The sequence below is a fragment of the Chloroflexota bacterium genome (assembly GCA_040902225.1).
Taxonomy (GTDB): Bacteria; Chloroflexota; Limnocylindria; order QHBO01; family QHBO01; genus CF-167.
Map to the genome: position 1 here is coordinate 682,552 of JBBDXT010000004.1, position 57,051 is coordinate 739,602.

General features: G+C 68.7%; 55 protein-coding genes and 1 riboswitch (2 of these 56 cut by a window edge). Of the genes, 25 read left to right on the forward strand and 30 right to left on the reverse strand.

Annotated features, from left to right (window positions below; all coding sequences use genetic code 11):
- On the reverse strand, positions 1-1,476 hold the 5' portion of the coding sequence (locus WEB29_05700; protein MEX2136442.1) for a transglycosylase domain-containing protein. The gene continues 1,251 nt to the left of window position 1, outside the view; only the first 1,476 of its 2,727 coding nucleotides appear in the window; it begins with the start codon at positions 1,474-1,476; its stop codon lies beyond the left edge, outside the window.
- A 62-nt stretch (positions 1,477-1,538) separates the two neighbouring features.
- Here WEB29_05700 and tyrS point away from each other — a divergent pair, with 62 nt between their 5' ends.
- Positions 1,539-2,807 (forward strand): tyrosine--tRNA ligase, encoded by a 1,269-nt coding sequence (tyrS, locus tag WEB29_05705; protein ID MEX2136443.1) that lies wholly within the window; start codon positions 1,539-1,541, stop codon positions 2,805-2,807.
- A 7-nt stretch (positions 2,808-2,814) separates the two neighbouring features.
- Here the strand turns inward: tyrS and fusA are convergent, their stop codons facing one another.
- The 3 genes from fusA to WEB29_05720 form a co-directional block, all read right to left on the reverse strand.
- Positions 2,815-4,890, reverse strand: coding sequence for an elongation factor G (fusA, locus tag WEB29_05710; protein MEX2136444.1), 2,076 nt, complete (start codon positions 4,888-4,890; stop codon positions 2,815-2,817).
- A gap of 120 nt (positions 4,891-5,010) precedes the next feature.
- Positions 5,011-5,649: a hypothetical protein gene (locus WEB29_05715; GenBank protein MEX2136445.1), complete on the reverse strand. Its 639-nt coding sequence runs from the start codon at positions 5,647-5,649 to the stop codon at positions 5,011-5,013.
- Between the two features lie 51 nt (positions 5,650-5,700).
- Positions 5,701-6,153: a hypothetical protein gene (locus WEB29_05720; GenBank protein MEX2136446.1), complete on the reverse strand. Its 453-nt coding sequence runs from the start codon at positions 6,151-6,153 to the stop codon at positions 5,701-5,703.
- A 68-nt stretch (positions 6,154-6,221) separates the two neighbouring features.
- Here WEB29_05720 and WEB29_05725 point away from each other — a divergent pair, with 68 nt between their 5' ends.
- The 4 genes from WEB29_05725 to WEB29_05740 are packed head-to-tail and all read left to right on the forward strand — an operon-like array spanning position 6,222 to position 8,518.
- Complete coding sequence (locus WEB29_05725) at positions 6,222-6,980, forward strand: YebC/PmpR family DNA-binding transcriptional regulator (GenBank protein ID MEX2136447.1); 759 nt, start codon at positions 6,222-6,224, stop codon at positions 6,978-6,980.
- A 25-nt stretch (positions 6,981-7,005) separates the two neighbouring features.
- On the forward strand, positions 7,006-7,503 hold the full coding sequence (gene ruvC, locus WEB29_05730) for a crossover junction endodeoxyribonuclease RuvC (GenBank protein ID MEX2136448.1): 498 nt from the start codon (positions 7,006-7,008) through the stop codon (positions 7,501-7,503).
- Complete coding sequence (gene ruvA, locus WEB29_05735; protein MEX2136449.1) at positions 7,500-8,075, forward strand: Holliday junction branch migration protein RuvA; 576 nt, start codon at positions 7,500-7,502, stop codon at positions 8,073-8,075. Before ruvC ends, ruvA begins: the two co-directional genes overlap by 4 nt.
- Complete coding sequence (locus WEB29_05740) at positions 8,072-8,518, forward strand: CoA-binding protein (protein MEX2136450.1); 447 nt, start codon at positions 8,072-8,074, stop codon at positions 8,516-8,518. The genes ruvA and WEB29_05740 overlap by 4 nt, the downstream gene beginning before the upstream one ends.
- Positions 8,519-8,525: 7 nt before the next feature.
- Here the strand turns inward: WEB29_05740 and pucL are convergent, their stop codons facing one another.
- Genes pucL through uraH form a run of 3 tightly spaced genes read right to left on the reverse strand, consistent with a single transcriptional unit; the run spans position 8,526 to position 10,341 of the window.
- A complete protein-coding gene (pucL, locus tag WEB29_05745; GenBank protein MEX2136451.1) occupies positions 8,526-9,455 on the reverse strand; it encodes a urate oxidase in 930 nt (309 codons plus the stop codon).
- Positions 9,452-9,988, reverse strand: coding sequence for a 2-oxo-4-hydroxy-4-carboxy-5-ureidoimidazoline decarboxylase (locus tag WEB29_05750; protein MEX2136452.1), 537 nt, complete (start codon positions 9,986-9,988; stop codon positions 9,452-9,454). The genes pucL and WEB29_05750 overlap by 4 nt, the downstream gene beginning before the upstream one ends.
- The gene (gene uraH / locus WEB29_05755; protein MEX2136453.1) at positions 9,988-10,341 is read right to left on the reverse strand and encodes a hydroxyisourate hydrolase; all 354 of its coding nucleotides are present in this window, start codon (positions 10,339-10,341) and stop codon (positions 9,988-9,990) included. The genes WEB29_05750 and uraH overlap by 1 nt, the downstream gene beginning before the upstream one ends.
- Positions 10,342-10,356: 15 nt before the next feature.
- Between uraH and WEB29_05760 the strand changes: the two genes are divergently transcribed.
- The 3 genes from WEB29_05760 to hydA are packed head-to-tail and all read left to right on the forward strand — an operon-like array spanning position 10,357 to position 12,731.
- The gene (locus WEB29_05760) at positions 10,357-10,779 is read left to right on the forward strand and encodes a DUF3830 family protein (GenBank protein MEX2136454.1); all 423 of its coding nucleotides are present in this window, start codon (positions 10,357-10,359) and stop codon (positions 10,777-10,779) included.
- Positions 10,779-11,303, forward strand: coding sequence for a hypothetical protein (locus WEB29_05765; GenBank protein MEX2136455.1), 525 nt, complete (start codon positions 10,779-10,781; stop codon positions 11,301-11,303). The genes WEB29_05760 and WEB29_05765 overlap by 1 nt, the downstream gene beginning before the upstream one ends.
- A gap of 42 nt (positions 11,304-11,345) precedes the next feature.
- The gene (gene hydA / locus WEB29_05770; GenBank protein ID MEX2136456.1) at positions 11,346-12,731 is read left to right on the forward strand and encodes a dihydropyrimidinase; all 1,386 of its coding nucleotides are present in this window, start codon (positions 11,346-11,348) and stop codon (positions 12,729-12,731) included.
- A 7-nt stretch (positions 12,732-12,738) separates the two neighbouring features.
- Here the strand turns inward: hydA and aceB are convergent, their stop codons facing one another.
- From aceB to WEB29_05800, 6 genes are read right to left on the reverse strand one after another with little or no spacing between them, the layout of a single operon-like run.
- The gene (aceB, locus tag WEB29_05775; protein ID MEX2136457.1) at positions 12,739-14,304 is read right to left on the reverse strand and encodes a malate synthase A; all 1,566 of its coding nucleotides are present in this window, start codon (positions 14,302-14,304) and stop codon (positions 12,739-12,741) included.
- Between the two features lie 20 nt (positions 14,305-14,324).
- Positions 14,325-15,179 carry a xanthine dehydrogenase family protein subunit M gene (locus WEB29_05780; GenBank protein ID MEX2136458.1) on the reverse strand — a complete coding sequence of 285 codons (855 nt, stop codon included), beginning with the start codon at positions 15,177-15,179 and terminating at the stop codon, positions 14,325-14,327.
- 3 nt (positions 15,180-15,182) lie between these two features.
- Positions 15,183-15,665 (reverse strand): (2Fe-2S)-binding protein, encoded by a 483-nt coding sequence (locus tag WEB29_05785; GenBank protein MEX2136459.1) that lies wholly within the window; start codon positions 15,663-15,665, stop codon positions 15,183-15,185.
- The gene (locus WEB29_05790) at positions 15,662-17,980 is read right to left on the reverse strand and encodes a xanthine dehydrogenase family protein molybdopterin-binding subunit (GenBank protein MEX2136460.1); all 2,319 of its coding nucleotides are present in this window, start codon (positions 17,978-17,980) and stop codon (positions 15,662-15,664) included. Before WEB29_05790 ends, WEB29_05785 begins: the two co-directional genes overlap by 4 nt.
- 34 nt (positions 17,981-18,014) lie before the next feature.
- Complete coding sequence (locus WEB29_05795) at positions 18,015-19,619, reverse strand: D-aminoacylase (protein ID MEX2136461.1); 1,605 nt, start codon at positions 19,617-19,619, stop codon at positions 18,015-18,017.
- Positions 19,616-20,083, reverse strand: a complete 468-nt coding sequence (locus tag WEB29_05800; GenBank protein ID MEX2136462.1) for a VOC family protein — start codon at positions 20,081-20,083, stop codon at positions 19,616-19,618. The genes WEB29_05795 and WEB29_05800 overlap by 4 nt, the downstream gene beginning before the upstream one ends.
- A gap of 21 nt (positions 20,084-20,104) precedes the next feature.
- Here WEB29_05800 and WEB29_05805 point away from each other — a divergent pair, with 21 nt between their 5' ends.
- From WEB29_05805 to miaA, 15 genes are all read left to right on the forward strand, one after another.
- Positions 20,105-20,686, forward strand: a complete 582-nt coding sequence (locus tag WEB29_05805) for a nucleotidyltransferase family protein (protein MEX2136463.1) — start codon at positions 20,105-20,107, stop codon at positions 20,684-20,686.
- Between the two features lie 10 nt (positions 20,687-20,696).
- Positions 20,697-21,728, forward strand: a complete 1,032-nt coding sequence (gene ruvB / locus WEB29_05810) for a Holliday junction branch migration DNA helicase RuvB (GenBank protein MEX2136464.1) — start codon at positions 20,697-20,699, stop codon at positions 21,726-21,728.
- Between the two features lie 4 nt (positions 21,729-21,732).
- A complete protein-coding gene (locus WEB29_05815) occupies positions 21,733-21,948 on the forward strand; it encodes a DUF2905 domain-containing protein (protein ID MEX2136465.1) in 216 nt (71 codons plus the stop codon).
- 125 nt (positions 21,949-22,073) lie between these two features.
- On the forward strand, positions 22,074-23,426 hold the full coding sequence (locus WEB29_05820) for an NCS2 family permease (GenBank protein MEX2136466.1): 1,353 nt from the start codon (positions 22,074-22,076) through the stop codon (positions 23,424-23,426).
- A gap of 61 nt (positions 23,427-23,487) precedes the next feature.
- On the forward strand, positions 23,488-24,570 hold the full coding sequence (gene queA / locus WEB29_05825) for a tRNA preQ1(34) S-adenosylmethionine ribosyltransferase-isomerase QueA (protein ID MEX2136467.1): 1,083 nt from the start codon (positions 23,488-23,490) through the stop codon (positions 24,568-24,570).
- Between the two features lie 9 nt (positions 24,571-24,579).
- Positions 24,580-25,734, forward strand: coding sequence for a tRNA guanosine(34) transglycosylase Tgt (gene tgt, locus WEB29_05830; GenBank protein ID MEX2136468.1), 1,155 nt, complete (start codon positions 24,580-24,582; stop codon positions 25,732-25,734).
- A 57-nt stretch (positions 25,735-25,791) separates the two neighbouring features.
- Entirely contained in the window at positions 25,792-25,950 is a 159-nt protein-coding gene (locus WEB29_05835) for a hypothetical protein (protein MEX2136469.1), read from the forward strand.
- A 57-nt stretch (positions 25,951-26,007) separates the two neighbouring features.
- Complete coding sequence (gene recA, locus WEB29_05840; protein ID MEX2136470.1) at positions 26,008-27,066, forward strand: recombinase RecA; 1,059 nt, start codon at positions 26,008-26,010, stop codon at positions 27,064-27,066.
- Between the two features lie 18 nt (positions 27,067-27,084).
- Entirely contained in the window at positions 27,085-27,675 is a 591-nt protein-coding gene (locus tag WEB29_05845; GenBank protein MEX2136471.1) for a regulatory protein RecX, read from the forward strand.
- A 39-nt stretch (positions 27,676-27,714) separates the two neighbouring features.
- Positions 27,715-27,797, forward strand: a riboswitch (cyclic di-GMP riboswitch).
- Between the two features lie 103 nt (positions 27,798-27,900).
- The gene (locus WEB29_05850) at positions 27,901-29,553 is read left to right on the forward strand and encodes a S8 family serine peptidase (GenBank protein MEX2136472.1); all 1,653 of its coding nucleotides are present in this window, start codon (positions 27,901-27,903) and stop codon (positions 29,551-29,553) included.
- 191 nt (positions 29,554-29,744) lie between these two features.
- Positions 29,745-32,255, forward strand: a complete 2,511-nt coding sequence (locus WEB29_05855; GenBank protein ID MEX2136473.1) for an EAL domain-containing protein — start codon at positions 29,745-29,747, stop codon at positions 32,253-32,255.
- Between the two features lie 46 nt (positions 32,256-32,301).
- Positions 32,302-33,255: a TIGR03560 family F420-dependent LLM class oxidoreductase gene (locus WEB29_05860; protein MEX2136474.1), complete on the forward strand. Its 954-nt coding sequence runs from the start codon at positions 32,302-32,304 to the stop codon at positions 33,253-33,255.
- 152 nt (positions 33,256-33,407) lie between these two features.
- A complete protein-coding gene (rny, locus tag WEB29_05865) occupies positions 33,408-34,937 on the forward strand; it encodes a ribonuclease Y (GenBank protein MEX2136475.1) in 1,530 nt (509 codons plus the stop codon).
- Positions 34,934-35,743 (forward strand): TIGR00282 family metallophosphoesterase, encoded by an 810-nt coding sequence (locus tag WEB29_05870; GenBank protein MEX2136476.1) that lies wholly within the window; start codon positions 34,934-34,936, stop codon positions 35,741-35,743. The genes rny and WEB29_05870 overlap by 4 nt, the downstream gene beginning before the upstream one ends.
- A complete protein-coding gene (miaA, locus tag WEB29_05875) occupies positions 35,744-36,670 on the forward strand; it encodes a tRNA (adenosine(37)-N6)-dimethylallyltransferase MiaA (protein ID MEX2136477.1) in 927 nt (308 codons plus the stop codon).
- An 8-nt stretch (positions 36,671-36,678) separates the two neighbouring features.
- Here the strand turns inward: miaA and WEB29_05880 are convergent, their stop codons facing one another.
- The gene (locus WEB29_05880; GenBank protein ID MEX2136478.1) at positions 36,679-38,322 is read right to left on the reverse strand and encodes a bifunctional diguanylate cyclase/phosphodiesterase; all 1,644 of its coding nucleotides are present in this window, start codon (positions 38,320-38,322) and stop codon (positions 36,679-36,681) included.
- A 134-nt stretch (positions 38,323-38,456) separates the two neighbouring features.
- On the opposite strand from WEB29_05880, the gene hflX reads away from it, so the two are divergent.
- A complete protein-coding gene (hflX, locus tag WEB29_05885) occupies positions 38,457-39,776 on the forward strand; it encodes a GTPase HflX (GenBank protein ID MEX2136479.1) in 1,320 nt (439 codons plus the stop codon).
- An 8-nt stretch (positions 39,777-39,784) separates the two neighbouring features.
- Positions 39,785-40,792: a pyridoxal-phosphate dependent enzyme gene (locus tag WEB29_05890; protein ID MEX2136480.1), complete on the forward strand. Its 1,008-nt coding sequence runs from the start codon at positions 39,785-39,787 to the stop codon at positions 40,790-40,792.
- Here the strand turns inward: WEB29_05890 and WEB29_05895 are convergent.
- The 16 genes from WEB29_05895 to infB form a co-directional block, all read right to left on the reverse strand.
- Positions 40,760-41,005 carry a hypothetical protein gene (locus WEB29_05895; protein ID MEX2136481.1) on the reverse strand — a complete coding sequence of 82 codons (246 nt, stop codon included), beginning with the start codon at positions 41,003-41,005 and terminating at the stop codon, positions 40,760-40,762. The two genes, WEB29_05890 and WEB29_05895, sit on opposite strands and share 33 nt — an antisense overlap.
- A gap of 198 nt (positions 41,006-41,203) precedes the next feature.
- Positions 41,204-41,602: a hypothetical protein gene (locus WEB29_05900; GenBank protein ID MEX2136482.1), complete on the reverse strand. Its 399-nt coding sequence runs from the start codon at positions 41,600-41,602 to the stop codon at positions 41,204-41,206.
- Positions 41,599-43,029, reverse strand: a complete 1,431-nt coding sequence (gene murC / locus WEB29_05905; protein ID MEX2136483.1) for a UDP-N-acetylmuramate--L-alanine ligase — start codon at positions 43,027-43,029, stop codon at positions 41,599-41,601. The genes WEB29_05900 and murC overlap by 4 nt, the downstream gene beginning before the upstream one ends.
- Positions 43,029-43,535, reverse strand: a complete 507-nt coding sequence (locus tag WEB29_05910) for a CinA family protein (protein MEX2136484.1) — start codon at positions 43,533-43,535, stop codon at positions 43,029-43,031. Before WEB29_05910 ends, murC begins: the two co-directional genes overlap by 1 nt.
- Positions 43,532-44,020 carry a YajQ family cyclic di-GMP-binding protein gene (locus WEB29_05915; protein MEX2136485.1) on the reverse strand — a complete coding sequence of 163 codons (489 nt, stop codon included), beginning with the start codon at positions 44,018-44,020 and terminating at the stop codon, positions 43,532-43,534. The genes WEB29_05910 and WEB29_05915 overlap by 4 nt, the downstream gene beginning before the upstream one ends.
- Positions 44,021-44,087: 67 nt before the next feature.
- A complete protein-coding gene (locus WEB29_05920; GenBank protein MEX2136486.1) occupies positions 44,088-44,795 on the reverse strand; it encodes a helix-turn-helix domain-containing protein in 708 nt (235 codons plus the stop codon).
- Complete coding sequence (locus WEB29_05925) at positions 44,792-47,077, reverse strand: DNA translocase FtsK 4TM domain-containing protein (GenBank protein ID MEX2136487.1); 2,286 nt, start codon at positions 47,075-47,077, stop codon at positions 44,792-44,794. Before WEB29_05925 ends, WEB29_05920 begins: the two co-directional genes overlap by 4 nt.
- Positions 47,078-47,153: 76 nt before the next feature.
- The gene (locus WEB29_05930) at positions 47,154-48,818 is read right to left on the reverse strand and encodes a ribonuclease J (GenBank protein ID MEX2136488.1); all 1,665 of its coding nucleotides are present in this window, start codon (positions 48,816-48,818) and stop codon (positions 47,154-47,156) included.
- A gap of 7 nt (positions 48,819-48,825) precedes the next feature.
- Positions 48,826-49,494, reverse strand: a complete 669-nt coding sequence (locus WEB29_05935) for a uracil-DNA glycosylase (protein ID MEX2136489.1) — start codon at positions 49,492-49,494, stop codon at positions 48,826-48,828.
- 5 nt (positions 49,495-49,499) lie between these two features.
- Positions 49,500-52,106, reverse strand: a complete 2,607-nt coding sequence (locus tag WEB29_05940; protein ID MEX2136490.1) for a polyribonucleotide nucleotidyltransferase — start codon at positions 52,104-52,106, stop codon at positions 49,500-49,502.
- Positions 52,107-52,332: 226 nt separating this feature from the next.
- Positions 52,333-52,602 carry a 30S ribosomal protein S15 gene (rpsO, locus tag WEB29_05945; GenBank protein MEX2136491.1) on the reverse strand — a complete coding sequence of 90 codons (270 nt, stop codon included), beginning with the start codon at positions 52,600-52,602 and terminating at the stop codon, positions 52,333-52,335.
- A gap of 81 nt (positions 52,603-52,683) precedes the next feature.
- Positions 52,684-53,625, reverse strand: coding sequence for a bifunctional riboflavin kinase/FMN adenylyltransferase (locus WEB29_05950; protein ID MEX2136492.1), 942 nt, complete (start codon positions 53,623-53,625; stop codon positions 52,684-52,686).
- On the reverse strand, positions 53,622-54,509 hold the full coding sequence (gene truB, locus WEB29_05955) for a tRNA pseudouridine(55) synthase TruB (protein MEX2136493.1): 888 nt from the start codon (positions 54,507-54,509) through the stop codon (positions 53,622-53,624). Before truB ends, WEB29_05950 begins: the two co-directional genes overlap by 4 nt.
- A complete protein-coding gene (locus WEB29_05960) occupies positions 54,493-55,470 on the reverse strand; it encodes a DHH family phosphoesterase (protein ID MEX2136494.1) in 978 nt (325 codons plus the stop codon). Before WEB29_05960 ends, truB begins: the two co-directional genes overlap by 17 nt.
- Complete coding sequence (gene rbfA, locus WEB29_05965) at positions 55,470-55,847, reverse strand: 30S ribosome-binding factor RbfA (GenBank protein ID MEX2136495.1); 378 nt, start codon at positions 55,845-55,847, stop codon at positions 55,470-55,472. Before rbfA ends, WEB29_05960 begins: the two co-directional genes overlap by 1 nt.
- Before the next feature lie 10 nt (positions 55,848-55,857).
- A protein-coding gene (gene infB, locus WEB29_05970) for a translation initiation factor IF-2 (GenBank protein ID MEX2136496.1) crosses the window boundary here: on the reverse strand, positions 55,858-57,051 show its 3' portion. 717 nt of this gene lie beyond the right edge of the window; 1,194 of the gene's 1,911 nt are visible here — the last part of the coding sequence; its start codon lies off the right edge, out of view; it ends in the stop codon at positions 55,858-55,860.

Below are 57,051 nucleotides of genomic sequence, written 5' to 3' on the forward strand. Positions count from 1 at the left end.
GCTGGCATTGGGGACCGAATAGCCCTCCGCCACGATCCCCTCGACGTCCATGAACATGGTCGCCGGCGTGATCGTGCCGCGCTCGAAGCCCGTCGCGTAGGTGATCGGCTTGAAGGCGGAGCCCGACTGTCGAAAGGCTTGCCCTACCACGTCGTACTGCGGCTGGTGGGCGGGCGTCGCCTCGCCGTAGTAGTTGGCGGAGCCGACGTACGCCATCACGGCTCCGGTCCGGTAGTTGATCGTCACCAGCGCGTCGTTGTTGATGTTGCGGCCCTGCAGGCTGTGGATCCAGCCGTTCGGTCCGGCGGCAGCCTCGCCGTACTTCACGAGGAGTTGCTCATCGGTCATGCGGTCCATGTCGTAGGCCACGCCGGCCCACTTCTCGGCGGACACCTGGTAGCCGTTGTAGTCGAGGGTGGTGCTGATCACGAGGCCGCCGCGGTCCAGGAGGTCCTCGCCGCCGAGGAGGTCGGCTGCGGCACGGCGTACCGCATAGACGAAGTGCGGCGCCTTGTACTGGCGATCCTGGGGCGGCGCCAGCACGATCTGCTCAGCGGCAGCCTGGTCCCGCTCGGCCTGGGTAATGGCGCCGGTTTTCACCATGCCGTTCAGGACGAAGCCCTGCACCCGGATCGCGTCGGCGTCGGGCGGGACGACCAGGATCGAGTTTCCAGCGGCATCGGTCGAGGGCACGGCGACCTGTGTCGGATCCAGCGCGGACGGGGCGCGCACCAGACCGGCGAGCAGCGCGGCCTCGCCAATCGTCAGCTGGTTCTCGGGAGCAGACGAAGTGATGTCCTTGGCGAAATAGCGGCTGGCGGCGGCCCAGATGCCGTAGGCGTTGTTTCCGTAGTACACCTGGTTGAGATACATCTCCAGCAGCTGCTCCTTGCCCTCGCGCCCGGGAAAGGCGTCACCCACCTGGAGGGCCAGCAGCGCCTCCTTGATCTTCCGCTCCCAGACTCGGTCGGGGTTGGCCAGCAGGTCAGCGTCGAAGAGGCGGATGCGCACCAGCTGCTGGCAGATGGTCGAGGCGCCCGACACCGTCTCCGAGGCCGAGAAATTCTGGAGCGCCGCGCGGACAATGCCCTTGAAGTCGATGCACGGATTGGTCCAGAAGGTCTGATCCTCCGCCGCAACCTGCGCGTCGGCCATCACCTGGGGAATCTTGTCGAAGGTGAGTACCCGCCGCTCCTCCGCAGCGAAGGTCGCGAGCTCGACACCATCGGCGGAGACAACGGTTGACCCTTGGCTGAGCGGGAACTCCGCGAGCTTGGAGGTGTCTGGGAGGCCGCTGGTGTATGACGCGAAGACGGCCACGACACCGATGAAGAGAGCGCCCGCGAGCGCCGCGAAGGCGCCCAGGATCAATGCCGGGAGCGGCGCGACCTTGATGCCGCCGGGTGAAGTGGGGGAGCGCGGCGCCGGCGGCCTGCCTGAATAGCGGCCCCGGGCCCGCGGGGGCCGTCCGTTCATCGCGGCCAAGCCTAGCACGGGGCGCCGCGAGGGGCGGATCGGCCCCATATACTCAACCGCCCATGGCCGCCCACATTCTCGATGAGCTCGACTGGCGTGGTGCCATTGCCCACAGCACCGACCCGGATGCCCTGCGGGCCGCCCTCGCCGCAGGCCCGGTGACGTTCTACTGCGGCTTCGATCCCACGGCCCCGAGCCTTCATTTCGGCAACCTTGTGCAGCTGATCACGATGCGGCGACTGCAGCTGGCCGGCCACGACCCGATCGCGGTGGTCGGCGGGGCAACCGGGCTCATCGGCGACCCAAGCGGACGATCGGTCGAGCGCAGCCTGAACGAGGCCGACGTGGTCGCCGACTGGGTCGAACGGATCCGGGCCCAGGTCGAGCGATACCTAGAGTTCGGTGGATCCCACGCGGCGCGCCTCGTCAACAACCTGGATTGGACCTCGTCGGTATCGGCACTGGATTTCCTCCGGGATGTCGGGAAGCACTTCAGTGTCAATCGGATGCTCGACAAGGAATCGGTAAAGGCCCGACTCGATGGGCCGGGGATCAGCTTCACGGAGTTCAGCTACCAGATCCTGCAGGCATTCGACTACCTGGAGTTGCATCGCCGTTACGGCTGTCGCCTGCAGACGGGTGGCAGCGACCAGTGGGGCAACCTCACCGCCGGCGTCGACCTCATCCGTCGCGTGGCCGGCCACACCGTGCACGCCATGGCGACGCCACTCATCACCAAGTCGGACGGGACGAAGTACGGCAAGACCGCCGATGGCACGCTCTGGCTCGATCCGACGCTGACGAGCCCGTATGCCTTCTACCAGTACTTCCTGAACACGGACGATGCCGACATCGGCGCGCTGCTGCGGATCTTCAGCTTCCGGTCCCGTGAGGAGATCGAGGCGCTCGAGGAGACAACCGCGCAGCAGCCCGAGGCGCGCGCCGCCCAGCAGTCACTGGCATCCGAGCTGACCGCGCTCGTGCACGGCCCCGATGCTGCCTCCCAGGCCGCTTCCGCCAGCGCGGCTCTCTTCGGGCGCGGCGAACTAGTCGAGCTCGACGCGGAGACGCTGGCGACTGCCGTGGCCGAGCTGCCCCACGCGGAGGTGAGTGGCCCGATGCCGACCATCGTCGAGCTGCTGGTGGCCGCAGGCCTGGCCGACAGTCGAACAGCCGCCCGGCGGACGGTGGCTGACGGTGGCGCCTATCTGAACAACCGGCGCGTCAGCGATCCGGAGATGGTGCCGAGCGACGGAGACCTCCTCCACCGACGCTGGCTGGTCCTGCGTCGCGGGAAGCGCAGCCTGGCCGCCATCGAGCGGGTCGCCTGACGGGAGGTCAGTGCTTCTCGCCAGCGCCCACCTTGGCTTGGTGGTCGGCGATGACTCGGTCGGAGATGGTGCTCGGCACCTCTGCGTAGTGGTCGAGCTTCCAGTTGAACCGTCCGCGGCCCTGCGTGATGCTGCGCAGCTCAGTTGCGTAATGGAACATCTCCGCCTGAGGCACCTGCGCATGGAGGTGCTGCATCCCATCCGATGAGTCCATGCCCAGGACGTGCCCGCGCTTGGCGGTGATCTGCCCCATCACATCGCCCATGTAGGCATCCGGGACGATCACCTCAATCTCCAGGATCGGCTCCAGCAGGGTCGGATCAGCCTCCGGGAATGCCCGCTTCAGGGCCTGGCTGGCGGCCACCTTGAAGGCCATCTCGGAGCTGTCGACGGTGTGATAGCTGCCATCCACCAACCGGGCTCGCAGGTCCACGACCGGATACCCGGCCAGCACCCCCTCGGCCAGGGTTTCGCGCAGCCCCTTCTCGACGGCGGGGATGTACTGCCTGGGGACCACGCCGCCGACGATCTTGTCACCGAACTCGAATCCCGACCCGGATGGCAACGGCTCGAACTCGATCACCACGTGCCCGAACTGCCCATGGCCCCCGGTCTGGCGCTTGAAGCGGTTGTCGACCTTGGCTGGCCTGCGAATCGTCTCCCGATACGGCACGCGCGGGCTGCCAGTGCGAACCGATGCTCCGAACTTGCGCTTCAGACGCTCGACCAGGACATCCACGTGGGCGTCGCCCATCGCCGTCAGGATCGTCTCGCCGGTGCCCTCCTCGCGGTGCACGCGGGCGCACGGCTCCTCCTCAAGCATGCGCGACAGCGCCTGTCCCAGCTTGTCCAGGTCCGCCTTGCTCTCCGGCTCGATGCTGACCTGCAGGCTCGGCGACGGGAACTCGAGCGGCGGCAGGCTCACCGCCTGGGCGCGGTCTGCGACCAGCGTGTCGCCGATCTGCGTGCTCGCCAGCTTGGCGACCGCCACGATGTCGCCCGGACCAGCCTCCGGCATGTTCACCTGCTCCTTGCCGAGCAGCCCCAGGATGTTGCCGATCCGCTCCTCCGCCTTGCGGGTAGCGTTCCAGAGGTGACCCTGGGCGCGGAGCGTGCCGGCGACGATGCGGAAGTAGGTGAGTCGCCCGACGAAGGGGTCGGCCGTTGTCTTGAAGACCTGCGCCACGAAGGGCGCCGCCGGGTCAGGCTCGATCTGCTTGCCGTCGCTGGTGGTGCGCGCACCGACCTCGGCAGCCGACGGGATGTGCTTGGCGATCATGGTCGCCAGCTCGCGGACGCCGATGTTCTTCAGCGCACTGCCCACGAAGACCGGAACCACGCTTCCCTCGCGCGTCCCCTTGTGCACGGCCGTCTCGATCTCCTCGTCGCTGATCGACTCGCCGTCGAGGTAACGGGTCATCAGCTCATCGCTCGCCTCGGCGGCCGCCTCCACCAGGGCTTCGCGGCGCGCCTCCTCGCCGGCTCGCATGTCGTCCGGGATGGGCGCTTCACTGGGCTTGCCGCCCTCGTACACGTTGGCGTGCTGCTCGATGACGTCGATGTAGCCGCGGAACGAGTCGGCGGAGCCGATCGGCAGGTAGACGGGCGCGATCTTGGGGCCGAACTTCGTCTTCAGGCCGTCGAGCACGGCATCGTAGTTGGCGTTCTCGCGGTCCATCTTGTTGACGAAGATGAAGCGCGGCAACTTGCGCTCCTCGGCCAGCCGCCACACCTCCTCCGTGCCGACCTCGACCCCGGCCGATGCATCGACCACCAGGATCGCGGCATCGACCGCGGCGAGCGCCTCGATCACATCGGCCTGAAAGTCGGCGTAGCCGGGGGTGTCGACCAGGGTGATGCGCGCCCCATCGGCCTCGAGCGTCCCCATTGCCAGGTTGATGCTCTGTCGCCGCTTCTGCTCGTCCGGGTCGTGGTCGAGCGCAGCGGACCCGGCGTCCACGCTGCCCAGTCGCGCAATGGCGCCGGCGTCGAAGAGCATCGCTTCGGCAAGGCTCGTCTTTCCGGCGCCACCGTGGGAGATGAGGGCCACGTTCCGAATCAGGTCGGGGCTGGTCGGCTTCATCGGTGCTCCTTGTGCGCGGGTCGCAGCAGCCGAGGCCGATTCCGCCTCGGGCGAAACGTCAAGCCGGGAGTGGGGCCAATTATACGGAGCGGGCGCGGAATGGCGGCATCCGCTCACCGGTCAGCGGCGCCGCAGCTCGATCCCCAGCCAGATGTAGAAGAGCGGGCTCAGGACGAGTCCAGTGGCCGCGGCCGGAATGGCGACCAGCAGGTTGGTCGGCGTCAGGATGATGAGGCGCCCCAGGTACACCACGATGAGCAGGGCGCCAACCGTCATTCCCAGAGCTGTCAGGGTGCTCGGCAGCGTCCTGCTACGGCGAGACTGCCACGCCAGGACGAGGAGGCCGAGCCCGCTGATCCCGAAGGTGAGGAGCCCGCGCGGGTCGATCCCGCTCGGCAGCTCCGCCTCGGCCAGGACGTCCGCGACGGGAGGGTGTACGGCATTCGCCAGGTCGTAGCCGCCGTGCACCATCGCCCCGGTCGCTCCCACGGCGACCAACATCAGGCCCAGGAGCCCCACGGCTGCCGCGCTGTCGAGCAGCCGGCGGTAGAGGGCCACCAGCACGAGGACCGAGAGGAACCCGCCGGCCATCAATGCGATCGAGGCGACCGTCAGGCCGAGCTTCGGGGCCCAGCCTGCCACCACGCCACCCAGGAACGCGACCGAGTAGACGATTCCGCCGATCCCAGCGGCGATGGCGCCGGTCCCGGCGACGCGTTCGTAGGCGGCCGCTGCATCATGAGTCGAATCGGAAGACATCGAGGTCAGCATGCCACGGGCCTGCGGCGGCCGACAAGACCCAATGCCTGGCTAGCCAGTCTTCGCCTGGTAGCTGGCCAGCAGCCACGCTGGCTCGCGGTCGTCGAAGCGACCGAAGACCCACTCCGGCCCGAAGGTGGCCGGCAGGTCGAGCGAGGTTCCGACAGTCTGGAAGTGGTGCACCACCTCGGCACCCGCGGCGATGGCAGCGTCGCGATCGTTGGGCAGCAGGCGAAGGGCGTATTGCGTGCCCACCGCTGCCGCCAGGATGGCTCCGCCAGGATGGACGAGCGCGGGGCCGTCGAAGACGAGCCAGCGTGTGTCGGCCGGGAGCACCTGGTTGAGGTCCTCCCAGAGCCGATCCACGACCTTGGGATGCGTGCCCAGGTGCCGCCGGTCGACCTCTGGCGGTGGTGGGCCGAAGGTCGCCTCGGCCGCAGGACGGCCGTGCGCCAGGTAACCCAGCGCCCCGGCGTTCTCGTCCCGGTCGAGGAGCGGCACCATCGGCCCATGGTAGGGAGGCCACCACGGCATTGCTACAATCGGGGCTCCCACAGCGACCGGAGGCCCGATTGTCCGGCCACAGCAAATGGTCACAGATCAAGCGGCAAAAGGGCGTCAACGACGCCAGGCGCGGCGCGCTCTTCACCAAGCTGACTCGCGAGATCATCACTGCCGCGCGGCATGGTGGTGGCGACGTCGACGGCAACTACCGGTTGCGGATGGCCGTCGACAAGGCGCGCGACAACAGTATGCCGACGGAGAACATCAAGCGTGCCATCGAGCGAGCGACCGGCGCGGGCGCCGATGCGGTGCAGTACGAGGAGATCACCTACGAGGGCCTCGGGCCGGCGAACGTGGCGGTGATCGTGGCCGTGATGACCGACAACCGGAATCGCACCGCCTCCGAGGTCCGCAGCATCTTCACCAAGGTCGGGGGCTCGCTGACTCCCGTCGCGTGGCAGTTCGAGCAGCGCGGGCTGCTGAGCATCCCGCTGAAGGGGAACGACCCCGACGAGGTGACGCTGGCCGCCATCGACGCGGGCGCCACCGACGTCGACACGCCCGAGGGCGGTGTCATCCTGGTCATGACCCAGCCTGCCGATCTCGAGCGGGTGCGATCGTCGCTCGCCGCCGCGGGCTACCCCGCGACCTCGGCCGAAGTGTCGATGGAGCCGACCACCAAGGTCGAGATCTCCGATGAGAAGGCGGCACGCCAGGTCCTGGGCTTCGTGGAGCGCCTCGAGGAGCTGGAGGACGTGCAGAACGTCTACGCCAACTTCGACCTGCCTGATGCGCTGATGGAGCAGCTGGAGGCATCGGTCGCCTGATCCCGCGCGACGCTACGATGCTGCGGTGATCGCGCTCGGCATCGACCCAGGCACGGCCCGCTGCGGATTCGGGGTGGTGGCGCTGGACGACGGTCGCCTGCGACTGATCGACGCCGGGGTGATCCGCACCGAGAGCGCTGAGACCGATGCGGACCGCCTCCACGCCCTCCACAACGCGCTCACGCAGCTGCTGACCCTGCACCAGCCGCACCGAGTCGCCGTCGAGCGGCTCTTCTTCCAGCGCAACGTGCAGACCGCCATGGCCGTCGGGCAGGCGAGGGGTGTTGCCCTGCTCGCCGCGGCCGAAGCCGGGCTGCTGGTCGACGAGCCGACGCCGAACGAGGTGAAGCAGGCGGTCTGCGGCAACGGGGCGGCTGACAAGGCCCAGGTGGCGGCCATGGTGGCTCGCCTGCTGGGGATCGCCCTCGACGGGGTGCCTGACGACGCAACCGATGCGCTGGCGGTGGCGATCGGCTGCGCATATCGGGGCGCCTCGACCGCCCGCCTCGCCGTGATCCGATGATCGGCTCCCTGCGCGGGCCGGTCACGCACGTCGGCCAGGAGTTCGTCCTGGTCGAGCTGGGCGGCGTCGGCTATCGGGTCGTCGCCGGTCCTTCGCTGCTCGCCCGCCTGCGGCTGGGGAGCGAGGCGCGCATCTTCGTCCACCACCTCGTGCGCGAGGATCAGCAGGCGCTCTTCGGCTTCGCCTCGCCGGAGGAGCTCGCCTTCTTCGAGCTGCTGATGACCGTGACCGGGGTTGGTCCACGGCTTGCACTCGCCATCACCAGCGCCCATGCGGTGACCAAGCTCCAGCTGGCCATCGTCACCGATGACGCGGACCTGCTGACCTCGGTGAGTGGAGTGGGACGCAAGACAGCTCTTCGCATCATCCTGGAGCTGAAGGAGAAGATCCACGCCGCGGGGATCGCTGCCGGCGGGGGAGCGAGCACGGACTCAGACGTGGTCGCCGCCCTCGAATCGCTGGGCTATACCGCTTCGGAGGCGCGCCGCGCCGCCGGGGCGGTGGCCGGAAGCGAGGACGGCCTCGACCTGCGCATTAAGGCAGCTCTCCAGGAGCTGGCCAGGTCCCGATGACGCTCGATCTGGGGCGCTGGCGCGACCCCGCCGTTGCGGCCCGCATCCTGACCGAATTCCACGTCTGGGCGGTCGTGGGCGCATCGCCCGATCCGGAGCGGGCCAGCCACGGCGTCACGCGCTCGCTGCTGCGCTTCGGATACGAGGTGATCCCGATCTACCCACGCAAGACGACGATCCATGGCCTCGCCACGATGCCGGACCTGCGCACCGCGGCGGCGGAACGGCCGACCGACAGCCCGATCGAGGTGGTTGACATCTTCCGCGCCTCGCACCGTGCGGGAGCGCACGTCAACGAGGCGATCGAGATTGGCGCAAAGGCGGTCTGGCTGCAGCTGGGGGTCTGGGACGAGGAAGCCGCCGAGCGGGCGGATGCGGCGGGACTGCTGGTCGTGATGGACCGTTGCCCCGCGATCGACTATCCGCAGCTGGGGCTGCGCTGAGGGGACGTCACGCCTCTCGGCGCAGGACCAGCCCGATCTTGCCGAACGGAGGACGGGGGTCGGCATAGGTCTTGACCCGCGGGTCGGCCCCGCTCTGCACGCCGGGATCCCAGAGCCGGTTGGTCGCCTCGAAGCTCACCTCGGCCAGCTGCGGCCAGCGTTCCAGCATGCGGCCCCCGATCTCGTTGACGAGGTGCTGGATCGAGAGGCTGACGAACTGGTGGAAGACCGATGCCGCCAGGTCGGCGACCTGCTCGCCGGCCACATAGCGCGCGGCGTCGCCGCCCAGGGCGTCCCGCGGGTCCTCGTAGCGCCATCCGATGTCACTCCAGACATAGAGCGGCCGATCCGGGCGCTCGGGGAGCGTGGTGTGCTCGTCGCGCGCGAACTCGGCGAAGGCGCTGCCGGTGATCTTGATCAGCTGCAGGTCGGTGCGACCGCAGCGGTGGCCGGTGATGCGCACCCCGGCCTCGTGACGCTCCAGGTCGAGTGCTGCGGTGGAGCGGTCGTTGCGATCGCGGGCGAAGAGGACCTCGGACGCGGTGAATCCGTCGCCATCGTCGGCCGGGACCAGGGCCGCCGGAAAGGGGAGCTCGCGGCCGTGCATCGTCAGCCGTTCCATGTCGGGGTACGTCGCCAGGAAGGCCGACCCGACGTCGTACAGCCAGCCCTCGAGGGTGGTCGCAGTCGACCCCAGCGACGCTGCGTGCATGAAGTTCTTCATCGTGTCGGTCGCCACCACGCGCCGGTTGTCGCCGCGCGCATAGGCGTCGAGGAACGCTGTGCCGCGCACGGTCACCTCGAGCTCGGCCGCCATCAGGATGTTCTCGCGGCCACCGAAGGGCGACTCGGGGATCCGTCTCACGCCTCGCAAGGGCGTGCCGTAGGTGCGGTAGACCTTCACGTCGGCCTTGCCGTAGTGGATGTCGTACTTCATCCGGCGTCGTCCTCGCGGTCCGGGTAGTCGCCGCGCAACTGGCCGAGGCGGTCCGCCGCGATGTCGATCACGTCGTCGAGACCGCGGCCCAGTTCTGCCGCACGATCGTTTCGCATCGCCGCCTCGATCAGGGGCCCGATCGCCGAGAGTGGTCGGCCGGCCACGAATACCACGTACCGAAAGCGGAAGCGTCCCTCGTAGACCTCGTTGAGCATCGCCAGCTCTTCGAGCATGGGCTGCGCATCCTCCTCCTCGGTCGACCCGTAGCCCTGTTCTTCGAACGATGCCCGTGAGACGGCGGCGGGATCGCTGCCGAGCGGCGGATGGGCATTGAGCAGCTCGATCTGATCCGCCTCGGGCATGGTTCGCGCCACTTCGCGGGCCGTCGCCAGGAACGCGCGATCGGAGTCGAATGGTCGAGCGGCCGCGAGGCGCTCGAGGAAGCCCCGAGCCCCTTCGAAGAGGGGAGCCACCTCATCGGCGAATGCGTCGGCCGAAAGGTCGTTGAGATCGGCGATCGAGAGATAGCCCATCAGGTGCCGCGGTAGGTCGAGATCCCGAAGGGCGACAGGAGGAGCGGCACGTGGTAGCTGCGCTCGGCGTCGTCGATCCGGATGCCGACCGCGAGATTCTCGAAGAAGTCGGCGTCCCGATCGAGCGTCGCCGCGTAGGCCGCCAGGTCGAAGACGAGCTGATAGTCGCCGACTTCGAGCTCGCCCGGCAGGAGCGAGGGGATCCGGCCATCGGCATCGGTCGCCAGCTCGGTGATCAGCTCCGGCCGACCATCCTGCTCGAGACGGAAGAGGGCCACCGGCAGCCCGGCAGCGGGAACGCCAAGCTCGAGGTCCAGGACATGAGTCGAGATGGTGGGACGGAGATCGGCCACTGCTATCCTCCGCGCATGCCGAACCTGACGATCCGGGTAGGTGACCTGAACTTTACCGCCCGATGGGAGGCGGAGGCGCCGCGAACGGTCGAGGCCGTGCAGCGCCTGCTGCCGATGCGCGCGCAGCTGATCCACTGTCGCTGGAGCGGTGAGGGGACCTGGATCCCGCTCGAGGACCTGCAGACCGGGGTCGGCTACGAGAACCACACCTCGCACCCGGCGCCCGGCGAGCTGCTCATCTACACCGGCGACCTCTCCGTGGGCGAGATCCTCTTCCCGTACGGCGCCTGCATGTTCTCCTCGAAACTCGGCCAGCTCGCGGGCAACCACTTCGCCACGCTGCTGCCTGACGAGGGGTGGCGCGACCGCCTGCGCGAGGTGGGCCGGCGTGTCCTGTGGGAGGGTGCCCAGGAGATCGAGATCATCGAAGGAGACTGATGAATCTGGGCCAAGCCGCGAGCGTGGTGCAAATGGGCCTGGTAGCCGGCGTTCTCGCCTTCGCTGGTTTCGGAGTTCTGCAGCCGCCACCAATCACGGAACATACCCGGAGTCTCGAGTTCGGCTCCGCGCTCGTTGGGCTCGCCCTTTTAGCCGCTATCACCGGATGGGCGATATCGGGTGGAGCGCGATGGGGTCGTTTCCTTGGCTGGTTGGTAGCGATCGTTTGTGCGGTCGCGGGCGCGTTCGGTATCTACGGCCTGGTGGCCTTCCTCGCGGATCCCGAAGTCTTCTCCCGGTCGAATTTGGCCGTTCTCGCCGTGCTGCTCTTCATGGGCGTGACGTCCATCGTCCTGGTCGCTGTACCTCTGGGCGAGAGACATTCCCAAGAGGTCTTGAGCAGCTTCATTCAGCGAAAGCGACTGACGTGGTTGGCATCGGGTTTCGTGATCGGTATCGCGGTCTCGGCGGCGTTTGGCGCATTCCTGTCGACCGTGCCGGAGCTTCCGTGCTGCCCAGCCTGATTCAGCGGCCAGCACCAAGCCATAGCCGGCAGGTTTACACGGTTGACTGACCTTTTCGTCAGCGGCGGCACTGTCGTCACCGCCGGCGGCTCCTTCTCGGCCGATGTGGCCATCAGCGATGGCCGCATCGAGGCCGTAGCGCCGGATCTTGCTCGAAACGGCGTCCAAACCTTGGACGCCACGGGCTTGCTGGTGATGCCCGGCTGCGTCGACGTCCATACCCACACGCGGCTGCCGAGCGAGGTGGAGCCGGACCGCTTCTTCGCCGATTCCGTCGCGGCTGCCTTTGGTGGCACGACGACATTCCTCGCCTTCAACAACCCCGGCACCGGCATCTCCGATGAGGGCTCAGCGTCGCTCTTAGCCGGGATGCGCGAGTTCCGAGAACGCACTGAGGGCGAGTCGGCGGTGGACTTCGGGCTCTCAGCGGTGATCAGCGGCCAACAGGAGGACCCGATCGCGGAGCTGCCCGAGCTGATCGATTCTGGCGTCCCGACCGCCAAGGCGTTCATGGTCTATGACTTCCGCCTGACCGATGAGCGCCTCTTCGCGGCACTGCGAGCGATGGGCCGCCACGGCGGGATGCTCCAGGTCCATTGCGAGAACGCCACGGTCATCGATGCGCTGGTGGCGGATGCCGTCGCCCGCGGCAACGTCGCGTGCCGGCACCATGCGCTGACCCGACCGACCTACGCCGAGGCGGAGGCGACGCATCGGGCGATCGCGTTGGCCAGGGCGGCTGACGCATCGGTCTACATCGTGCATCTCTCGTGCGCCGATGCGCTGGCAGAGGTTGCTGCGGCCAAGGTGCGCGGCTGGCCGGTCTACGCCGAGACCTGTCCGCACTACCTGACCCTGACCGATGCGCGCTACGATGCGCCGGACGAGCAGGAGGTGATCAAGAGCGTCATCTCGCCACCCCTCCGCTCCGAATCGGATCGCGGGGCGCTCTGGCTCGGGCTGCGTGCTGGGGGGCTTGACCTGGTCGCCAGCGATCATGTGCCGGATCGGCTGGCCGTCGAGAAGCGCTGTCCCGCGCCTCCCTTCCCGCAGATCAGCAATGGCGCGCCCGGGATCGAGACCCTGCTCACGGTCATGTACGACGAGGGGGTGGCCGGCGGACAGATCAGCGTGGAACGCCTGGTCGACCTGCTGGCCACGACGCCCGCAAAGCTCTTTGGCCTGGCCGGCAAGGGAGCGATCGAGGTCGGGCGCGACGCCGACCTCGTCCTCTTCGACCCGGGAGCGAAACGCACCATCCGGCAGTCGGAGCTCCACCACACCAGCGACTTCACCTCGTACGAGGGACGAGAGGTTCGTGGTGCCGTCCGGTCCGTGCTCCTTCGCGGCCAACCCGTCATCCGGGATGGAGCGTTCGTCGGCGGTCGCGGGGCAGGGCGCTTCGTGGAGCGCTCTACCCCTGCCTGATCCGCGGTCAGCGGTCCAGCATCGGGTAGGCAGCGAGCGTCAGGAACTCGGCAAAGTCTTCGCTCAGGACCAGGTCATCCAGCAGCGCGGCGGCATCGGTCCAGCGAAAGTCCGGAGCTGAGGAGCGCAGGCGCTCGAGCTGCGCATCGCGGACGGCTGCATAGAGCTCGCCCGTCATCGGCCTTCCGTCGTCCAGCGTCACGCCGTGCACCCGCCACTGCCAGAGCTGGCTGCGGCTGATCTCGGCTGTTGCGGCGTCCTCCATCAGGTTGTTGATGGCGGCGGCCCCGTTGCCGGCCAGCCACGAGGCGAGGTATTGCAGCGCCACGCTGACGTTCGTCGAGACCCCCGCCTCGGTCACGTGGCCGCTCTCGACCCGTGTGTCAAGAAGCTCGCCGGCCGACACGCGCACGTCGGGCCGAAGGCGATGCTTCTGGTTGGGCCGATCGCCCAGCACCTGGTCGAAGATCCCCGCCGCCACCGGCACGAGGTCCGGGTGCGCAACCCACGTGCCGTCCGAGCCGTCGCCGGCTTCGCGCTGCTTGTCCTCGCGCACCCGGGCGAGGGCGTTCTCCGTCACCTCCGGCTGCCGGCGGTTCGGGATGAACGCGCTCATGCCGCCGATGGCGTGCGCACCGCGCGCATGACAGGTGCGTACCAGGAGCTGCTGGTAGGCGCGCATGAATGGCACCGCCATCGTCACCTGGGCCCGGTCGGGGAGGATCATGTCGGTGCGGGTGTGGAACTTCTTGATCAGGCTGAAGATGTAGTCCCAGCGCCCGGCGTTCAATCCCGATGCATGCTCGCGCAGCTCCCACAGGATCTCGTCCATCTCGAAGGCGGCCAGGATCGTCTCGATCAGGACGGTGGCGCGGATGCTGCCGTGCGGGATGCCGAGTTGATCCTGCGAGGCCACAAAGACGTCATTCCAGAGGCGTGCCTCGAGATGTGATTCGAGCTTGGGCAGATAGAAGTAGGGCCCTGAGCCGCGGTCGAGCTGCTCTCGTGCGTTGTGGAAGAAGGCCAGGCCCCAGTCGAAGAGGCTCGCCGAGATGGCGGAGCCGTCGACCTCCAGGTGGGTTTCGTCCAGGTGCCAGCCACGAGGCCGGATCACGAGCGTCGCGATCTCACGATTGAGGGCATACGCCTTCTCATCGGTCTGGAAGGTCAGACGACGGCGCACGGCCTCGGCGACGGCCCATTGGCCGGTCAACACGTTCTCCCAGGTGGGGGAGAGGGCGTCCTCGAAGTCGGCCATGAAGACGCGCGCCCCCGAGTTCAGCGCATTGATCATCATCTTCGGCTCCACCGGACCCGTGATCTCGACCCGCCGATCGTCCAGGTCCGCCGGCGCGGACGCGACTCGCCAGCTGGGGTCGTCGCGGATGTGCTCGGTTTCCGGCAGGAAATCGGGAATCGCGCCGGCATCAAATGCGGCCTGGCGTTCGGAGCGGGCTCGGAGCAGGTCTCTGCGCCGCTGGTCGAATGACCGATGCAGGCGAGCCACGAACGCGAGTGCCTCGGCGGTCAGGACATCCGCTGCATGGGCCGGTGACCCGTCAGTGATCCGCACGCCCGGCACCAGGTCGGGGGTCACCAGCCACCCTCGTCCCGGATGAGCCGATGCAGAACGCGTGCCGCGACGGCCCGACGGTAATCGGCGCTGGAGCGGACATCGTCGATGGGGCTCAGCTCGCCGGCGAGGGTGGAGGCGGCGCGATCGGCCGTCGCCTCGGTCGGCGGGGCGCCCTCGAGCACCGTCTCGGTGGCAGGCACGCGGATCGGAGTCGGGGCCACCGAGCCGAGCGCCAGGTGCACGTCATGCCACGTCCCCTTGCCATCGGCCTGCCAGGCGAGAGCCATCACCACCTTGCTGATCGCCTGCGCCCGCCGCGTGCCAACCTTGCGGTACCGAAGCTGGCGACCAGACGGCAGGGGGATGCTGATTCGAAGCAGCAGCTCCATCGGCTCCAGCGCGGTCTGCCGATACCTCGGCCAGAACTCGCGGACGGGGATCCATCGCTCGCCGTCGCGCTTCCCGGCGACCAGCTGCGCGTCGCAGGCGAGCAGGAGCGGCAGCATGTCGCCGGCGGGCGACGCGTTCATCGCATTGCCGCCGATCGTTCCGCGGTTCTGGATCTGCGCGGCTCCGATCGTAGCCGCGGCCTCGGCAAAGGCGGGCAGGAATTCCGCGATGAGCGGCGATCGCCGGATCTCCGCATAGGTGGTGAGCGTCCCGAGGACAAGCGCATTCTGCTGCATCCGGATGCCGCGCAGCTCGTCCAGGTGCCAGATGTCGAGCACCCGCTCGGGCGGGTCACCGAGCTCGCCGGTGATCTGGACCAGCAGATCGGTCCCGCCTGCGACCGGCCGATGCACCGCGTCGGCGAGCAGCGTATACGCCTCCGCCAGGCTGCGCGGCGAGGCTACCGGAGGTTCGACGGGCATCGGTCAGTCCGGATGGACGCCGGTCGCGCGACGCCGAGCCGCGGCCTGCGCGATGGCCTCGACGATCTTGGTGTAACCGGTGCAGCGACACAGGTTGCCGGCGATCGCCTCGCGGATGGCATCGTCGCTGGGCGGGCCACCGGTCGCCAGGAAGGCCTCTGCGGCCATCAGCATCCCGGGCGTGCAGATGCCGCATTGTGCGCCGCCTGTCTCCAGGAAGGCGGCCTGCAGGTCGTTCAGCTGCTCCTCCGTGCCGAACCCCTCCACCGTGCGAATGTTGGTGCCGTCGACCTGGCAGACCGGCACCAGGCAGGCGTCGACCACGGCACCGTCGAGCAGCACGCTGCACGCGCCGCACTCACCCTCGCCGCAGCCCTCCTTGGTGCCAGTCAGCGCCAGGTCTTCGCGCAACACGTCGAGGAGGCGACGCATGCCGGGCACCTCGACCTCGACCGGGTCGCCGTTGACGAAGAACCGATAGCTCATGCCGCACCTCGCTCCGGGGCCGGCTCGCTGACGCCCGGGGAGCCTGGCGCGGGTGCGCCGGTCATGGCGGCCAGGATGCGCTCAGGGGTCGCGGGCAGATCGTGGATCCAAGCGCCCGTGGCGTCATGGATCGCCGCCACCACCGCCGGCGCCCCGACGTCCATCGGCAGCTCACCGATCCCCTTCGCGCCGTGGGGGGCGCCGGAGAAGGGCTTCTCCACCAGGATCGCCTCGATGCGGGGCGCATCCAGGGCGGTCGGAATCAGGTAGGTTGCCAGCCGGTCGTTGAGGTAGCGGCCGTCGACCAGCTTGATCTCCTCGATCGTCGCGTAGCCGATCGCCTGCAGCGTCCCACCCTCGACCTGGCCCTCGGCCAGGACCGGATGGATGATGCGGCCCGCGTCATCGGCCGACACGACATCGCGGACGGTCACCTCGCCGGTGTCCAGGTCAACGTCCACCCGGGCCACCGCGCAGGCCCAACCGAACGCCGGGTAGGCGTCGCCCGTGTAGGTCTCGTCGTCGAACTGCACGTTCGGGTATGGCTCGAACTGCTGATCCACGCGCAGTGCGCCATGCTCGGACGCGAAGTCGCGGTATGAATGGGCGAAGGGGCGGTCGGTGACGGCTTCAACCTGGTCGCGGAGGCGGCGCGCGGCCTTCACGAGCAGCCCGCCGACCACCATCGTGGTGCGCGACGCAACCGTTGGGCCCGAGTCGGGGACGATGCTCGTGTCCTGCGGCGCCGTGTCGACCGCCTCGGGTTCGAGACCCAGCTCACCGGCCACCAGCTGCGGAAAGATCGTCTTCGTCCCCTGGCCCATCTCGGTCTGGGCGGTGAGGACGCGAACCGTGCCCGCATCGGTCAGCTCGACCGAGGCGGTCCCCGCGATGTGCACCTCGCCCGATCCGGTGAACCCCGCGCCGTGCCAACCCATCGCCATGCCTATCCCCGACGCAAGACGCGCGCTCGGCTGCCTCGCCTCCCGCGCCCGACGGGTCTGCTCGCTGTGCCGGGCGTAGTCGCTTGCCTCGGCGGCCGCCTCGAGCACGTCGACGGCAGCCACGCTCTCGCGCAGGACCTGGCCGGTCGGCGTGGTGTCGCCCTCGCGATAGGCCCATAACCGGCGCAGCTCCAGCGCGCTGATGGCCAGTGCCTCGGCGATGCGGTTGACCTGCATCTCAGCGGCGAACTCGGTCTGTGGGGCGCCGAAGCCACGGAAGGCACCGTTGGGGGGCGTGTTGGTGGCCATGGCGCGACCCTTGATCCGGACGTTCGGGCACCGATACGGACCCCCGGCATGCAGCACGCCTCGCGACAGCACGACGGGAGTCAGGGTGCAGTACGCGCCGCCGTCCATGACGACGTCGATCTCCTGGGCGACGAGCCGCCCGTCGCGCATCACGCCCGTTCGATGATGGATGACCGCGGGGTGGCGCTTCGTGGTGGCGCTCAAGTCCTCGTGGCGGTCATAGATCATGCGCACCGCCTTGCCGACCTTGCGTGCCAGCAGAGCGGCGTGCAGGGCGATCATCGACGGGTACTCCTCCTTGCCGCCGAAGCCACCGCCCGTCTCGGCCTGGATCACGACCGCCTCCGCATCGGTCAGCTGGAGGGCTCGCTTCAGGGCGCGGTGGATGTAGTACGGGCACTGGCATGAGCCATGCACCGTCACACCTCCATCCGGCTGGGGGACTGCGATCATCGCCTGGTTCTCGATGTAGAGCTGCTCCTGATGACCGACCCGATACGTGCCCTCGATGACCAGCTCGGCTTCCGCGAAGCCGGCGGCCGGGTCGCCCTGGCGCACCTCGAGGTGCGAGAACTCCTCGGTCGACTGAAGCGGGTCGAAGACCGCCGGCAATCGTTCCGTCTGGACCCGCAGATGACGCTTCGCGGCTCGCAGCGTCTCGCGATCGGCTGCGGCAACCAGGCAGAGCGCCTCCGCCTGGTGGCGGATCTCGCCGCCGACAGGCACCAGGATCGGCTGGTCGTCGCGGATCAGGCTCACGACATTATCGCCCGGGATGTCCGCGGTGGTGACCACGACCACCTGGCTCCAGTCGAACGCCTCGTCCAGCTCGATGCCAAGCAGCCTGGCATGCGGCTCTGTCGAGCGGATGGTGGCGCCGTACCACGCGCCGGGGAAGACCAGGTCGTCGGCGTACTTCGCGAGTCCGGTGAGCTTGGCCGGCCCTTCGCGGCGGAGCGGGCTTCGGGTGGCGATGGGCCCCGGCGTGGCACTCCCCGGCGGCACGACCAGCGCATCAGGTGCGCCAATCTCGCGTGTTCCGGGGGGCAGAATGCGCGTCATCCGGCTCGCTCCTCCTCGGCGGACGATAGCACCGTCACGAACGCCCTTGGCGCAGCGCGCGTCCAGGCAGCGCCCCCGTGTGCGCTCCGCCATCAATCACAAGGTCTCCGTTGACGACGACGTACTCCAGCCCATCGGGAAACTGCCGTGGCTGCTCATAGGTTGCATTCGAGCGGATCCGGGCGGGGTCGAAGACGACGAGGTCGGCCCAGAAGCCGTCGCGCAGCAGGCCGCGCTGCGTCAACCCAAGGCGAGCCGCGGGGGCGCCGGTCATCTTGCGGACCGCCTCTTCGAGGGAGATGAGCTGTTCGTCGCGCACGAACTGGCCCAGGATTCTCGGGAAGGAGCCGTAGGTGCGTGGAGAAGGCTTCTCGCCCAGGAAGGTGGAGTCGGTGCCGACCATGCCGACCGGGTGGCGCACGAAGTGGGGGAGGGTCTCGCTCCACGGCCCGCTGGTGACCTGCGCGACACCGAGGTTCTCAGACAGCAGCAGATCGCAGATGACATCGACCGCATCGCGGCCGGTCTCGTCCATCACCTCGACCAGGGTGCGGCTCTCCCAGCGCAGGTTGTCGGGCAGGGTGAATGCACCGAGGCGCAGATCGGCCCAGCCCGCCGAACCGGTGTATGCGGCGCCCCTGGCCGCAAGCTCCACCCGCAGCTGGTCGCGCACCGCTCGATCGGCGAGGCGCTCCTTGAGCACCATCGGCCCCCCAGCCTGGACCCACTGCGGGAGCTGGATCAACAGCCGGGTCGATGCCCACTCGTACGGGTAGCTGTCGAAGGTGACGTCCATCCCGGCGTCGCGGGCGTCGTCGACCAGGGCCAGCAGCTGCTCCGGACTGCCGGGATACGTCTGTCGGTGATAGAAGTGCGTCAGGTGCACCGGGCCCTCGCCCCTTCGCCCGATCTCGATCGCCTCGCGGAACGGGTCCAGGAAGCGGTCGCCGAGCGCGTAGCGGACGTGGGTGTGATAGAAGCCACCGGCCATTGCCGCCTCACCGGTAAGTGAGGCGAGCTCATCGGTCGAGGCATAGGAGCCAGGCGGGTAGTCGAGTCCGCTCGAAACCCCGAACGCTCCTTCCTCCAGGGCCTCACGCAGCATGGCTCGCATGTTGGCGACGCTGCGGTCGTCGGCGGGCGTGTCGTCCCAGCCGATGGCGCCGATGCGCAGCGCGCTGTTCCCGATCACCACGGCCACGTTCACTGCCTGGCCACGCTCGTAACGCCCAATGTAGCTCGCCACCGAGTCCCAGTCATAGTCGATTTCTGGGCGTCCATCGAGGCCGGCATTCAGATCGACGAAGGCGGCGAGGTCGCCGTGGTCGGCGAACGGTGCGTATCCGTTGCCGTCTACCCCGATCACCTCGGTCGTCACCCCTTGCCGCACCTTGGGCTCGTGGCGCGGATCGGCCAGGATGACGAGGCCGCCGTGCGAGTGCAGATCGATGAAGCCCGGCGCCACGACCATGCCCGTGGCATCGATCGTCCGGACAGCCTGTGCGGGGCTCCACCCCGCGTCGCCGATGTGCATGCGCCCGTGAATGCTGGCGACCGTTCCAGCGCGGGCCGGTGCCCCCGAGCCATCGATCAATGAACCGCCAGTGATCAGCAGGTCGACCTCCGGGGGGTCGATCACGCCCCCTCGCTCCAGGCCTGGAGCTCCACGATGTTCCCCTCTGGATCGGTGACGTAGCACCAGGTCACCAGCCTCCCGTCTGCCGTCCGCAAGGTGACCACTTCACCGACGGCGGATCCGCCGGCGGCCAGCACCTCGCGCTGCGCCGCTGGAACATCGTCGACCGCAAACGCGATGTGGCCCCAGCCCGGGCGGTTCGCGGCGGGCGGGAGCGCGGGCTCCTCGCGGTCGTAGGCATAGATCTCGAGGGTTGGCCCCTCGTCGCCGTGCCCAGGCAATCGAAGATGCACGCCGCGCAGCCCCGAGCCGGGAACGCCCGTCCCCGCCTCGAGGGAAGGACCGCGATAGTCGCGCTCGGGTGGGACGGGGACGCAGCCGAAGAGATCGACGTAGAAGCCCGCTAATCGGCGCCAATCGCGTGCCACCAGGTTGGTGTGGCCGTAGCGTGCCTTCATCGGGGCCATGGGGCGCAGTCTAATAGCCCGATGCAGGGAGATCGGTCTGTCGGCGCAGTGATCCTGGCCGCTGGCGCTTCGCGTCGGTATGGGAGTCCGAAGCAGCTCGTCGTCGTCGATGGCCGCACCATGCTCGAGCAGGTCGCTGACACGGCGACCGCTGCGGGGCTGCAGTCGGTGGTCGTGGTGGTGCCTGCATGGCTGTCGCCTCCTGCCGGCCTCGACCATCCATCGGTGAAGTGGATCCGGAACGCCTTCAATGAGCGTGGTGTGAGCCTTTCGCTCCGTCTCGGACTGGGAGCTGTTCCGCCGGATGTGTCGGCGGCCCTGATCCTGCTGGGTGACCAGCCGGGCGTTCTGCCGGCCACGATCGCGGCGGTGCTGAGCGCGCGTGGCGATCGTCCGCTGGTGGCCGCGTCCGCGGACGGCGTGCTGGCACCCCCGGTGCTCATCGAGCGCACGCACTTTCACCTCGTTGATGAGCTGACCGGGGACGTTGGGCTGCGACACCTGCTGCATGAACATCCCGACTTAGTTACTGAAGTGCCGGTCCCGGCACACGCGGCGGACCTCGACAGCCCCGCCGACCTTGGCCGCATCAGCGGCCCGTAGAATGGCCGACGTGACCATCGAGCGGATCGCCAGCGCCGTCGTGGCCGAGGACGAGATCGCCCTCGAGTCGACCGTGCGGCCGAGGCGGCTCGACGAATTCGCCGGACAGGACCGCATCAAGGAGAACCTGGCGATCCTGATCGACGCCGCGCGCCACCGGGAGGAGCCGGTCGATCACATCCTCCTCTACGGACCACCCGGGCTCGGTAAGACGACCCTCGCCAACATCGTCGCCGCGGAGATGGGAGCCCAGATCCGCACCACCTCCGGTCCCGCCATCGAGCGCGCCGGCGACCTGGCCGCCGTGCTCACGGCGCTGGACAAGGGTGATGTCCTCTTCATCGACGAGATCCATCGTCTCTCCCACGTGGTCGAGGAGATCCTCTACCCCGCGATGGAGGACTTCGCGCTGGACGTCGTGCTGGGCAAGGGACCGGGTGCCCGCACCGTTCGGCTCCAGATCGAGAACATCACCGTGATCGGAGCCACGACCCGGGTGGGCAGCATCACCGGGCCGTTGCGCGACCGGTTCGGGGTGACCTATCGACTCGACTACTACGCGAAGGAGGACCTGGAGCGGATCCTGGTCCGGAGCGCCCACATCCTCGACGTGGCACTCGATCCGGCCGCGGCGGCGATCATCGCGGGCCGCAGCCGCGGCACGCCACGGATCGCGAATCGCCTACTGAAACGGACGCGCGACTTTGCCCAGGTGCGAGGCGACGGCATCGTCACCCCCGAGCTGGCGACCGATGCCCTCGACCTGCTCGAGATTGACGATCGCGGGCTCGACGCCCTCGACCGGCAGCTGCTGCGCGCGATCGCGGAGCACCACGGCGGCGGACCGGTCGGGTTGCAGACGATGGCCGCCACCATCTCGGAGCCGGTAGAGACGCTCGAGGACGTGATCGAGCCGTACCTGATGCAGATCGGCCTATTGGCGCGCACCTCGCGCGGCCGCCAGCTGACGCCGGGCGCCTGGCAGCACCTGGGTCTCACCCCGCCGGCTCACACGGAGATGCAGCCTGGGCTCTTCGACTAGGCCGATGTCCCCCGAGCTCGGCCGTTTCCTGGTCGTCGTCGGAATCCTGCTGGTGGTGGTCGGCGGCCTGGCGATCGCCGGAATTCGGCTTCCGTTCGGGCGCCTGCCGGGCGACATCGCGATCACCGGCGACCGGGGCGGCCTCTTCATTCCGCTCGGCACGATGCTGCTCGTCTCGATCGTCCTCACGGTCCTGTTCAACCTGTTCCTGCGGCGCTGAGCGGCACCGAGGGAAGGCGCGCGGAAAGGCCACCGGCGGTTCTGCCGTGGGAGTAGGATCGCCGCGGTCGCGCCCCGATCGCCCAAGACTCGGGACGGGCTCGCAGGGACGGAGGGCAGGCTACCGTGGACGGCATTGCGTCCTACTTCAAGTTCAGCGAGCGGGGAACGACGTTCGGTACCGAGGTCCGGGCTGGCGTAACCACGTTCATGGTCATGGTCTACATCGTGGCTCTGAACGGAGCGATCATCGCAGGACCGCTGGAGCTCGATCCGGTGGCCGTCGCAGCTGGCACGGCACTGGTGGCCGGGGTGATGACGATCGCCATGGGGCTGGTGACGAACTACCCGTTCGCCCTCGCCGCCGGCCTGGGTCTCAACGCCGCGGTCGCATTCGGCCTGACGGCACTCGGCATGACCCCCGCCCAGGCGATGGGCGTGATCGTCATCGAGGGCGTGATCATCACGATCCTCGTCCTGGTCGGCCTCCGCGAGGCGATCATGACCGCGGTGCCACTGCCCCTGAAGCGGGCGATCGGCGTTGGGATCGGACTCTTCATCTTGTTCATTGGGTTCTGGGATGGCGGCCTGATTGTGGGCGTCACGCCCGAGTTCGCGCCGCCCCCGCCGCCCCTCGGCTTCGTCTTCCCGACCACTGCTGGCCACTGGGTCTTCCTGCTTGGCCTGCTCATCACGGCCGCACTCTGGGCTCAAAAGGTCAAGGGCGCGCTGATCATCAGCATCGCGGTGACGACCCTGATCGCGATCGTGCTCGGCGTGCAGAAGATTCCGGAGACCTTCAGCGTCACGCCGAACTTCGACACGCTGGGGCTCGGCCTGGAGGACCTGGGCGGCGTGTTCACCATCGAGGCTGGCGTGCTTGCCGCACTGCTGGCCATCTTCACGATCATGCTCAGCGACTTCTTTGACACGATGGGGACGGTCACAGGCATCGCTGCCGAGGCTGGCCTGAGTGACGCGGACGGCCAGGTTCCCGGCGTGGGTCGCGTTCTGCTGGTCGACGGCCTGGCGGCCGCGGTCGGCGGAGCCGCCGGGATCAGCTCGAACACGACGTACATTGAGAGCGCAGCCGGCGTGGCCGAAGGTGGACGGACCGGGATGACATCGGTCATCACCGGCCTTCTCTTCCTGGTGGCCATCTTCCTCGCTCCGCTGGTGCAGATCATCCCGCTCCAGGCCGCCGCTCCGGCGCTGGTGCTGGTCGGCTACCTGATGTTCACCCAGATCGGCGAAATCGATGCCCGGGATGTGTTTACCGGATTCCCGGCGCTCCTGATCATCATTCTCATGCCACTCACGTTCACGATCACAATCGGTATCGGTGCCGGCTTCGTGGCGTGGGTCGTCCTGATGGCCGTGGCGAGGCGCTGGGGCGAGGTCCACTGGCTGATGTGGATTGTCTTCCTTGCCTTCGTGATCTATTTCGCGCAGGACGTGATCCGGCCGCTCTTCGGCTGACCACGCGAGTCCGATGGCGCCCGGCCGGGGATCCCGGTCGGGCGCTACGCTGTCCGGGCCGATGACTCTCGATGAGCCTGGCCCGCGCCTGCGGGTCGATGACTTCGACTACGAGCTCCCAACGGCGGCAATCGCTCAGCTCCCTCTTGAGCCACGGGACGCCGCCCGGCTGCTGGTCGTCGAGCGCGGGGCATCGGCTCCTGGCCATCCCGCGCTTTCGCATCGCACCTTCCGTGGGTTGGGCGAGCTGGTCCTCCCAGGCGACCTGCTGGTGGTCAACGACTCCCGGGTCATCCCTGCCCGCCTGCTGGCCACCCGTGGAGGCGGCGGATCGGCAGAGGTCCTTATCCTGCGTCCGATCCCGAACGATGCAGATCGCTGGGAGGCGCTGGTGCGTCCTTCTCGGCGAATCAGGCACGGGGAAACCCTGGTTCTGCGGAGCGGCGATCACGTCGAGGTGGGGGAGGGGCTCGGCGACGGAACGCGGGCGGTGCGATTCGATCGTGACCCGCACGTGGTCATGAACGAAGCCGGCGAGACGCCGCTGCCGCCGTACATCCAGGACCGCTCCACGCCCCCGGATCGCTACCAGACGGTGTACGCCGATCCGCCCGGCTCCGCCGCTGCCCCTACCGCCGGCCTCCATTTCACGCCCGAGCTGCTCCGATCGCTCGAGGCTGCCGGAGTGGGTCGTGCCGCCGTCACCCTCCACGTCGGGCTCGACACCTTTCGGCCGCTGGAGGGCACGTTTATCGACGAGCATCGCATCCATCGCGAGTGGTACGCGATTCCGAGCGAGACAGAAGCTGCCATCGCGCGGACCAGGCGAGAGGGAGGTCGCGTCGTCGCCGTGGGGACGACCAGCGTCCGGGTGCTCGAGACTGCGGCACGTGACGGTCTCGGCGCCGGCTGGACGGACCTGTACATCACGCCTCCGCACGACTTCCAGGGGGTCGACGCACTGATCACCAACTTTCACCTGCCGCGGAGCTCTCTCCTCGCCCTGGTCACGGCGTTTGTCCACGCCGGCATGCGCGGCGCGACGCCGCTCGAGGCGCGCGACACCCTGCTCGGCGCCTACCGCACCGCGCTGGCCGAAGGCTATCGGTTCTTCAGCTTCGGCGACGCCATGCTCATCGCGTAGGCTGCCGCCATGCCCGCGCCGGTCGCCTTCAGTTCTCGCGCCTCCGGGTTTGGACGGGCGCGGCTCGGTTCTCTGATCACGCCGCACGGCGTCATCGAGACTCCGCAGTTCATGCCGGTCGGGACCCAGGCCACCGTCAAGGCGCTGTCGCCCCGAGACCTTCACGCGGCGGGCGTCCAGGTCATCCTGGCCAACACCTATCACCTCTCCCTGCGGCCCGGCCATGAGCGCATCGCCCGCCTGGGTGGTCTGCATCGGTTCATGGGCTGGGATGGGCCGCTCCTGACCGATTCAGGCGGCTTCCAAGTATTCAGCCTGGCCCATCTCGGCAAGGTGGATGAGGACGGCGTGACCTTCGCCAGCCATCTCGACGGATCGGCCCAGCGGCTGACCCCCGAGCGGGCGGTCGAGATCCAGGAGGCGCTGGGGAGCGACATTGCGATGGCGTTCGACCAGCTCGTGGACGCCACCCTTCCCGCGACAGAGATCGCCGTCGCCATGGAGCGCACGCATCGGTGGGCTGAACGGTGCATCAGCGCCCACACGCGGTCGGACCAGGCGCTGTTCGGGATCGTGCAGGGCGGGGTGGATGCGGATCTCCGTCGCGAGAGCGTTGCATCGATCGCGGCGCTCCCGTTCGACGGGATCGCCATCGGCGGCCTGTCGGTCGGGGAGAGCAAGGCCCAGATGGCGGACACCCTCGACGTCGTGGCCGAGGCGCTCTCGGACGACCCGCGCGTCCGCTACCTGATGGGAGTCGGCTCGCCGCCCGACTTCTTCACCGCAGTCGAACACGGGATCGACCTCTTCGATTGCGTCCTGCCAACCCGTGTGGCTCGCACCGGGCAGCTCTGGACCAGCCGGGGGAGGCTCAACCTGCGCAACGCCCGCTTCCTGGACGACCCCGATCCGCCCGACACCGACTGCCGCTGCGAGACCTGCCGGAATCACTCGCGGGCGTACCTCGCCCACCTGTTCCGCGCCGAGGAGCTGCTCGCGTATCGGCTCTCGTCGCTCCACAACGTCACCTATACTCAGGACCTCATGCGGCGCATCCGCGTGGCCCTCGACGAGGGCTCGTACGGAACGCTGCGAGAAGCCGTCATGGCCCAGTACGGGGGCTCCGGAACGAGGTCGGATAAGGCGCCGGTAACCGACCGATAAGGCCACATCCGCCAGGCTCTGAGCACCTCGACCGGCCCATATCGGAGGTCCAGCGAGATGGCCAAAGGCCGCGATCGACCGCGCCACCAAGAGAAGCGCAAGCCGAAGGACAAGGCGCCAAAGATTCAGCCGGCATCGGCCTACGAGCAGCCGATGACGGTCGAGGTGATCAAGAAGAAGCGCAAGCCGCGCAGCGAACCCGGCCCGGAGGCTTGACCTGAAGCGCCGCCGGGGGTGAAGAGAAAAGGAGCCCACGCGATCATGGACGCCCCGGTGGCACAAGCCGAGACCCAGACCCCGACCCAGCGCAACGGCGAGCGCGGACGCGCCGTCGACGCCGCCATCACGCAGATCGAGAAGCAGTTCGGGCGTGGTGCGATCATGCGCCTTGGCGACAAGGGCGCGAAGATGGCGGTGGAGGTCGTGCCGACCGGCTCGATCGCGCTCGACCTGGCACTCGGCGTGGGCGGCGTCCCGCGAGGCAGGATCACGGAGATCTTCGGACCGGAGTCGAGCGGCAAGACAACCCTCTGCTACCACATCGCCGCCAACGCGCAGCGAGCCGGCGGGATCGTGGCTTTCATCGACGCCGAGCACGCGCTTGACCCGAGCTACGCCAAGAATGTCGGGCTCAACGTCGACGAGCTGCTCGTCTCGCAGCCGGATACCGGCGAGCAGGCGCTGGAGATTGCCGAGACGCTGATCCGCAGCAACGGGATTGACGTCGTCATCATCGACTCGGTGGCGGCGCTCGTACCGCGCGCCGAGATCGAGGGTGAGATGGGGGACAGCTTCGTCGGTCTCCAGGCTCGGCTGATGAGCCAGGCGCTGCGCAAGCTGACCGGTGCCATCAATCGCAGCAACACGGCGCTGATCTTCACGAACCAGTTGCGCGAGAAGATCGGCGTCATGTTCGGCAATCCGGAGACAACGCCGGGTGGCCGCGCCCTCAAGTTCTACTGCTCCGTGCGCCTCGACATCCGCCGCATCGAGACCCTCAAGAGCGGGACCGATGCGATCGGCTCCAGGACCCGCGTCAAGGTGGTCAAGAACAAGGTCGCCAGCCCCTTCCGGCTGGCCGAGTTCGACATCATGTACAACGAGGGAATCAGCCGGGAGGGTGGCCTGCTGGACGTCGGCATCGCCGCGGGCATCCTCTCCAGGACGGGGGCGTGGTTCAACTATGGCGAGACTCGCCTCGGCCAGGGGCGCGAGAACTCCCGTGACTTCCTGAAGGCGCACCCCGAGCTTGCCGACCGGGTGGAGTCGGAGATCCGCGGCAAGGTGGCCACGATCGAAGTCGGCGTCGAGGGAATTCCCGAGGCGGAGTAGAGGATCCTCATCACTCCGATGCCCGGACGCCGGCGGCGACGCATTCCCGATGCCGAGCGGCCCGCGCCCGACCCGGAGGCCGCGATGGAGATCGCGGTCCGATTCCTCGGTACGCGACCGCGAACGCGATGGGAGCTCGAGCGACGCCTTCGCCGGGCCACGGCCAGCGATGACGTGATCACCGCCACGCTGGGCCGCCTGGCGGCGATGGGCTACCTGGACGACACCGCCTTTGCGCGCTGGTGGGCCGAGCAGCGCGACCGCCACGCGCCTCGCGGACGACGGATGCTGGAGGCGGAGCTGCGCCAGCACGGGGTCCCCCGAGAGGTGCTCGAAGCGTTGCGCGGCTCCGAGGTGGCCGAGCCGGCCCGTGAAGGCGACGCTCTGCCGAGGAGCGAGGCCGAACGGGCGAAAGTGGCGCTCGATCGGCACCTCAAGGGCCGTCCCATGCCCGTCGATAAGAAGGCTCGCCAGCGGATCGGCGCCTTCCTGATGCGCCGTGGCTTCGACCCGGAGACAGTGCGCGGCGCACTTCGCGCGGCTGCGGCCGAAAGTACCCCCGGCGGTAGTACTGCCGAGCCAGATGGCTTGCGGGACGAAGGTCCCTAAGGTCGCCGCAGGCAACGAGACGCGTTGTCACAGGCGACGGCCTGAAAAGGGCAAACCCATCGCGAGATGGGGGCGCAAAGCCAGGGGTCTCGGTCGACAGCCGAGATGGCCCAGCCGCCAGTAGCCGCGCATCACCCCACGAAAGGGGAATTGATGCAGGCACTCAGCGACGTTGGCGTGGGATCGTCCGGTCGACCTGACCGTGGTGACTATCGCGCCCTTGCTATGTCCTCGGCGGCTGATCGTGGCCTGCTGCAGCGCATCGCGATCCTGTTCGGCGTTTCGTGGGATTTCCACAGGTCACCGCCCACGCCGAGCCCCAGCCTCCTCTCATCCCTGATGCCACGCCGCCTGGCTGTGGCGCTCGGCAGCCTTGCCGTGCTTGCGTCGGCCGTTGCCCCGGCCACCAGCCTCGCCTCCTCCTACGACCCGACCACCGACATCAACTCGATGTTCAACACCACCCAGTACACCGGCGCGCAGGCATGGTGGAACGCGGGCTACACCGGCGCCGGGGTCGACGTGGCGGTCATCGACACGGGCGTGAGCCCGGTTGACGATCTGTCCGCGCCCGGCAAGGTCATCTACGGTCCCGACCTGTCCTTTGAATCCCAGACCGATGCGCTCAGGAATCTCGACACCAACGGCCACGGGACCTTCATGGCCGGCATCATCGCGGGCCGAGGGAGCGGTGCGGTCACGGGCAGCTACGCCGGTGACTCCGCGAACTTCCTGGGCGTTGCTCCGGACGCGCGCATCCTCTCGGTCAAGGTCGGTGTCGCGGACGGCGGAGTAGACGTCTCCCAGGTCATCGCGGCAGTCGACTGGGTCGTCCAGCATCGCACTGACAACGGCATGAACATCCGGGTCCTCAACCTCTCCTACGGGACCGACAGCGTGCAGTCGTACCTGGTCGATCCGCTTGCCTTTGCCGTGGAGCAGGCCTGGAAGGCCGGCATCTTCGTCGTGACGCCCACCGGCAATGCGGGCTACGCGTTCAAGACCGGCACCCTCGCCAATCCGGCCTCCGACCCGAAGATCTTCGCTGTGGGCGCGTCCGACTCGATGGGCACCGCGACCCGGGCGGATGACCTGGTGGCCAGCTTCTCATCGACCGGAAGCAATGGCCGAACGCCCGATGTCACGGCCCCGGGAGCGCACCTTGTCAGCCTTCGGGTTCCCGGCTCGTACATCGACGAGGTCTATGGCTCGACAGGCGTCGTTAGCGACACCCTCTTCCGCGGGAGCGGCACGAGCGAGGCCGCGGCGTTCGTTTCCGGGGCGGCGGCGCTGGCAATCCAGCAACGCCCGACCATCACCCCGAACGCGCTGAAGCGGCTCTTCCAGCTCAACGCACGAAGCCTGAATGGCTTCTCGAGCCTGAAGCAGGGCGCCGGCGAGATCGATCTCTACAGGATGCTGACCGCGCCGACGTACGGTGTGCCGGCTCAGTGGAAGACGATCGACTGGTCGACCGGGATCGGTTCGCTCGAGCTTTCGCGCGGGACCGATCACGTCACCCACGACGGCGTCGTCCTGAGTGGATCGATCGATATCTTCGGGCATCAGTTCGACTCCGCCGCGATGGCCCTCCTCGAGGCGGCTGGCAACAGCTGGAGCGGGGGCGATTGGAACGGCAACAGCTGGTCCGGAAACTCGTGGTCGGGCAACAGCTGGTCCGCAAACAGCTGGAGCGGGAACTCTTGGTCGGGTAACGCCTGGAGCGGGAACTCCTGGAGCGGGAACTCCTGGTCTGGCAATTCGTGGTCGGGCAACAGCTGGTCCGGCAACAGCTGGAGCGGGAACTCCTGGTCCGGCAATTCGTGGTCCGGCAACTCCTGGTCCAGCCACAGCTGGATGGGCGTCTCCTGGCACTGAGCCGCGCAACCTGCCTAGCCGCCACTCAACGAGAAACGACGGCCTCCCCACCAATCCCTCATTCGTCCCAGCGGCACGTGACGATCGGCGCCTCGGCAATCCAGGCAAGCGAAGGTAGGCTCAATCCGATGACCGGCCGAGTGCCCTAGACCATGCGACCGCCAGCGAGGGTGTGGACCCTCGTCGCAGCCATGCTCGGCTCGGCACTCGTGGTGTCGGCCCTCGTGCTGCCCCACCTGTCCGCGCTCGACCCGGCCTGGCAGCTGCCATGGTGGGTGATGGCGCCGGTCTTCTGGGCAGCCGAGGCTCAGGTGATCCACTTCCATTTCCGCCGCGGGGCGCACACCTTCTCCCTCAATGAACTGCCCCTCGTCGTCGGGTTCTTCCTGGCGAACCCGCTCGAGCTGGTGATCGCCCAGGCGATCGGCTCGGCGGCCGCCCTCGCCATCAACCGGCGCCAGCCGCCGGTAAAGCTCGCTTTCAACATCGGGTCCTTTGCCCTCTCATCGGTGGTGGGACTTGTGGTCTTCCGCGCGGTTGGAGCGGGTGGCTTGATCGAACCGATGCGATGGTTTGCCGCCTTCCTCGCAGTCGGCATCTCGAATCTGGTAGGGGTCATCACCGTCGCCTCCGCCATCTCCATCTCGGAGGGCGTCCTTGGGGTTCCGAAGCTGCGCCAGATGATCGCGGTATCGTCGGTGGTGGCCATCACCAACACCAGCATCGCCCTGCTGGCGGTCATCATCATCGTCGCCGACTCGCGGGCGGTCTGGCTTCTGACCCTTCCGGTCGCAACCCTGTTCCTTGGCTATCGCGCCTTCATCGGCGCCAAGCAGCAGCATGAGTCGCTCGAGCTGCTGTACGAATCGACTCGCATCCTGCAGCGCACGCCCGAACTCGATTCGGCACTCGTCCAGCTGCTCTACCACAGCCGCACCATGTTCCGCGCTGAGCAGGCCGAGATCGTCCTTTTCCCATCGTCGCCCGGCGACAGCTACCTGATCACCTCGGTGGCCGAGGGACGGACGTCCGTGATGGCCGAGGCATCCGCGACCGCGTGGAGGCCTGTCCACAAGCACGTCGTGGAACACGGAACGGCATTCCTGCTCAACACGACCTCCATCGAGCTGGACGAGGACCACGAGGTCCGCGACGCGATGATCGCGCCGCTCGGCACCGACGGGGGAGTCATCGGCGCGATGGTGATCGCCAACCGACTCGGGGACGTCAGCACCTTTACCGCTGAGGACCTTCGCCTGTTTGCCACGGTGGCCAACCATGCCGGCACCGCCCTGGAGAACGGGCAGCTCGAGCGCTCGCTGGCCAAGCTCTCCGTCCTGCAGGACGAGCTCAAGCACCAGGCATTCCACGACGGCCTCACCCAGCTCGCCAACCGCGGCCTCTTCGGAGAGAGCGTCAACGAACGCCTGGTTTCGACGCCACGCGGCAAGCGGTCGGTGGTGATGTTCGTCGACCTCGACGACTTCAAGTTCGTCAACGACATGTACGGCCATCCGGCCGGGGACGCCATGCTGGTCCAGGTGGCGGCACGGCTGCAGGCGTGCACGCGCACTTCGGACCTGACTGCCCGCCTGGGCGGCGACGAGTTCGCCATCCTGGTCGACGACGACCCGAGCCTCGCCAATGCGGAGCGGGTCGCCGGACGCATCGCGCAGATCCTCCAGGAGCCGTTCTCGATCGGCGACATCCAGACGCATGTCTCGGCCAGCATCGGCATCGCGGCCGGCAGCAGGGGCGATTCAGCAGAGGACCTGCTGCGGCAGGCGGACGTCGCGATGTACAGCGCGAAGGCCGCGGGGAAGGGCCGCTGGGTCGTCTATAAGCCATCCATGCTCAAGACGGTCCGCTCGCGGCATGACGTCGGCGCGGAGCTCCAGCTCGCCGTCGACCGCGGCGAATTCCAGCTTCGCTACCAGCCGGTCGTATCGCTCGAATCCGGCCGGATCGTCGGTGCTGAGGCACTCGTGCGCTGGAATCACCCCACCCGCGGCGAGGTCGGGCCCGACGAGTTCATCGGCAACGCCGAGGAGAACGCGATGATCGTTCCGATCGGCCGCTGGGTGCTGGCCGAGGCATGCCGCGAGGCGGCCGGGTGGAGCCAGCAGGCGGGTGGTGCGGCGCCGTGGGTCGCAGCCAACCTGTCGGCTCGCCAGCTGCTGCACCCCACCCTGCTCGACGATGTCAGTACCGCGCTCGCGGCGTCTGGCCTTCCACCCTCCAGCCTGATCCTGGAGGTGACCGAGACCGTGCTGCTGCATGACGCGGATGCAGCCATCGAGGTCCTCGGCAAGCTCCGTGCCCGTGGCATCCAGATCGCGCTCGACGACTTCGGAACCGGCTACTCCTCGCTCAGCTACCTCCACCGCTTCCCGATCGACATCCTGAAGATCGCGCAGGGCTTCGTCGATGTCGACGATGCGAAGGACGACCGATGGATCCTGGCCCAGGCGATCATCTCGCTCGGCAAGGCGCTCGGCCTGCGCGTGATCGCCGAGGGAGTCGAGCGACGCGCGCAGGTCCAGCGTCTCCAGAGCGCCGGCTGCGAGTTCGGCCAGGGGTTCTTCTTCGCCCGCCCGCTGCACGGGGACCGGCTCGGCGCGGAATTCGCGCGCGACAACGCCCAGCGCCTGGGCTCCGACCGGATGGCCCGCTCCATCGCCATCGAGAGCACCGCAGCCTGACATCTTGGCGGCACAACCAGACGCCGCATCGCGCTACCCTGCGGTCATGCGCTTCGCACTGATGACGGAGCCCCAGCAGGGGCTGACCTACGACGAGATCCTGGCCCTGGCGCGTGCCGCCGAGGCGGCCGGGCTGCAGGCCTTCTTCCGCTCCGATCACTACGGTTCCTTCGCGGGCCCGGCCGACGGACCGACCACCGATGCCTGGGCCACCCTTGCCGGCCTCGCCCGCGACACCTCCACGATCCGGATCGGGTCACTCGTCTCGCCGGTCACGTTCCGCATTCCCGGCAGCTTCGCCAAGGTGGTCGCCACCGTCGACGAGATGAGTGGCGGGCGCGTCGAGGTGGGGATCGGCGCCGGCTGGAACGAGGAGGAGCACCAGGAGCTCGGGATTCCGTTTCCACCCCTGCGGGAGCGGTATGACCGGCTGGAGGAGTCATTGGCAATCCTGCATGGGCTTTGGACCGAGCCTGATGGCTGGGACTACGACGGCCAGCACTGGCAGGTCCGCAACGCTCGGCTGCGACCCCGGCCCACGTTCTCAGGCCAGCGACACCCGCACCTGATCCTGGGCGGGGATGGCGGTCCTCGCCTGGCTCGCTTGGTTGCCACCTGGGCCGACGAATTCAATCGGCAATCGGCAACTCCCGACCGCCTGCGTGAGGCCTATGCCCGCATCGCGGCGGCCTGCGCCGACCTCGGGCGCGATCCCGAGACGGTTGTCCGCTCGGCGATGGTCGGAGTGCTGGTGGCCGAGACGGCGGGCGACCTCCGGGAGCGTGTGCAACAGCAGATCGCGATGCTCGGCGGCAATGGTGAGGATGCCGAGGCGTGGCTCCGCGAGCGGACGGGGCGTTGGATCATCGGTACGCCTGATGCCGCGCGCCAGACGATCGAGGCGCTTCGAGCCGCGGGAGCGCAGCGGGTCATGCTCCAGGACTTCCTGCCCCGCGACCTCGAGATGGTCGCGCTGCTCGGCCGCATCGCCGCCGGCTGACCCGTCGGAGGTCGGCCGACGCCGCTTGCGCTACACTCGCCACTTCAGTCTCCGAGCCGATGGAAGGCAGGGACTGGCGATCGTGATGAGCATTTGACACGCGCAGCGAGGCGGCGCGAGCGCCCACGGGGGCTCCACAAGTGGAGGAGCCGATGCCTGACAGTACCGTCGTCGTGGCGGCAGCAGCCGCCCTCGTCGTTGGGATCGCAATTGGATACCTGTCGCGTCGCTTCCTGGCAGCAAACAGCGTCAAGCACGCCGAGGGCTATGCCGAGCGGCTGATGGCCGAGGCGCGGGCCAAGCAGAAGGAGATCGTCCTCGAGGGCAAGGACGACGCCCTGAAGGTGCAGCGTGCGGCGGAGGAGGAGGCGCGCGAGAAGCGCACCGACCTGCAACGCCAGGAACGCCTCCTGCTCGATCGTGCCGAAGCCCTGGATCGCAAGGTCGAATCGCTCGAACGACGCGAGGTGGCGTTCGAGGAGCGGCAACGCGACATCGACGCCGAGAAGGCGCGCCTGGCGGAGCTCCAGCAGCAGCAGCTGGTCGAGCTCGAGCGGGTCAGTGGCCTCACCGCCTCAGAGGCGCGCCAGAGCCTCATCCAGCTGATCGTGGACGAGGCGCAGGCAGAGGCGCACCAGCACGTCCGCGAGATCGAGCGCCACGCCGTGGAGGAGGGCGAGGAGCACGCCCGTCGCGTCCTCACTACCGTCATGCAGCGCATCGCGGCCGACCACACCTCGGAGGCAACGGTGACGGTGGTGCCGCTCCCGTCGGAGGAGATGAAAGGTCGCATCATCGGCCGCGAGGGCCGCAACATTCGAGCCCTCGAACAGGCGACCGGGGTCGATCTCATCATCGATGACACACCGGAGGCGGTGGTCCTCTCCGGATTCGACCCCGTCCGTCGCGAGGTGGCCCGCATGGCCCTCACCAAGCTCATCAGCGACGGACGCATCCACCCCGGCCGGATCGAGGAGACGGTGGCCAAGTGCCGCGCCGAGATCGAGGTCGTGATGCGCCAGGCGGGCGAGCAGGCGGCCTACGACGCCGGCGTGCCGGGCCTGCATCCGGAGCTGATCAAGCTGCTCGGCCGACTGAAGTACCGGACCAGCTATGGCCAGAACGTGCTGAACCACTGCGTCGAGACCGCACGCCTCAGCGGTCTGCTGGCCGCCGAGATCGGCGCCAACATTCCCGAGTCCAAGAAGGGTGGACTGCTCCACGACATCGGCAAGGCGATCGACCACGAGGTCGATGGGCCGCACGCCCTGATCGGCGGCGACATTGCGAAGCGCTACGGGGTCAACCCCGTCGTCTGCAACTGCATCGCCGCGCACCACCAGGAGGTCGAGCAGGAATCGACCGAGGCGACGGTGGTGCAGATCGCCGACGCCATCAGCGCGTCTCGGCCGGGGGCCCGCGGCGAGTCCCTCGACAACTACGTGAAGCGGCTCGACGACCTGCAGCAGATCGCACTCGCCTTCCCCGGGGTGGAGCGCTGCTACGCCATCCAGGCCGGCCGTGAGATCAGGATCCTCGTCCGGCCCGAGGAGATGGATGACATGGCATCCAGCCGCCTGGCCCGTGACGTGGTCAAGAAGATCGAGGAACAGCTCCAGTATCCCGGCCAGATCAAGGTGACCGTGATCCGCGAGACGCGCGCGGTCGACTACGCGCGATGACCGACCGCACCGCGCTCCTGCGGTGCATGGTCATCGGCGACATCATCGGCAAGCCGGGGCGGCTGGCGGTCGTCAGCAGCCTCGGTGATCTGCGCAGCGAGCTCGATCTCGACCTGGTCATCGCCAACGGCGAGAACCTGGCGGCCGGCGCCGGCCTGACTCCGAGCCTCGCCGAGGAGCTGTTTGCCAATGGTGTGGACGTCATCACCAGCGGCAATCACATCTGGGACAAGCGCGAGATTTACGACTACCTCGATAGCGGCCGGCCGGTGCTGCGCCCGCTCAACTATCCCGATGACGCACCCGGCAAGGGCTGGCTGCTGCACGTATTGCCCGACGGTGACCGGGTGGCGGTCGTGAACGTCATGGGTCGCGTCTTCATGAATCAGCTCGACTCGCCCTTCGCCGCCATGGACAGCCTGCTCGACGGGGCGGCGGAGCCGCTGCCCCCCCTCCGGATCGTGGATTTCCACTGCGAGATCACCAGCGAAAAGAACGCCATGGGCTGGTACCTCGATGGCCGCGTGACCGCCGTCCTGGGCACCCACACCCACGTGCCCACCGCTGACTCCCGCCTCCTGCCCAAGGGCACCGCCTACATCAGCGACGTCGGCATGACCGGCCCCCGCGACTCGGTGATCGGCTTCTCGCTCGAGACCGTGCTGCCGCGCTTCCTGACCCACCTTCCGACCCGTTTCGCGGTGGCCGATGGGCCGGTGGCGTTCAATGCGGTGGTGATCGAAGCCGAACGGGGGACCGGTCGCGCCACGTCGATCACGCAGCTGCAGCGACTCATCGAGGTCTGATTGGGACCGATTGCGGCCATCGTCGGCCCAACCGGCTCGGGCAAGACGGACCTGTCGCTGGCGCTGGCCGCGCGATTCCCGATCGAGATCCTGGTCGCCGACTCGCGCCAGGTGTACCGCGGAATGGATATCGGGACGGCCAAGCCCGATGCGCAGGCACGGGCCGCGGTCCCGCACCACCTGCTCGACCTGGTGGCGCCCGGAGAACCGTTCAGCGTCGCGGCATGGGCCGGCCAGGCGCGGCGCCTGGTTGCCGAGGTGAGTGCTCGAGGCCGGCTGCCGCTGCTTGTCGGTGGCAGCGGCCTGTACCTGACCGCCCTGCTGGACGGGTACACCTTCGGCGCGGCGCCACGTCGCGAGTACCGCGCCCGGCTGAGTCAGGAGCTGGCCGCGACCGGGATCGGCGTGCTCGCGGACTGGCTGCGGGCGATCGATCCATTGAGCGCGGCGAGGACCGACCTGCGCAACCCCCGCCGTGTGGCGCGGGCCCTCGAACGCGTCGACGCCGCCGTTGACGGGAGCACCATCCCGCCAGCTGCGCGACCGTGGGCAGGGCCGGTCGTGCTGATCGGCGTCAACCGGCCGACCGATGTCCTGAATCGACGCATCGACCAGCGCGCGCGCTGGCTCTTCGAGAATGGCCTCGTCGAGGAGGTGCGTGATCTGATCGAGGCCGGCCACGATGCGCGGCAGGCGCCTCTCACCGGACATGGGTACAGCGAGGCTGCTCACTACCTGGCGGGGGAGTGGTCGCTCGAGGAGGCGGTGGCTGTCACGGCACGCCGCACGCGGCAATATGCCAAGCGGCAACGGACCTGGTTTCGGCGGGATCGCCGCATCGTTTGGCTCGAGGCCGGTGACGCGCCCGGCGACGACCCGGCACTCCTCGCGGAGGCGGAGCGGCTGCTGGAGGGGATACTGCCCTAGCGGCGGGCCTAGGCGGTGGGGGTCGCCAGTCCGATCTTGCGCCGCCAGGCGTCCAGGTCGGCGTCCTCCGCGCCTGCGACGGGGCGGGTCTGGCGGTCGGCGGCTCGCATCAGGCGCATCTCGCCGGCCCAGTCGGGGAGCGGTCCTGGCCGGCTGAACAGGTAGCCCTGCGCGGCGGTGACCCCCAGCTCGGTCAGCTGCGCGACCTGCTCTTCGTGCTCGACCCCCTCGCCGATGACCAGTGCGCCGGTTCGGGTGGCAAAGGCCACGATCGACTCGACCACCGCGCTCGACGGGGCGCTGGTCGAGCTGCGCTGGATCAGGCCCAGATCGACCTTGACGACGTCGAAGTGCAGGTCGCTCAGGAGCCGCAGGCCCGAGTTGCCGGCCCCGAGATCATCGGCCGCCATGCGCATTCCGGCGCTCCGGCAGGTGTCGAGCTTGTGGCGCACGCGCTCGAGGTCAGCGATCGGCTGGTGCTCCGTGAGCTCGATGATCAGCCGATCGGGCGGAAAATCGTAGCGGGCCAGGATATTGAGCATGGCGGGGGCGCTGAACTCAGGCGCCTCGATCGTGCGCGGCGACATGTTGACGCTCAGGAACAGCTCCTTGGGCATCCTCGCGGCGGCCGCCACGATCACCTCCACACAGGCGAGGTCGAGCGGCACCACGTGCCCACTCTCTTCGGCCGCCGCGAAGAGGCTCGCCGGATCTGGGTACGGCGCCGGGGGTACCGGCCGGATGAGACCCTCGTAGCCAAGCGTCCCGCCGGTTACGAGATCGACGATCGGCTGGAAGACGGGCCGCAGCAGGTTCTGCTCGATCACCACCGCAATGGCGGCCGATGTGCTGGCGGCATTGGCCGCGATCTCCGCGGCCGGATCGAAGACGAGCACCTCGGTACGGCCCGCGCGCTTGGCGGCATGGAGGGCGGTGTCGGCCTGCGCGTAGAGCTGGGTGCGGGTCGTTGCCGGGTTGGGCAACGACGAGATGCCTGCCGAGAAGGAGAGGGGCTTGATCTTCGGATCGCGAACGTTGGGCTGCAGGGCAGAGACCAGGAGGCGCCGTGCCACGATGTGGGCGGCCTCGGCATCGGTGTGTGGCAGGAGCAGGGCGAATTCGTCGCCACCGATCCGGAAGGGCCGGTCCACCTTGCGCAGCACCGACCCCACCAGCCTGCCGAACGACGCAAGCTGCTGGTCGCCGACGGCGTGGCCGGCGCTGTCGTTGATCTGCTTGAAGTCGTCGAGGTCGATCAGCACCAGGGCGACTGGGACCTCGTACCGAGTCGCATTCGCGATCTGGCTGTCGAGCTCCTCCTGGAAGGCGCGGTGGTTCCCCAGCCCGGTCAGCGGGTCGCGCAGCGCTTCCGCGACCGCCTCCTGGTAGCGGACCTGCAGGTCGGCGCGGGAGCGGGTGAGGGGTCGAATCAGCATCATCGCCAGCCCAAAGGCCGAGAGGCAGGCCCCGATCCCGACACTGGCGGCGACGCGGACCAGGCTGTTGGGCAGCGTGACGGTGAGCAGGGTCTCAGCGGCGATGCTCGCGGCGGCGCCGGCAGTCAGCGGGATCAGCATCCGCACCGCCATGCTCGCCGTCGACGGGACGCCTGGCTTCGTGCTGCCCTCGGGCTGCACGCTCGCATCGTTCACCGAGTCCTCCTGTGCCGGAAGCGGTGAAGGATGTATCGCAGATCGACCTGCCTTGCGCCGTAGCCAATAAGTACCCTCCTGCCACCATCGGGCCAACGGCCGTCTTCGGGAGCTCGGCTACCATTGGCCTCCGAATGCCGAGACACCACCCCTCCTTCACCGACCTCACTGCACCCGAAGAGCGCGCCTTCCTGATCGGCCTGGACGACCCGGGCGACGGTCGCTGGCCGATCGAGCGCAGCCTGGCCGAGCTCGCTGCCCTGGCCGAGACGGCGGGTGCGGTGGTCGTGGGGAGCGCCTCGCAACGGCGAAAGCATCCCGATCCGAGCTCATACTTCGGCAAGGGTCGAGCCAGGGAGCTCGCCGATGAGAAGGCGGCCACCGGCTTTAACCTGCTGATCGTCGACGACGAGCTGGCACCGAACCAGCAACGCGCCCTCGAGGAGCTGCTGGACTGCAAGGTGCTCGACCGCTCCGCGCTGATCATCGACATCTTTGCGCGGCACGCCACCACCCGCGAGGGCCGGCTCCAGGTCGAGCTGGCCGCGCTCGAGTACCACCTGCCGCGACTGACTCGGCTGTGGACGCACCTGTCTCGTACCGGCGGCGGGATTGGAACCAGGGGACCGGGGGAGAGTCAGCTCGAGACGGACCGACGGCTGATCCGGGACAAGATCCGCAAGGTGCGCACCGAGCTGGAGGACGTGAAGCGGCAGCGGGCCACCGCGGCGCGCCAGCGCGAGCGGTCCGAGGTCGCCACGGTTGCCCTGGTCGGCTACACCAACTCCGGCAAGAGCACCTTGTTGAACCGATTGGCCACGGCGGACCTGTTCGTGGCGGACATGCTGTTTGCAACCCTCGACCCGACCAGCCGTCGCGTGACCCTGCCGTCCGGCCAGCGGATCGTGGTCACCGACACCGTCGGCTTCATCAACAAGCTGCCGCATGACCTGGTCGAGGCATTCCGCGCGACCCTCGAGGAGGTGCTGCGCGCCGATCTGCTGATCGAGGTTGTGGACGCCTCCGATCTGGACTTCGTGGCTCAGCAGGAGGCCGTGCAGGTGGTGCTGGACGAGCTGGGAGCGGGTGAGAAGCCGCGTATCGTCGCCTTCAACAAGATCGACCTGCTGGCGCCCGGCCTTCGCGCCGCCAACATGCCGGCGGGCGACCGCGCCGTCTTCGTGAGCGCGGCAACGGGCGAGGGGATCGAGCCGCTGCTCGAGCGGGTCGGCGGGCTGCTGCGCGACCAGATGGTGGCGGTCGACGCGGTGGTGCCGTGGTCCCGCGGCGAACTGGTCGCCCGTGCCAGGGTGGCCGGTGACGTCGCCGAGCGCATCACCGACGACGGGGTTCGCCTGTCCGGACACCTCCCCGATGCGATCGCGGCGGAGGTGCAGCGCGCCGCGCCCGACGCCCGGCGGGCGGCAGCCAACGGACACCGATCGCGTCGCTGACGCGCCTGATGGTCGCCGTCACCGCCGACGCGATCCGATCCGCTCATCGGCGTATCCCGAGCGCATTTCGCGATTCGCCACAGTTCATCTCCGAGCCGCTGAGCGAGGAGTTCGGCGTCCCGGTCGTGGTCAAGCTGGAGACCGCCAATCCGATCGGGTCGTTCAAGGGACGCGGAACGTGGCTGGCCATGTCTGCGCTGGTGTCGGCCGGGAAGGTGGGGGAGCGTCAAGGCGTGGTGGTCGCGTCGGCTGGGAACTTCGGGCAGGGCGTGGCGTACGCCGGTCGGGCGATGTCCATACCGGTCATCGTCCTTTCAGCGACGAACGCCGTTCCCAGCAAGCTGGCGGCCATGCGACGCCTGGGCGCTGATGTGCGAATGGTGGGGGAGGACTTCGATGCCGCTCGCCTGGCTGCCGCCGATCTCGCGACGGACACGGGCTGGCACCTGTTGATCGATGGCGAGGATCCCTGGATCTCGATCGGGGCGGGCAGCATCGCGCTCGAGCTCACCGACGCGGCAGCGGGCGGCGACCTGCCGGCACTCGATCGGCTCTACGTCCCCGTCGGCAACGGAGCCCTGATCGCAGGGATCGGGACCTGGCTTCGATCGGCTGCACCAGCCACGCGCGTTATCGGCGTGCAGGCTGCGGGGGCACCGGCCATGACGCTGTCATGGCGCGCACGACGCCCGATCGAGACGCCGAGAGCCGACACGATTGCCGATGGGATCGCCGCGCGGGTCCCCGTGCCCGCGGCGCTGCAGCTGATGACGGGGGTGGTCGACGAGATGCTGCTGGTCGACGACGATCAGATCGTGGCGGCGACGCGCGAGATGTCCCTCGCCGTGCCGACCACGGTCGAGCCGGCAGCCGGCGCTGCATGGGCAGGCGTTCGTGCGGCTGAGCCGCCGGCCGGAGCGATCGGCGTGCTTGTCACGGGAGGAAACCTGGCCTCCGGTGGCTCGCCCGATGGCGGGGATGAGCTAGACGCGGTGCCCGAGGGCCGAGGAAGCTGAGCGGACCTCGCGGTCTGGCCGAGCGACAGCCTTCTGAACCAGCGCCTGGATCGCCAGGCCGAATCCCAGGAAGAGCGAGCTGCCGATGACGAGCAGGCCATATCCTGCCGCCAGGTGACCGATGTCACTGCCTGCAGCGGCGCCGCCGAAGGCCATCAGCACGCCGGCGCCGAGGCTACCGGCCATCAGGACCCAGAGCGATGAATGTTTCATGTCCCGCAGACTACGGCCGCATCGCGCTGCGCCGTATCCACCAACCGGCGGAGAATCGTATCCATTCGTCCTATCACTAGACTTCCGCAAAGAAGTGTTATGTGACCTTACCCACGGGAATCGGCTCCGAGGCGTGGAACAAGCGCGCAGACGCCTACCAGATCGCGGAGCCCTTCGTGTTCGGTGGCGATTCGATCGTCAGCGAGGGGCCCTAGGGGCTCTCAGCGGTTCGGCCTGGACCCCAAGGGTAACCGCGGCCGCCAGCACGGCGAGGGCCAGGGCCACCGCATCCGGCGCGGTGAGCGAGGCATCGTTGGCGAAGTACTGCGTGGCGGCTATCGGGACCGCCTTCAGGAGAGGCGGCACCACGATCCAGCCGATCACCAGCACCGTCGGCGCCACGGCGCCCGGCAGGCGCATGGCGCGCACCGCGACCGCGGTCAGCAGCCCGAGGAACGCCGCAAGCAGCAGGATCAGAATCACCGCCGGTTGATCGCGAGCGCCAGATGCCTCGACCAGACGCACGAGGGCCTCCTGCAGGACGGCCACTCCAAGAGCCAGCAGCGCGCCAACGAAGACGGGGCGGGATCCGCTCACCGGTCGGAGAGGCTGCGGGACGGGGTCAGCACGCCACCTTCCAGGGCCGCCTTGAGCCCCTGGGCGATCTGGTACGACTTCCCCGCCCCCATCACCAGCACCGCGTCACCCGGGCTCAGGTGCTGGGCCACGTACGCGGTGGCCGCTGCGACATCACCCCCCGCCATGGTCGACACCGCAGAGGTCCGCTCGATGGCATCGGCCAAGGCCTCGGCGGAGGTGGCGCGCAGCGACGCATCGGTGTCGCGCGAGGCGAAGATGTCGACGATGACGACCTCGTCGGCATCGGTGAATGCATGAGCAAACTCGTCGAGGAAGAGCGCCGTGCGGGAGTACATGTGGGGCTCGAAGACCGCCCACAGCCGCCGATCACCGACCTTCTGGCGCATGGCGGCCAGCGTGGCGCGGACCTCGGTCGGATGGTGCCCGTAGTCGTCATAGACGATCACGCCGGCAGTATCGGCGATCAGCTCCATGCGTCGTCCGGCTCCACGGAATGTCCGGAGCCCCTCGGCCAGCGCATCGAGCGGCGCACCGAGCTCCTGCGCCAACGTCAATGCAGCGGTCGCGTTCAGGACGTTGTGCTCCCCCGCCAGGGGTGAAGCGAACGAGTGTTCGAAAAGCGTGAATGTCGCTCCCCCGCCGGCATAGGCCACGTCACGCGCCTCGATCTCCCCGCCAGGCCCATACCGCACGATCCGGCCTTCCCAGCCTTCGAGGCGCTCCAGGAGCGCCTGGGAGCCGCTGTCCGCGGCGGTCGTGAGCAGCAGACGGCCGCCAAGTCGCTGATCCTCCCCCATCCCGCGCACGAAGCGCTCCATCGAGGCCAGCACCGCTTCACGATCGGCGAAGTAGTCGGGGTGGTCCATCTCGACGTTGGTGACGATCGCGCCGGCCGGGCGGTAGTTGAGGAAGTTGTCGCCGAACTCGTCGGCCTCGACCAGGAACGGCGCTCCCGCGCCAAGCCGGACGCTTGCGCCCCAGGCAGGGATGAAGGCACCGACCTCGACCGTCGGATCCATCCCAGCGACCTCGAGGAGGTGGCCCAGCAGGGCGGTGGTGGTCGACTTTCCGTGCGTGCCGGTGACGGCCAGGCCGATGCGGCCCTCGGCCTGCATCAGCTCCCCCAGCATCGCCTGCCAGGTGACGACCGGGAGGCCCGCGGCTCGCGCCGCGAGCAGCTCGGGCAGATCGGGACTCGCACGGAGGGCGGGCGTGATGACCACCCGCTCGATCCCGGCCAGGTGGGAGGGGTCGTGGCCGATGATGACCGGGATGCCGGCAGCATCAAGGGGGGGTGTATACGGAGAGGGGGTATCGGCGTCGCAGCCGTCGATCCGGGCTCCCGCGTGATGCAGCAGGAGCGCCACCCCCGCTGCCCCTGAGCCGGCGATGCCGATGAGGTGGATCCGTTCGCCGGCGCGCATCAGCCCGCCACCGAGACCTCGTCGAGCGCCAGCTCCAGCGACGCCATGGCGGCGGCGGCCCGGTTGCCATCGCGATCGTGGACGAAGACGTGGTGCTCGACGCGGGCCGGGTGGCCACGCCGGACCACGCCCAGGTAATGCGTTCCCACCGGCTTGCGGTCGCTGCCTCCCTCTGGGCCGGCGATCCCCGTGACGCTGATCCCCACATCGGTATCGAAGCGTTGCGCCGCACCCACCGCCATGGAGGCCGCCACCTCCTCGGAGACCGCCCCGTGTGCCTCGATCAGCTCCCGCGGGACGCCCAGCGCGAGCTCCTTGGCAAGGTTCGAGTAGGAGATCGCGCCACCGGCGTAGTAGTCGCTGGCGCCCGGGGTCATGGTGATGACATGCCCGATCAGGCCGCCGGTCGACGACTCTGCGGTCGCCACGCGCCAATGCCGTGCGCGCAGGGCGTCCCCCAGCTGAGCACCCAGGCGAGCCAGCTCGGCCTCGCTGGGCGGACTCATCGGTAGTTGATGAACTGCAGCGCGACGGCGTAGTCGAGGCCGCGCAGGTGGGTGATCACCCCCTGCAGCTCGTCCTTGCTCTTGCCGGACACGCGCACCGCGTCGCCCTGGATGGCGGGCTTCACCTTCGGAAACTGCTCGCGTACCATCTTTGCGATCTCCTTGGCCTGCTCCGAGGTGAGTCCGCGGTGCAGCCCGATGCGCTGTTTCACGGTGCCGCCCGCAGCCGGCTCGAGCTTGCCCCAGTCGAAGACCTTGAGCGAAAGCCCGCGACGCACCGCCTTGGTCTCGAGCAGATCCTTGACCGAGCCTGCACGGAACTCGTCGTCGGCATGCAGCGTGATCTCGTCCTTGCCGAGCTCCAGCGAGACCTTCGCGCCCTTGAAGTCGTAGCGCGTCGCCACCTCGCGACGCACCTGGTCGAGCGCGTTGACCAGCTCCTGCTGGTCGAAGTCGCTCACCACGTCGAACGAAGAATCGGCCATCTCGCCTCCCTGCTTGTCCCGCTCCCCTATCTTCGTCCCTCTGGCCCGCTTCCGCCCGTCGCTCCCGCTACGGGAGGAGACTGGGCGTTGGGCTTGGCACCACCACCGTAATCGTGCGCCGGACTGCGGCGCTGTCCCGACCGGTCAGCGGGTCGTTGGCGACGAGGGTGATGACATTGACTCCCGGAACGAGGCCGACGCGGACGCTGAACGCGCCCTCGGCATCGGCCGTGGTGCTGGGGTTCTGTCGCAACCCATCGGTGGTGATGGTGGAATTTGGCTCGGTGACCCCGCGGATCGTGTACTCCGTGTCCTCCCACGCCGCAACATCGGCAGCAGGGTCGGAGATGCGCAGGTCGGGAGTGCCGGCGAAGGTGACGAACTCGCCCACCAGGTAGACCACGAAAGCGACGACCAGCAGGGTCAGGATGGCTGCCACCACGGCGCCGGAGCTCACCACCAGCGATCGGCCCTGGCGCGCCGCCATCGGCCGCCGCACGGCCGGCATTGCGGGCCGCTCGACCGCGGTTCCGCTCTCGAGCCGATACAGGTCGATCAGGTACTCGGGGTCGAGGCCCAGGTACAGGCCGTAGTTGCGCAGGAAGCCGCGGGTGTAAATCGGCTCGGGAAGGTCGCGGTAATCGCCGCGCTCGAGGGCCGCCAGGTAGCGGGTCCGGATCTTCGTGTCCCGCTCGACGCGAGCCAGGTCGATGAACCTCGCCTCACGCGCGGTCCGCAGCACGGTGCCGAGCTTGGTGGGTTCCCGATCCGTCACTCCCCGTCCTCGCCGGGACTGACCTCGCCTCCCCATCCATCGGGCGTGACGAGGACCTCGCGAAAGCGACTCCCGTCGGCCGGGCCGACGATGCCACGGTCCTCCATCTGGTCGAGGATCCTGGCTGCGCGGGCGTAGCCGATCCGCAGGCGGCGCTGCAGCAGCGAGGCCGATGCCTTGTCCGAGCGGCGAACGATGTCCACCGCCGCGGTGAGCAGGGCGTCCCCCTCGTCATCCTCCTCGCCGGGGCGCCCGCCGGCCTTGCCATCACGCTTGGGGGCGGTGATCTCGGGACGGTATTGCGGGCCACCCTGCGCGCGCCAGTGTCGGGTGACCGTCTCGATCTCGTGATCGGTGACGAGGACACCCTGCAGGCGGACGGCGCGAGGTGCGTCGATCGGCTGGTACAGCATGTCCCCGCGTCCCAGCAGGTCCTCGGCCCCGACCGTGTCCAGGATGGTGCGCGAGTCCACCCCACTGGTCATCGCGAACGCGATGCGCGACGGGATGTTGGCCTTGATCAGGCCGGTGATGACCTGCACCGATGGACGCTGGGTGGCGACCACGAGGTGAATGCCGGTGGCCCGCGCCAGCTGCGCGATGCGGGTGATGGTGGCCTCCACCTCGTAGGCGCTGACCATCATCAGGTCGGCCAGCTCGTCGATCACGATCACGATGTACGGCATCCGCGGCTCACCCGGACGCAGCGCCTCGTTGTAGCCGGCGATGTTGCGCACGCCGCGCTGCGCGAACTCGTGATACCGGCTCTCCATGGTGCCGACCGTCCACTTCAGGGCGTTGACCGACTTGTCGTTGTCGACGATCACCTCGGTCAGCAGGTGCGGGATCCCCTTGTACTGGGCCAGCTCGACCCGCTTCGGGTCGATCAGGATCAGCTTCACCTCGGTCGGCGACGCGCGCATCAGCAGCGAGCAGATGATCGCGTTGACGCACACGCTCTTGCCCGATCCCGTCGCTCCCGCGATCAGCAGGTGCGGCATGCGCGACAGGTCCGCGCTGAACGGCTGGCCGGCGACATCCTGGCCCAGTGCAAAGGCGAGCCTGCTGCGTCCCGACGCCTCCTCGAAGTTCGGGGAGCTGAGGACCTCCTTGAGCGTGACCAGGTCGAAGGCACTGTTCGGGATCTCGATCCCGACGTACGGCTCGCCCGGGATCGGCGCCTGGATCCGGATGCTGCGGGCCTTGAGATCGAGTGCAAGGTTGTCGGCCAGGCCCTCGATGCGCGAAAGCTTGATCCCCGGCTCCACGTCCAGTGCGTACTGCGTGACGACCGGCCCTTCCTGGATGCGAGCAACCTTGACCCCGATCCCGAAGTGGGCAAGCGTGTCGCGAATGCGCTGGCCCTTGGCGGTCAGGTCGAGCTGGGCGGCGCTGCTGGCCGGGGCGTCGTCCAGGAGGGAAACCTCTGGCAGGTCCCAGGTGCGGATGGTGACCTCGAGCGCGGCATCGGCCACCTCGTGGTGCTCAACCTCCGCCAGGTGCGCGGTCTCCTCGCTCTCCAGCTCGTCGACCGTGATCGGCACGGCCTGGGCCGGCTCGACCTCCCCGATCGGAAATGGCATCTCGCGCGGGCGCGACGCAGGCGCGGCGCTCTCCGGTGGCCGGGCGCGACGCAGGATCAGCGGCTCGTCGTCGGCGTCCACTCCCCCACCCAGGGCGGTCCGGACCCGGTCCAGCAATCCGCGCTGCCCAGGCAAGGCACCGACGGCCGGCTCGAGCCGGGTGCGGGGATCGGCAGCGCCTCGCCGCGCCTCCAGCTCCGCCAGCTCGACTCGCTCGTCGCGCCGCCGCAGCCAGGCCGCCACCAGGTCGCCGATCGTCATGTTGAAATAGAGCAGCAGGCCGACGACCGCCATCAGGCCCAGCACGATCCATGCCCCGGCGGCGCCGATCGCGCCGCTCAGCGCGGCCGACGCGGCGAAGCCGATGGCTCCCCCACCCTCACCGCGGTTCACCCCATCGGCACCGTTGCCGCCCGTCAGGTGGAACATGCCCAGCAGGCCGATGGACAGAATCGCCGCGCCGGTGGCCGCCATCCAGCGCTCGGCCGGCATGGTCTTGAGCCAGAGCATGAAGGCGAAGCCGGCCAGCAGCGCCGGCGCGAATGCGATCCCCCAGCCGAGCAGGAAGGAGAGCGCATCGTGCCAGGGCTTGACGATCAGCCCGGCGTCCGGCGCAAAGAGGGCGATGGTGCTGATCACGGCGGCCACCACGAGCACGAGCGCGAGCACCTCGCGCGCGACCCGCCCGCTGATGGTCACCGTGGTGGAGGCCTTGCGGCGACGCGAGCTGCAGCGCCGCCGCGAGCCGTTCGAGCGTCGCCTCGTCACTGGTCCGTCAGACCTCCATCACGATCGGCAGGATCATCGGCCGTCGCTTGGTGCGCTCGAAGAAGTACCGCGAGAGGGTATCGCGGATCTTCGTCTTCAGATAGCCGACCTCGGCGGCATGGGCGTCCGCAACCGGCTGCAGCAGGGCCTCGGTCAGGTGCTGGCAGGCGGCCGCCATGACCGGATCGTCCGGATCGGAGAGGAAACCGCGCCCGACCAGGTCGGGGCCCGAGACGGCCTGCCCCGTGGCGCGGTCGACAGTGAGGGCGACCATCACCACGCCGTCAGAGGCGAGGGCGCGGCGGTCACGCAGCACGACCCCGTCGACCCCATCGATGGCGGCGATGCCGTCGACCAGGACCGCTCCGGCCGGAACCGAGCCGGCCAGCCGCGCCCGGGTACCGTCGAACTCGACCACCTGGCCGTTCTCCAGTACGAAGATGCCGTCGACCGGAACGCCGGCCCCCTCGGCCAGCAGCCCGTGCTGCACGAGCATCCGGTACTCGCCGTGGACCGGGATGAAGTTCCGCGGCTTCACCAGGCCGAGCATCAGCTTCAGCTCCTCGCGGGAGCCGTGGCCAGATACGTGGCAGTGCACCAGCGGCTCGTAGTGGACCATCGCCCCCTCCTTGAAGAGGTTGTCGATCGTCTTGGCGACCGCCTCCTCGTTGCCGGGGATCGGCGAGGCCGAGATGATGACGGTGTCGCCCGGCTCGATCGTGATGTTCCGATGGTCGCGGTTGCTCATCCGGGTCAGGCCGGACATCGGCTCACCCTGCGAGCCGGTGGTCATGACCACCAGCTTGTCCTTGGGGAGGCGTTGGAGCCCGTCCTTGCCGCTCAGGGTCCCGTCGCGCGGGTCCAGGTAGCCGAGCTCGAGCGCGATCGCGATGTTCTGCTCCATGCTGCGCCCCAGCGCCACCATCTTCCGGCCGCTGGCCCAGGCGGCGTCGAGCACCTGCTGCACGCGACCGATGTTGCTCGCGAAGGTGGCGACGATGACGCGCCCGCTCGCCTCCCGGACGAGCTGGTTGAGCGAGTCACCCACCGTCTTCTCGGAGAGGGTGTAGCCCTCGCGCTCGGCCCGTGTCGAGTCGGAGAGGAGGAACTCGACGCCGTGATTGCCGATCTCGGCGATGAGGCCAAGGTCGGCGCGGCGGCCATCGGGCGGGGTGTGGTCGAACTTGAAGTCGCCGGTATGCACCACCGAGCCGAGCGGGGTCTTGATCGCGAAGCCCATCCCGTCCGGGATCGAATGGTTGACGCGGAATGGCGTGATGGCGAAGGCGCCGATGCGGAACTCGACCGCCGGCTCGACCACCTCCAGCCGGGTCTGGCCCAGCAGCCTGTGCTCCTTCAGTTTGCCGGTCACCAAGCCGGCGGTCAGGCGGCTGGTGTAGATCGGGGTGCCGGGGATCTGCGGCAGGACGTAGGGCAGCCCACCGGTGTGGTCCTCGTGCCCGTGGGTCAGCAGGATGGCTCGGACCCGGTCGCGGTTCTCGCGCAGGTACGTCACGTCCGGGATGACGAGGTCGATCCCGAGCATCTCCGGCTCCGGGAAGGCAAGTCCGCAGTCGACGACCAGGATCTCCCCGGCCGCCTCGATGACGGTGATGTTCTTGCCGACCTCGCCCACCCCGCCGAGCGGAATGATGCGAAGAGTGTCTGGCATGGTGCTCCTAGAAGAGGGTCATCTGTTCGGCGTCGTCGGTCTCAGCCGTCGGCGCCGGTGGCGCCGGTTCGGGCGGGATCGACTGGACCGATTCCGTCCGCTCGGCTTCGATCACCTCGCGGGCGGCGAGCAGCGCCGCCGGCAGGCCACGCATATCTGCGAAGAGCGTCTCCCGCAACGAGGACTGGTGCAGCGCCGCAGCAGGATGGTACATCGGGAAAACAAAGCGGCCGCCCGATCGCCGCAGCCGGCCGTGCACCTCGCCGATGCGGGCATCGGGCAAGTAGCGACGCAGCGAGTGGCGCCCCAGGGTGACGATCACGGCCGGATCGAGCGCCGCCTCCTGACGGTCGAGGTAGGGACGGCAGGCGGCGATCTCCTCAGGCTCGGGGTCGCGGTTGCCCGGCGGCCGGCACTTCACCACGTTGGCGATGAAGACGTGCTCGCGCGCCCAGCCGATCGACCCGAGCAGCTCGTCCAGCAGCTCGCCCGCAGGTCCCACGAACGGTCGCCCGGTCGCGTCCTCACGGGCGCCAGGTCCCTCCCCCACCAGCAGCACGTCGCTCAGCGGGTTCCCCTCTCCGGGGACGGTCTGGTTCCGGCCGACGTGGAGGGGGCAGCGAGTGCAGCCACTGACCTCGGTCGCAACCTCAGAGAGGAGTTCCTTGGCCCCCATCGCCGTCAGGACTCTTCGCGGACGCCTGCCTTGGCCATGTGCCGCTCCATCGCCGCGCGGCGGCTCAGGTTGACGCGGCCCATGCGGTCGATCTCGGTCACCACCACCATCAGCTCGTCGCCGACGGCGACCACGTCCTCGACCTGCGCCACCCGATAGTCGGCCAGCTGGCTGATGTGCACCAGCCCCTCCTTGCCGGGCATGATCTCGACGAACGCGCCGAAGTTCATGATGCGGGTCACCTTGCCGAGGTACTCCTTGCCGACCTCGACGTCCTTGGTGAGGCCCTCGATCCAGGCGATCGCCTTCTTGGCGTTCTCCTCCGAGACCGACGCGATCTGGATGGTGCCGTCGTCCTCGACATTGATCTGGGTGCCGGTCTCGGCGACGATCTGACGGATCACCTTGCCACCGGAGCCGATCACGTCCCGGATCTTGTCGATCGGGATCTTGATGGTCGTGATCCGCGGCGCGTACGGCGACAGCTCACTGCGGCTGGCGCTGATGACCGCGGTCATCTTGTCGAGGATGAAGAGCCGTGCGACGCGGGCCTGCTCCAGGGCGTCGCGCATCACCGCCATCGGGATGCCGCCCACTTTGATGTCCATCTGCAGCGCGGTCACGCCCTCGGCGGTGCCCGCCACCTTGAAGTCCATGTCGCCGTAGGCATCTTCCTTGCCGCTGATGTCGGTCAGCACCGCGTGCCGGCCGGTGGCGGTGTCGGAGATGAGGCCCATCGCCGCCCCGGCGACTGGGGCCTTGATCGGCACCCCGGCGTCCATCAACGCCAGCGTCGATCCGCAGGTGCTGGCCATGGAGGTCGAGCCGTTGGAGGAGACAACCTCACTCACCACGCGCATGGCGTAGGGGAACTCCTCCGCGGACGGGAGGACCGGCAGCAGGGCCCGCTCGGCGAGCGCACCGTGGCCGATCTCGCGCCGGCCAGGCCCGCGCATGGGCCGCGCCTCGCCGACCGAGTAGGGAGGGAAGTTGTAGTGGTGCATGTACCGCTTCTCGGTCTCCGGTGCGATCGTGTCGAGGCGCTGCACATCGGACGACGGTCCGAGGGTCGCGATCGAGAGAGCCTGCGTCTGCCCGCGGGTGAAGAGGCCGGAGCCGTGCGTGCGCGGCAGCACGCCGACCTCGACGCTGATCGGTCGAATGGTGGTCGTGTCGCGTCCGTCGAGGCGAATGTTCTCCGACAGCACCAGCTCCCGCGAGGTGGCCTTGGTCAGGACATCCATCAGCCCCGAGCCGATACCGTGCTGGCGACGGATGTCCTCCATCCGCTCGCCCTGCTCGGCGCGGTTGTAGTCGGATCGGCTGCGCCGGATCTCGGATGCGATGTCGGTGCGGATCGCCTCGAGCCGCTCGGCGAGACCGCTGGTCAGGTCGATGAAGAGCTCGGCGGCCGCCTCGGCGTCGGGCATCGCCCGGTGCGCGGCGCCGTGGTCACGTCCGAAGACGAAGCGCACTAGGTCGGCGAGCTTGTAGCTGCCGGCATCGGGGTAGAGCTGGTAGGCCAGCTCGAGGGTGTCGTAGACAGCCGCGGGCTGCCAGTTGGCATCGTGCGGCATGTGGCGGAGCAAGAACGGGAGGTCGAAGCCCACGTTATGGGCGACCACCGGCGCCTCACCGACCCAGGCCGCGAACTTGGTCAGCACCTCCGCCGCGGTGGGAGCCTTGTCGACGTCGCCGTCGCTCAGGCCGTGGATCTGGTGCCCCACGATCGCGCGCCCCGGATTCACCAGCGACTCGAAGCGGTCGACCACCTTGCCGTCCTGCACACGCAAGGCGGCCAGGTCGACGATGTAGCCGTTCTCCGGCTTCATGGCGGTGGTCTCGAGGTCGAACACGACGAACTCGGCCTTGGCGTCGCCGAGCGCCTTCCCCAGCTTCACGATCGAATCGGCCTTGGGACCGAGGAACGGGACCTTCTTGGGCTTGCCGGCCGTGGCCGCCAGCTTCTCCTGAAGGTCGATGCTGTGCTGCAGCTCGGCATGCGCGTACTCGATCGCATCGGCCATGACCGTCTCGGACAGGATCTTGGCTCCCGCCTCGACCATCATCACGGCCTCGCGGGTGCCGGCCACGACAAGGTCCAGCTGGCTGTCGTTCAGCTGGGTGTTGGTCGGGTTGGTGACGAAGGCGCCGTCGATATAGCCGACGCGCACCGCCCCGACGGGGCCCAGGAACGGGATGCTGCTGATGGCCAGCGCGGCCGATGCCCCGTTGATGGCCAGGATGTCGGGATCGTTCTCCTGGTCGGTCGAGAGGACCGTCAGGACGATCTGCACCTCCTGCTTATACCCCTTCGGGAAGAGCGGCCGTATCGGCCGGTCGGTGAGGCGCATCGCCAGGATGGCCGCCTCGGACGGCCGCGATTCGCGCTTGATGAAGCCGCCTGGGATCTTGCCCGCGGCGTACATGCGCTCCTCAAAGTCGATCGTCATGGGGAAGAAGTCGATCCCCTCGCGCGGCTGCGCGGAGACCGCCGTCGCCAGCAGCACGGTGTCGCCATAGCGCACGAGCACCGCGCCGTCGGCCTGCTCGGCGAGCTTGCCCGCCTCGAACGAGAAGGGCTGGCCGCCGAAGTCGGCCTCTACTTTCATTGCCACTGATTCCTCCAGATGTCCTGGTGATGCCATGCGACCCGGCGCTCGGCCCGCACACGAACCCCGATCAGCTCGAGGTGGCGGGCGGCGGCCTTTGCAGGCGCGGATGGCTGATGATTGGCGGATGCGATTGGCATCCATGGGTCCGGCCGGGATGCTGGGCCGGAGTCAGGCGAAACCGGGGCAATCTGACTCCCGGGTCGTCGTTGTGACGAGTGCGTGATTAGCGGCGCAGGCCCAGTCGACCGATCACCGCGCGGTAGCGATCCACGTCGTTGCGGACGAGGTAGGCCAGCAGCCTTCGGCGCTGACCGACGAGCTTGAGCAGCCCGCGGCGCGAATGGTTGTCGTTCTGGTAGGTGCGCAGGTGCTCGGTCAGCGACTTGATGCGCTCGGTGAGGAGCGCGATCTGCACCTCGGGGGATCCGGTATCGCCATCGTGTGTGGCGTAGTCGTCCATGATCGCGCTCTTTGTGTCTCCAGCGAGCGGCACGTATTCCTCCACTTTTCTTTCCACTTTTCGCGTTGCATCGTACCAGACCGAGGCCCTCGACGCCGATCGGCCGACCTCCGCTCAGCTCATCCCGAGCACGGCGCGACCCAGCTCAGCGTCACGCCGCATCTGGGCTACCAGGGCGCCGGCGTCCGCGAAGCGCTGCTCGTCGCGCAGTCGCGCGAGCAGCTCGACCCCGAGCCGCACTCCGTACAGGTAGCCGTCGAAGTCGAGCAGGTGGACCTCCGTCAGCACGACTGCGCCGTCGTGGAAGGTCGGACGGGTGCCGACGCTGATCAGCGCCGGGTGACCGGCCGCGACGCCAGTGCCCGCCTCCGTGACCCGACCGGCGTAGATGCCGAGCGATGGCATCGCGGGGACATAGTCGAAGCGCAGGTTGGCGGTGGGAAAACCCAGTTCGCGGCCGCGTCGATCCCCCCCCACCACGATCCCCTCCAGGTATGGCACGACTCCCAGTGCTCGCGCCGCCTCCACCTCTCCGTCTGCGATCGTCGCGCGGATGCGGGTCGAGGAGACGATCGCGCCATCCACCACGACCGGCTCCACCAGTCGGACCGCAAAGCCCCGTTCGACGCCGAGTTGCTGCGTGCGGGCGGCCGTGCCTCCCCGATCGCGGCCGAAGGCGCTGCGCGAGGACATCGTCAGGCCGCCGACTGACACCCCGGGCGCCAGGGCGTCGAGAAAGGCCTCGGCACTGAGCTCTCGAACAGCCTCGTCAAAACGGATCAGGATGGCCCGGTCCACCAGTGCCTCGATCCGCGAGAGGTTCACGGCGGGCGGTGCCAGGCGCGCCACGCTCGCCCCGGGTCGCAGCACCTCGTCGGGAGGCGGGTCGAAGACCAGTGCAAGGCTGGTCATCCCACCCTCTGCGGCCGCGTGGCGGGTCGCTTCGAGGATTGCCCGGTGGCCGAGGTGCATGCCATCGAAGACGCCCAGGGTGACCACCGCCCGGCCGACCTCCGGCAGGTCGGCCAGCCCGACTGCGCGTGGCTCGCCACTCACGCGGCGCCCGACGTTTCGATCACGGTGCGCGGCTCGAGCAGGCCGTCACGCAGCATGCCGATGCCGAGCAGCTCGCCGTCGCCGAAGACTGCGTGGCGTCCGCCACCTACGCTCCCCTGCAGCTGCACCGGCGACCCGTGCACGAAGCGGCCAGCCGCCTCGGCATCCAGGCGCAGCTCCGGCAGGTGCAGGAGTGGCCCCACCGGGAGGATCGCTTCCGCCAGCCGACCAGCCGTGGCCAGCGTCTCGAGGAGGCTGGGCGTGACCCCGTCGGCGGCCCGCAGGCCGGCCGCCTCCGTCCGTCGCAGGGCGTGCAGGTGGCCGCCGCAGCCAAGCCGATCGCCGAGATCGCGCGCGATGGACCGGATGTAGGTGCCCGGACCGCAGCGAATGTCGCATCGCAGGTCGAGCCAACCCTCGCCACGTTCTGATCCGAGGATGTCGATGGCTTCCACTGTCACACTGCGCGGCGCTGCCTCGACCGGGTTCCCGGCCCGCGCCGCGCGGTGCGCGACCACGCCTCCCGTCTTGCGGGCCGAGAAGGCCGGCGGACGCTGCTCGAAGGTCCCCACGAACGAAGCCAGCCCGGCGCTGACGGCCACCGTGTCGGGTGGCGAGCCGACCACCTCGAGGGGCCCCTGCGCGTCATCGGTGACGGACCGTATGCCAAGGCGAATGACCGCCTCGTAGCGCTTCGGGCCGCCGGTCAGGTCGTCGCTGAAGCGGGTGGCGGCGCCGACCAGGATCGGCAGCACGCCGGAAGCCAGCGGGTCGAGGGTGCCGGCGTGTCCGATGCGACGCATGCCGCTGAGCCGGCGCACCAGGTCGACCATGTCGTGTGATGTCGGCCCGACCGGCTTGTCGAGGTTAACGACCCCGAGCATCGCCGCGGGCCAGCTCGCGCTCGGCCTCCGCCAGAACCGGCTCGCGGGCGGCATCCAGGGGCTCTGCAACGGTGCAGCCCGCGGCTCGTGCATGACCTCCCCCGCCGAAGGCCGAGGTGATGGCCACCGCGTCCGCGCGGCCGCTGGTGCGTACGCTGACGCGCGTCTCCTGCGGCCCGACCTCCTTGAAGAGGATCGTCACGTCGGCCGTCTTGGTCGACGTCAGCAGGTCGATGAACCCCTCCGAGGCGGTGGGCTGCTCGCCGGTGCCGGCCAGCATCGCCGCGGTCATGGAGGCGTACACGATTCGGCCGTCAGCACGCTGCTCGATCCCCGCCAGCATGAGGCCCCACAGGGCAAGCGTGCTGAACGGCTTATCGGCGTAGACGGCCCGGTTGATCGCCGCCAGCGGTGCTCCGGCCTCGACCAGTTCCGCTGCGACGCGCAGCGTGCGCTCGGTGGTATTCGGATGGGCGAACGTGTGCGTGTCCTGCACGATGCCCGCCAGCAGGGCAGTCGCCAGGTGCTCGTCGAGGGGGACCCCGAGCTCAGGCAAGAGGAGGGTCACCAGCTCGCAGGTGGCGGCCGCCTCGGGGTCGATCCAGACCGCCTCCCCGTAGCCCGGATTGCTGACGTGGTGGTCGATGTTCACGATGCGCGCCCGCGCGAACCAGTCGGCCTGCTCGGTGACCACCGAGCCGATCCTGCTCAACTCACCCGCATCGACGACCACGGCCACGTCGGGCTCGAGGGCCGGGCTGCGGCGGACGCGCTCGACCCCCGGCAGAAACGACAGAAAGGGCGGTGGCGGATCCACGCTCACCACCTCGGCCTGCTTCCCGAGTCTCTCGGCCGCCATGGCGATCGCGATCGCTGCGCCCAGCGTGTCGCCATCGGGGTTCTCGTGGCAGAACGCCGAGATGCGCTGCGCACCCCGCAGCACCTCGGCGACGTCGAGCACTATCGCTCCCCCGGCTCGTCCGGCGACGGGTCGGATGAACCCTCGTCGAGCTCCTGGATGATGCGCAGGACCCGGTCGCCCGAGGCGATCGAATCGTCCTCGCGAACGCTGAGCTCGGGCACGTGGCGCAGGGAGAGACGCTCGCCGAGCCGGCGGCGCAGCCACGGGGTGGCCACGCGCAGGGCGCCCATCGTGCGCTCGCGTTCGAGATCGCTGCCGAGCACGCTCACCCAGACCCGGGCGTGACCAAGGTCGCGGGCCGTCTGGACCCGGGTGATCGTTGCGAATCCCAGGCGTGGATCCTTCATCTCGCGCTGGATGAGATCCATCAGCTCCTGGCGGATCTGGCTGTCGAGCCGATCGGTCCGCTGGCTCATCGGCGGCGGGTCACGCCTGCTCGGAAACCATCTGGTAGCACTCGATCAGGTCGCCCTCGGCGATCTCGATGTTGCCGAGGCCGATCCCGCACTCGAAGCCCGTTGCCACCTCGCGCACGTCGTCCTTGAAGCGCTTCAACGACTCGACTCGACCCTCGGCCACGACCTCGCCGCCCCGGAAGAGTCGGACCTGGCCGCCGCGGACGATGCGTCCGTCGACGACGTACGACCCGGCTACGTTCCCTGCCTTGCCGGCCTTGATCACCAGCCGCACCTCGGCATGTCCCTCGACCTGCTCGACCTGCTTGGGGGTCAGCATCCCGCTCAGGGCGGCACCGAGATCATCGGTGAGCTTGTAGATGACGTCGTACTGGCGCACGTCCACCCCGAGGGCGTCGACCGCGCGCTGTGCGCCCGGGTCAAGCTTGGTATTGAAGCCGATGATGACCGCCTCGGAGGCACTGGCCAGCTGCACGTCGGACTCGTTGATGTCGCCCGCCCCCTCGCTGACGATGTTGACCCGCACCTCGGCCGTATTGAGGCGCTCGAGCGCGTGGCGAATGGCGCCTAGGGACCCCTGCACGTCGGTCTTCAGAACGACGCGCAGCTCCTTGACCTCCGCGGCCTGGATCTGGGCGCTGATGTCCTCCAGCGTGAAGGCCGCCTTCCCATCGCCCGATGTCGCCGCCTCCTCGACCGCCTCGGCCATGTCGCGCGCTGTCTTCTCGTCCGCCACGACGCGCAGGATGTCCCCGGCCTCGGGCAGGTCGGTGAGGCCGATGATCTCGACCGCGGTCGCCGGCTCCGCCGCCTTGACGCGCTTGCCAGCCGCGTTCTGAAGGGCGCGAACACGTCCGAAGGTGCGCCCGACCGTGACCACGTCGCCGATCTTGAGGGTGCCGGTCTGCACGAGCACGGTTGCCACGTTGCCGCGCCCCTTGGCCACCTTCGACTCGATGATCGTTCCGATCGCGGGGCGGTTGGGATTGGCCTTGAGGTCCTGCAGATCCGCGACGAGCAGGATCATCTCCATCAGGTCGTCGAGCCCCGTCTTCTGCTTGGCGGAGACCGGCACGGCGATCACGTCCCCGCCGAACTCCTCGATCAGGACCTTGTTGTCGGCCAGCTCCTGCTTCACGCGGTCGGGGTTGGCATCGGGCTTGTCGATCTTGTTGATCGCCACGATCATCGGTACCCGAGCGGC

What these genes read in the sequence shown, in the direction of transcription:
- tyrS (MEX2136443.1), top strand. Translation starts at nt 1,539, where the DNA reads ATGGCCGCCCACATTCTCGATGAGCTCGACTGGCGTGGTGCCATTGCC.
- fusA (MEX2136444.1), bottom strand. Translation starts at nt 4,890, where the DNA reads ATGAAGCCGACCAGCCCCGACCTGATTCGGAACGTGGCCCTCATCTCC.
- WEB29_05715 (MEX2136445.1), bottom strand. Translation starts at nt 5,649, where the DNA reads ATGTCTTCCGATTCGACTCATGATGCAGCGGCCGCCTACGAACGCGTC.
- WEB29_05720 (MEX2136446.1), bottom strand. Translation starts at nt 6,153, where the DNA reads ATGGTGCCGCTCCTCGACCGGGACGAGAACGCCGGGGCGCTGGGTTAC.
- ruvA (MEX2136449.1), top strand. Translation starts at nt 7,500, where the DNA reads ATGATCGGCTCCCTGCGCGGGCCGGTCACGCACGTCGGCCAGGAGTTC.
- WEB29_05740 (MEX2136450.1), top strand. Translation starts at nt 8,072, where the DNA reads ATGACGCTCGATCTGGGGCGCTGGCGCGACCCCGCCGTTGCGGCCCGC.
- pucL (MEX2136451.1), bottom strand. Translation starts at nt 9,455, where the DNA reads ATGAAGTACGACATCCACTACGGCAAGGCCGACGTGAAGGTCTACCGC.
- WEB29_05750 (MEX2136452.1), bottom strand. Translation starts at nt 9,988, where the DNA reads ATGGGCTATCTCTCGATCGCCGATCTCAACGACCTTTCGGCCGACGCA.
- WEB29_05760 (MEX2136454.1), top strand. Translation starts at nt 10,357, where the DNA reads ATGCCGAACCTGACGATCCGGGTAGGTGACCTGAACTTTACCGCCCGA.
- WEB29_05765 (MEX2136455.1), top strand. Translation starts at nt 10,779, where the DNA reads ATGAATCTGGGCCAAGCCGCGAGCGTGGTGCAAATGGGCCTGGTAGCC.
- WEB29_05780 (MEX2136458.1), bottom strand. Translation starts at nt 15,179, where the DNA reads ATGCCCGTCGAACCTCCGGTAGCCTCGCCGCGCAGCCTGGCGGAGGCG.
- WEB29_05785 (MEX2136459.1), bottom strand. Translation starts at nt 15,665, where the DNA reads ATGAGCTATCGGTTCTTCGTCAACGGCGACCCGGTCGAGGTCGAGGTG.
- WEB29_05790 (MEX2136460.1), bottom strand. Translation starts at nt 17,980, where the DNA reads ATGACGCGCATTCTGCCCCCCGGAACACGCGAGATTGGCGCACCTGAT.
- WEB29_05800 (MEX2136462.1), bottom strand. Translation starts at nt 20,083, where the DNA reads ATGGCCCCGATGAAGGCACGCTACGGCCACACCAACCTGGTGGCACGC.
- WEB29_05805 (MEX2136463.1), top strand. Translation starts at nt 20,105, where the DNA reads ATGCAGGGAGATCGGTCTGTCGGCGCAGTGATCCTGGCCGCTGGCGCT.
- WEB29_05815 (MEX2136465.1), top strand. Translation starts at nt 21,733, where the DNA reads ATGTCCCCCGAGCTCGGCCGTTTCCTGGTCGTCGTCGGAATCCTGCTG.
- queA (MEX2136467.1), top strand. Translation starts at nt 23,488, where the DNA reads ATGACTCTCGATGAGCCTGGCCCGCGCCTGCGGGTCGATGACTTCGAC.
- tgt (MEX2136468.1), top strand. Translation starts at nt 24,580, where the DNA reads ATGCCCGCGCCGGTCGCCTTCAGTTCTCGCGCCTCCGGGTTTGGACGG.
- WEB29_05835 (MEX2136469.1), top strand. Translation starts at nt 25,792, where the DNA reads ATGGCCAAAGGCCGCGATCGACCGCGCCACCAAGAGAAGCGCAAGCCG.
- WEB29_05845 (MEX2136471.1), top strand. Translation starts at nt 27,085, where the DNA reads ATGCCCGGACGCCGGCGGCGACGCATTCCCGATGCCGAGCGGCCCGCG.
- WEB29_05850 (MEX2136472.1), top strand. Translation starts at nt 27,901, where the DNA reads ATGTCCTCGGCGGCTGATCGTGGCCTGCTGCAGCGCATCGCGATCCTG.
- WEB29_05855 (MEX2136473.1), top strand. Translation starts at nt 29,745, where the DNA reads ATGCTCGGCTCGGCACTCGTGGTGTCGGCCCTCGTGCTGCCCCACCTG.
- WEB29_05860 (MEX2136474.1), top strand. Translation starts at nt 32,302, where the DNA reads ATGCGCTTCGCACTGATGACGGAGCCCCAGCAGGGGCTGACCTACGAC.
- rny (MEX2136475.1), top strand. Translation starts at nt 33,408, where the DNA reads ATGCCTGACAGTACCGTCGTCGTGGCGGCAGCAGCCGCCCTCGTCGTT.
- WEB29_05870 (MEX2136476.1), top strand. Translation starts at nt 34,934, where the DNA reads ATGACCGACCGCACCGCGCTCCTGCGGTGCATGGTCATCGGCGACATC.
- hflX (MEX2136479.1), top strand. Translation starts at nt 38,457, where the DNA reads ATGCCGAGACACCACCCCTCCTTCACCGACCTCACTGCACCCGAAGAG.
- WEB29_05890 (MEX2136480.1), top strand. Translation starts at nt 39,785, where the DNA reads ATGGTCGCCGTCACCGCCGACGCGATCCGATCCGCTCATCGGCGTATC.
- WEB29_05895 (MEX2136481.1), bottom strand. Translation starts at nt 41,005, where the DNA reads ATGAAACATTCATCGCTCTGGGTCCTGATGGCCGGTAGCCTCGGCGCC.
- murC (MEX2136483.1), bottom strand. Translation starts at nt 43,029, where the DNA reads ATGCGCGCCGGCGAACGGATCCACCTCATCGGCATCGCCGGCTCAGGG.
- WEB29_05910 (MEX2136484.1), bottom strand. Translation starts at nt 43,535, where the DNA reads ATGAGTCCGCCCAGCGAGGCCGAGCTGGCTCGCCTGGGTGCTCAGCTG.
- WEB29_05915 (MEX2136485.1), bottom strand. Translation starts at nt 44,020, where the DNA reads ATGGCCGATTCTTCGTTCGACGTGGTGAGCGACTTCGACCAGCAGGAG.
- WEB29_05930 (MEX2136488.1), bottom strand. Translation starts at nt 48,818, where the DNA reads ATGCCAGACACTCTTCGCATCATTCCGCTCGGCGGGGTGGGCGAGGTC.
- WEB29_05935 (MEX2136489.1), bottom strand. Translation starts at nt 49,494, where the DNA reads ATGGGGGCCAAGGAACTCCTCTCTGAGGTTGCGACCGAGGTCAGTGGC.
- WEB29_05940 (MEX2136490.1), bottom strand. Translation starts at nt 52,106, where the DNA reads ATGAAAGTAGAGGCCGACTTCGGCGGCCAGCCCTTCTCGTTCGAGGCG.
- truB (MEX2136493.1), bottom strand. Translation starts at nt 54,509, where the DNA reads ATGCTCGGGGTCGTTAACCTCGACAAGCCGGTCGGGCCGACATCACAC.
- rbfA (MEX2136495.1), bottom strand. Translation starts at nt 55,847, where the DNA reads ATGAGCCAGCGGACCGATCGGCTCGACAGCCAGATCCGCCAGGAGCTG.